Here is a 56,632-nt window from a genome sequence, read left to right as displayed (position 1 = left end):
ATCACGGCCATGGTCCGGATGATCTCGATGCGCCGGCGCTGGAGCAGGGGGGAGGAGGGGAAGGCGTGGGTGAGGATGTGGGCCCGGCGCGGGTCGGTGGTCAGGAAGTCGAACACGGCGGTGACCACGGCGCGGGTGCGGGCCTGCGGATGCCGGGGCGCCCGGCGGGCGGCGGACAGGATCACGTCGGTGCCCTGGGCGACCTGGTCGTCGACGATCGCCAGGAGAAGGGCGTCGCGGTCCGGGAAGCTCTCGTAGAAGTAGCGGTCGTTGAGCCCGGCCTCGGCGCACACCTTCCGCACTGTCGTGGCGGCCCACCCCTGGGTGCCCAGCAGTTCCAGCCCGGCCGCCAGCAGCGCGGCCCGGCGGCGGGCCCGGCGCTCGTCGGCGGGCACGCCGCCGTAGGGGCGCGCGCGGGGCGGCTGGGACGTCACAGCCCGATTGTGCCGCATCCCTTGACTTCCTCCGCAAATCTGGAGACGGTACTCACCAGATATTTCTGGTGTGTCGCATCACCAGAACTCGGTCGCGACGAGACGGGAGCGTGAGGCCCGGTGGCCACGGAGATCCCCCCGCAGCTGACCCTGGCGGACATCGACCTGAGCGACCTGCGGTTCTGGGCCCGTCCGCTGGAGGAGCGGGCGCGGGCGTTCGCGCTGCTGCGCGCCCAGCCTGGCCCGGTGTTCTTCACCCTGCCCAAGCTCCCCTTCCTCCGGCAGAGCCCGGGATCCTGGGCGCTGGTCCACCACGCCGACGTGACGGAGGCCAGCCGCCACCCGGAGATCTTCAGCAGCGAGCCCAGCGCCACCAGCCCGGCCGACATGCCGCGCTGGATGGACGGCTACTTCAACTCGATGATCGACATGGACGACCCGCGGCACGCCAAGATCCGCCGGATCGTCTCGCGGGCGTTCAGCCCCAGGATGCTGGCCAGGGCCGAGGACGACATCGCCCGGCGCGCCGCCCGGATCGTGGACGAGCTGGTCGAGGCCGGCGGCGGCGACTTCGTGTCCGGGGCGGCGGCGCGGCTGCCGGTCGAGGTCATCTGCGACATGCTCGGCATCCCCGCCCGGCACCACCGGCGGGTGGTGGAACTGACCAACATCATCGTCGGCTACAGCGACCCCGAGTACGTGGGCGCCACCCTCGAGTACCGGGACGGCGCCCCGAAACCGGGCCGGCTCGGCACGCTGCGCATGCTGGGCACGGTGGCGTCCGCGGGGTGGCGGCTGCACCGGCTGGCGGCCCGCCTCGGACGCGAGCGCAGAGCGTCCCCCACCGGCGACCTGACCTCGGCGCTGGTGAACGCCAACGTCGACGGCGAACGGCTGAGCCCGCGCGAGTTCGCCACGTTCTTCCTGCTGCTGGTGGTGGCCGGGAACGAGACCACCCGCAACGCGATCGCGCACGGCCTGAAGCTGTTCACCGAGCACCCCGACCAGCGCGAGCTGCTGCTGGCCGACTTCGACGGACGCATCGCCGGGGCCGTCGAGGAGATCGTGCGCTTCAGCAGCCCGGTCATCTTCATGCGGCGCAACCTCACCCGCGACCACGAGATGAACGGCCACACCTTCCGCAAGGGCGACCGCGTGACGCTGTTCTACTGGTCCGCCAACCGCGACGAGGCGGTCTTCGCCGACCCCGACCGGTTCGACATCACGCGCTCGCCGAACCCGCACGTCGGGTTCGGCGGCCCCGGGCCGCACTTCTGCCTGGGCGCCAACCTGGCACGGCGAGAGATCACCGTGATGTTCCGCGAGCTGTTCACCCGCGTGCCCGACATCGCCGCGGGGGAGCCCGACCGGCTCAAGTCCGGTTTCATCAACGGCTACAAGCGCCTGCCCTGCACCTTCACCCCTCCGCCGGCCCGGCGCTGAGCGGAAGGGGCGCGGTTCACTGCTGGCCGGACAGCGGCGGCCGGCCCGAAGGCTCCGCCTCGTCCCGCCTCGCCTCCCGGTCGGCGGCGGCCCCGTCGGCGGGCTGGGGGACGTCCTGCCTCCGGCGTGCCCCGTCCGGCCGGGTGCGGGACGGCCGGATGTTGCGCCAGCGGATGAAGGGTTCGACGCCGCGGGCGATCAGCGGCCCGGCGATGGCCAGCATCAGCACGTAGGCGGCGGCCAGCGGCCCCAGCCGGGGGTTGATGCCGGCGGACACCGCCAGCCCGGCGATGACGATGTTGAACTCCCCGCGCGGGACCAGTGCCGCTCCGGCCCGCAGCCGCCCGCGGGCGGCCACCCCCGCGCGGCGGGCGGCCAGCCAGCCCGAGGCGAGCTTGGTGGCGATCCCGGCGACGGCGAGCAGCGCGGCCACGCCCAGCACGGGCGGCAGCTGGCCGGGATCGGTGTGCAGGCCGAAGAACACGAAGAACACCGCGGCGAACAGGTCCCGCAGCGGCGCCAGCAGCTCGCGCGCGGTGTGGGCCAGCGGGCCCGACAGGGCGATGCCGACCAGGAACGCGCCGACCGCCGCCGACACCTGCAACTGCTGGGCCACGCCGGCGACCAGCAGGGTCAGGCCCAGCACCTTCAGCAGCAGCACCTCGTCGGTGGGGCTGGCCACGAACCGCTCCACCAGCCGGCCGTGCCGCAGCGCGACGAACAGGATCAGGGTGATGGTGGCGGCGGCGATGCCTAGCGTGGTCGCCCCGGCGACCAGGGAGGCCCCGGCCAGCAGCGCGGTGAGGATCGGCAGGTAGGCGGCCATCGCCAGGTCCTCGAACACCAGGATCGACAGCACCGCCGGGGTCTCCCGGTTGCCCAGCCAGCCGAGGTCGCCCATGACCTTCGCGGTGATCCCGGACGAGGTGACGTAGGTGATGCCGCCGAGCGCCACCGCGGCCACCGGCCCCCAGCCGAGGATCAGCGCCACCGCCACCCCGGGAGCGGCGTTGAGCACGAGGTCGGCCAGTCCTGCCGGAGCCGAGGTGCGCAGGGTTCCGACGAGCTCGCCCGCGGTGTACTCCAGCCCGAGCGTGAACAGGAGCAGGATGACCCCCACCTCGGCGCCGAGCGAGACGAACTCCTCGCTGGCGCCGAGGGGCAGGATGCCGCCCGAGCCGAAGGCCAGCCCGGCCACCAGGTACAGCGGGATCGGTGAGATGGAGAAGCGGACCGCCATCGCGCCCAGCAGCCCCAGCGCCAGGACGATCGCTCCGAGTTCGATCAGTTGTGTCGCAGCATGCACGGTCCTCTCACCCGCCGTGCAGGATGGCCGCGACGGCGGCCGTCCCCTCGTCGGTGCCGACCACCACCACGACGTCCTCGGCGCGGAACTCGAAGTCCGGGCGCGGGCTGGCGATGACCTCGCCGTCGCGCACCACCGCGACGATCGAGGCGCCGGAGCGGGTGCGGGCCCGGGTGTCGCCCAGCCGGCGCCCCGCGAACGGCGAGGCGGCCGTCAGCAGGATCTGCTCGGTCACCAGCCCCTCGACCTGCCGGTTGAGCTCGGCCAGCCGTTCCACCACCCGGCCGGTGCCCAGCAGCTCGGCGAGGGCGTTGGCCTCCTCGGCCGCCAGCGCCACCGACACGACGCAGGTATCGGGATCGTCCTTGTCGTAGATCACCAGATCGCGGCGGCCCGTGCGGTGCGACACCACCCCGATCTGGCGCCCCCGCCCGGTGGTGAAGACGTGCCGCAACCCGATGCCCGGCAGCGATGTCCGCTCGACGTCCATGACCCTCTCCCGCCTTCTCCGTGATCTCCGTGGCCGCACGGAGGATGCCCCGGCGCGCCCGTGCGCCGGACCCGGCCGTCCCTGAGCGCCGCCCGTGGGGTTTCGGACATGGTTCCAGAACCGACCGGAACACGACCCTAGGCGAAACCCGTCCGTGGAAGCGCAGCCCACGGTGCCCGGCGGGCAGGGTCATCCGCTGGTCGCGGGAGACTCCTGCCGCGGAGCACGGTCCGGGTCGGGGTGCCCGGGCGCTGCCCGGTGCCGTCGCAGAGCCGGATTGAGGAGGCCGAGGGAGACGACCGCGGCCGCCGCCGCCAGGCCGCCGACCAGGAGGGCCAGGGGCGCGGAGGTGGCGGACGCGAGCAGCCCACCGCGGAAGTTGCCGAGCTCGGGGCCGGCGACGCCGATGACGTGCTCGACCGAGGAGACCCGGCCCCGGAAGTGGTCGGGGGTCTCGACCTGGACCAGGGCGCCGCGGGTGATCACGGCCACGGTGTCGGCCGCGCCGGCCGCCGCCAGGCAGGACAGCGCGAGCCAGAGAGGCCCCGCCAGGCCGAAACCGGCGAGGGCCAGCCCCCAGACCGAGGCCGCGACGAGCTGGGCGAGGGCGCCGCGGCGGAGGCGGGTGACCGTCCCCGAGAACAGGCCGGCGCCGAGCCCGCCGACCGCGATCGCGGACAGGAACAGCCCCAGCGTCCGGGGATCGCCGCCGAACCGGAGCTCGTTGACCATGGGGAAGAGCGCGACGGGCATGGCCAGGACGGTGGCGGCGAGGTCGACGCCGAAGGACCCCCACAGGATCGGGTGCCGCAGGACGAGCCGCCAGCCTCCCGGGAGCGGCCCGCGGCGTTCCCCTCCCGGCGGCCGCTCATCCTCGTCGCGCCGGACGGGCATCGCGGGGAGCCGGATCACGGCGACCAGCGACGCGGCGGTGGCCAGGGCCTGGACCGCGTACGCGGCGGGGTAGCGCCACTGCGCGAGCACGAGCCCGGCGACGGCCGGCCCGACCAGCATGGACGCCTGGAACGCGACGCTCTGCAGGGCGAGCCCGGCGGCGAGCTGGTCGGAAGGCAGCAGCCGGACGGGGAACGTGCGCCGGGCCGGCGCCCCGAGCGCCGCGCAGCCGGTCTCGACGGCGACCAGGGCCAGCAGCAGCGTCACCGACCGGTTCCCGGCGGCGGCCTGCACCATCAGGCCGAGGGACGCCAGCGCCTGGCCGCCGGTGGCCGCGCGGACGAGGCTCCTGCGGTCGACCGCGTCGGCCAGCGATCCGCCGACCAGGCCGAGCACGAGCATGGGCACACCCGTGGCCAGGCCGATGGCCCCGGTCCACAGGGGGCTGCGGGTCAGTTCCCAGACCTGCTGCAGGACGGCGACGACGGCGATCTGACGGCCGATCGAGGCGAGCGACGACCCGACCCACAGGTCGCGGAACGCCCGGCTCCCGCGCAGCGGACGGACGTCGATGAGCCGTTCGCTCAGGGCCACGGCTACGGTTCGGCCGGGGCGGGCGCCGGGGGCGCGGGATCGGGAGGCACGGCGTCGAGGTGGGAGAGGATCCTGTCCTTCATCGGCCGCCGTGCCAGAGCGCGCTCTAGTTCGGTGACGACGGCGCTGAGCCGATGCGGCACCTCGTCGTCGAGTTCGGCGACCGCCGCCTCGGTCGCGCGCCACTCGGCCTCCAGGAACGGGACGAGGGCGCGGCCCCGGTCGGTCAGGGAGACGCGGCGCGTGCGGGCGTCGGCGCCCGGCTCGGAGTCGACCAGCCCCTCGCGGCGCATGGCCGCGATCGTCTGGCTCATCGCCGAGTGGGAGCGGTCGAGCGAGGCGGCCAGTTCGCGGATCGTCAGCGGGCCGGTATGCGCGAGACGGATGAGGGGGTAGGCGAAGCGGGGGCGGACTCCCCGGATGCCTCGGTCGGTGTACAGGGATTCGATCTGGGCGTCCAGGCCGGCCAGCAGGGTGTGCAGGGCATGCCACCGCCCCGGCGTCGCGGTCGGGTCCAAGGATGTCACAGCGCTAATATAACAGCGCTGTTGCATGCCTGTCCCCTCCGGACCACGCTCAGCGGGGCCGTGGTGGGTAGAAGACCCTGCAAGGGATCCGAAAACGGGGAGGCCGTCCGCGGTGAGCTCACGACCCGAGATCGACACGACCGTGCCGCATTCGGCCCGGATCTGGAACTTCCTGCTGGGCGGTACCGACAACTACCCCGTCGACCGGCAGGCCGGAGAAGGGATCTTCGCGGTCTTCCCCGGGATGGTCGCCATGGCGCGGCAGTCCCGGCGGATGCTGCAGCGGGTGGTGCGCCACCTGGCGGGGGAGGCGGGCGTCCGCCAGTTCCTGGACATCGGGACCGGGCTGCCCACCATGGACAACACCCACGAGATCGCCCAGCGGCTCGCCCCGGCCTCCCGGATCGTCTACGTCGACAACGACCCGCTGGTGCTGACGCACGCCCGGAAGCTGCTGACCAGCACGCCCGAAGGCGCCACCGACTACGTCGAGGCCGACGTCCGCGAGCCCGAGGCGATCCTCGCCGAAGCCGCCCGCACCCTCGACTACGACGAGCCCGTCGCGCTCATGCTCATGGGCATCCTCGGGCTGGTGGGCGACTACGACCAGGCCCGTTCGATCGTCGACCAGCTCATGGCGGCGCTGCCTTCCGGCAGCTACCTGGCCGTCTACGACGGCACCGACAGCGACCCCGCCTACGCCGCGGCCATCCGCACCTACAACTCCGCGAGCGGCGCCGTCCCCTACATTCCACGCACGCAGGAGCAGATCGCCGGCTACTTCGACGGCCTGGAGCTGCTGGAACCCGGTGTCGTGCCGGTGACGCGATGGCGGCCCGACCCCGGCCAGGAAGACGTCCCCGAGGTGTCCTGCTCAGGCGGATTGGCCCGCAAGCCCTGACACCCGTCTCGCCCCTTCAACGCACCCCGGACGGACCCGCCTCCCTTGTACCGGTGGCGGGCGCGCCCTCGCTGTGCCGCTCCGCGATGAGGGACGCGGAATGGCCGACTTCCGGTTTCCGTAAAACGTTTGTTTTCTGCTTTTCATGGCGAAGTCTCGGCCGTCTCGTGGGATGCCATGCATTGCGGTAAAGAATGACTTCGTGTCTTGCCGCGAAACCGGCAATGCGGGGGTCTCGACGTGATCGTGTGTTCAGATGAACGCGGAAGAGAGATCGTTTCGGACCTGCGTGAGGAGTCAACGGCATGAGGCATCGGGGAGCTTGCATCACGGCGGCGGTCGGTGTCGTCGCGGCCGTCGCGTCATTCGGGCACGCGTCGGCGGCGGACCACCGTCCGGGATCCGTGCTGGTCCGCGAATCGTTCACCGGAGCCACCGCGGACTCGCGCTTCGTCGGGTACGGGTCGGCCTGCCTGACGGGCGCGCCGCGGGGGAACCCGGCGGCCGAGGCCACGAACCACCCGCTGAGCGGCTGCCGCCGGGACCCGGTCGGTCCGGTGCCGCCGGGCGACGCGGCGACGCGCGGATATCTGCAACTCACCGACGCCCATTTCGAGCAGACCGGCGCCGCGCTGTTCGACTCGCCCGTTCCCACGCGCGGCGGCCTGGAGGTCACCTTCGAACAATGGCAGTACGGCAACACCACACGGGCTCCGGCCGACGGGATCTCGTTCTTCATGACCGACGGCGCCCGGGGCCTCAACACGCCCGGGGCGTTCGGAGGGAGCCTCGGTTACGCCCAGAAACTCCCGGGCGGCCGGGCCGGCGAGCAGTTCGTCCCCGGAGTCGACGGCGGGTACCTCGGCATCGGGCTCGACGTGCTCGGGGACTACTTCGGCGACGGTGAAGGGCGCGGGAACGGCTGCGAGCGGCGTTCCCCGGCCGGGACGGTGTTCCGTCCGCCCGCTCCCGGTCCCAACGTCGTGACCGCGCGGGGCCCCGGGAACGGCTCCACCGGATACTGCCTGCTCGCCGCGACCACCAAGAACAAGACGACCAGGGGCCCGTGGCGATCGTCGCTTCCGGGGCGGCTCCACGGCGACCTGAAGACGATGCCCGCCGGCGTCACGCCGAGCCGAGCCGAAAAGCTGCTCGAACCGGTGAAGCGAGTCGTCCGCGTGTCGGTGTCGCCCGGACCGAATCCGGTGGCGACGGTCGACGTCGACTTCCGGGACGGCGCCGGTTTCAAGCGGGTGCTGAGGTTCGCCGCCCCCAGGCCCGTCCCGAACACCGTCAAGTTCGGCTTCGCCGCGTCCACGGGCCCGCTCACCGACGTGCAGCTCATCCGCCGGGTCACGGTGCGCTCCCAGCGCGACTGAGCCGAACGGCGGACCGCGGCTCGACGGACTCACTCGGAGCCCGTCGAGCCGCGGCCCGCGGATCGTCCTTCTCCCGTACTAGGTGAACGCTGCGACTCCCTCGTACTGGCCTTGAGGTGCTCGGCCGGTCGTCTCGTATTCGAGGAGCAGCACACCCGCCGGGGTGGCCTCGTGGCGGACGAGGCGCAGCCCGTTCGGGGCGCCCTGCGCGTCCAGAAGGCGCCGGCCGCTTCGCAGCACGACGGGCGCGACCACGAGGCGGAGCGCGTCGATCAGGCCCGCCGACAGCAGCGAGTCCCCCAGGTGGGAACTGCCGTGGATCTGGAGTTCCCGCCCGGGCCGCGCCTTGAGGCCGGCGACCGTCTGGACCGGATCGCCCGCGAGCACGGTGGTGGGGTGCCAGGTCCCCTCGGTGAGGGTGTCGGACACCACGTATTTCGGCAGCGCGTTCATCCGTGCGGTGAAGGGGTCGGCCGGATCGGTGATCTTCGGCCAGTCGCGCGCGAACGCCTCGTAGGTGCGCCGGCCGAGGAGCAGGCCGTCGGCGAGGTCGAGCCACTCGGAGGCGCGCCGGACGAACGTGGCGTCCATGTGGGGCACGAGCCAGCCGCCGCGGGTGAAACCGTCCGTGGTGTCCTCGTCCGGCGAGCCGGGGCCCTGGCTGACTCCGTCGAGCGTGACGAACTCGGTGAGGGTGATCTTCATAGTGCGGTGAGCCTCTCCGCGAAGGCGGCCAGCTGGCCGGCGACCGTCGTCCAGCCGTCGGCGAAGCCGAGTTCGCTGTGGCGGGCGCGGGCCTCGGTGTCGCGGTGCTGGACGACCAGCCGGTAGGCCGTGCCGTCCGGATGGTCGTCCATCGTGATCGTGGCGGTCATCGCGACCGGTGCGGGGTGCGCGGGACGCCACGTGCTGTCGATCGCGTTGGTGAACACGATCCGGTGGGGCTCCTCGACGGCGAGAAAGCACGCGTCCATGTGCGGGCCGAAGTGGGTCCCGTCGTCGCTCAGCCGCGTGACGAACGCTCCGCCGGGCCGCGTGTCCAGATGGTCCACCCGGCAGTGGGACGGGGCCGGGACCCACCACTGTTCGAGCTGGGATGGATCGGTCCAGGCGCGCCACACGGTCGCGCGGGGAGCGCGGATGATCCGCTCCAGGCCGAGGTCGAGATCGGGGTTCATCGGCCTTCTTCCTTCGGGTCGGTGACGAACTGTTCGAGGCGGTCGGTGCGCCCCTCCCAGATCCGGCGTTGCTCGGCGAGCCAGTCGTCGACGAGATCGAGCCTTTCGCGGTTGAGCACGCAGGTGCGCACCCGACCGGACTTGAGGGTGCGGATGAGCCCGTTCGACTCCAGGGTCCGCACGTGCTTCATGAACGAGGGGAGGGTCATGGGGAACTCGCGGGCGAGGTCGCCGACGCTCGTCGGCCCGAGCCCGAGGCGCCGGACGACGGCGCGCCGGGTCGGGTCGGCGAGGGCGACGAACACGCCGTCCAGCTCCGGCGAATACTGTGCCATAAAGCTAAGTATTGCCCAAGCGTCATGGTTAGCGCAACGGCTAAGTATGGGGCGGTCTCTTCCCGGCGCCGGTTTCCGGCCGGTCGGTGAGGAGTTGCCAGGCGTGCAGGGCCATGAGGTAGCCGAGGGCGCTGGCGGGGACGTAGAGCTCGGGGCCGAAGATGTCCTCAACCCCGCGCTGGTCTCCCAGCGCGGCCGCCGCGTCCTGTCGGCGCCCGTCCGCCTGCTCTGCCGGTACGCGCTCCGGTCGGTCCGCGACCCGCGGCTGAGGCGGCGCCTGACGCCCTGCTACGAGCCGGGATGCAAGCGCATCCTCGCTTCGAGCGAGTACTACCCGACGCTCAACCGGCCCGACGTCGCTGTGGTGGACAGCCCGATCGTCGAGATCACCCGCCACGGCGCCTGCACCGCCTACGGCGTCCACCACGCCTTCGACACCCTTATCTGGGCCACGGGGTTCCGCTCCCAGGACTTCGTCGCGCCCATGCGCGTCTTCGGCGCGCACGGGCAGGAGCTCAACGCCGCATGGAAGGACGGCGCCCGCGCCTACCTCGGCCTCGCCGTCACCGGCTTCCCCAACTTCTTCCTCATGTACGGGCCGAACACCAACGTCGGGTCCGGCTCCATCGTCCACATGCTCGAAAGCCAGGCGGCCTACATCGTCCAGGCCGCCCGGCTTCTCGCGGGTGGCGCCACCTCGATGGACGTCCGCGCTTACCCCTTCCCAGCGAAGACCTTCACGGCCGCCGCCGTGATCAGAGCCCTGCGGGCCGGCGCCCGCAACCGCTGCTTGGGACCGGCGTCGGCCATCGTTGCAGTTCCTTCGTCGGATGGTGGACGACCACGATCGTCCCCATCGCGATGTCGAGAATGCGCGAACCGCTCCGACCAGCTCATGAGGGGGCGCGGGCCGGCACGGCCGCGTCCCACGAACGGCGACCGGAACGAAGGAGAAGGCGATGTCGCGCAACATCAAGACGGTCACCACCTACCTGGACGGATTCCGTAAGAACGACCACGAGCAGATCCTGTCGTGCCTGACCGACGACATCGAGTGGACGGTCTTCGGCGCCTTCCACCTGACGGGCAAGGAGGCCTACGACAAGGCCATCGACGGGCCGCCCGAGCTTCTGGACCCGCCGCGTCTGGAGGTCGTGCGCATGGTCGAGCAGGGCGACGTGGTGATGGCGGAGCTCACCGGCACGGTGGAGCGGGCCGCGGGCGGGGAGATGCGCATGTCCATGGCGGAGGTGTTCGTCATGCGCGACGGCAAGATCGCCGAGCGGCGCGCCTGGGTCGTGGAGCTCAAGGAGAACGACTACCGCTGACCCGCGGCCCCGACACGCGGGCGGCCCCGCCGGCGCCGCGGGCCGCCCGGCGCCTCCCGCGCCGGGGCGGTCCCGTCGCGGCGGGGCGTCCGGCGGCGAGCAGGACTCCGGCGCCGCCGAGCACGAGGCCGGCGATCACCAGGGGGTGCAGCGCCTGGCCGGCGACCAGCCAGGCCAGCACCGCCGTGACCGACGGGGTCAGGAAGAACACCGTGCTCACCCGGGTCGCCGACGAGCGCGCCAGCATCCGGTTGAGCAGCAGGAACGCCGCGATGGAGTTGACGAGCACCATCCACGCGACCGACCCTCCGAACGCCGTCCAGTCGGACACGCGCGGGGTCTCGACGGCCAGGCTGAGCGGGCCCACGGCCGCCGCGCCGACGAGGACCTGCGTGGCCGTCCCGGTTCTGACGTCCATGTCGCGGACGAAGCGCTTCTGGTAGAGGGTGCCGAGGCTGAGTCCGCCGAGGCCCGCCAGGCACAGCGGGATCCCCCAGGCCGACACGCTGACCCGGTCGGCGACCGCGAGCACCACGCCCGCCGCGCCGAGCGCGAAGCCCAGGGCCTGCCGCCGGTCGACGGTCTCGCCCAGCAGCCGGGCGGCCAGCGCGATCACCACCGGATTGAGGCCCTGGACGAGCGAGATCACCGCCGCCGGATAGTGCAGGGAGAGGGCGGTGTAGAAGCAGCCGAACTGCACCGCCTGGATGAGCAGCCCCGTGACGGCGACGTGCGCCAGCGCCCGCCCGCGCGGCCATCGGGCGCGCGTGACGAGGGCGTACGCCGCGAGGAGCACCCCGGCGACGGCGAACCGCGCGAACATCAGCAGCAGCGGCGGGGCCGCCCTGACGCCGGGGACGCCCGCCACGAACGCGCTGCTCCACAGAACGGTGAACAGGGCGGGCGCCAGCGCCGCGCCCGCCCGCGTCCCGCGGCGGCCGCCCCTTCTTCGGGCGGGAGAGGGCGCGCGAGCGCCGGCCGGCAGGGGAGGAGCGGGCGTCCCCGGCTTCATGAGGGTCCTTCCGTTGCGGGGGCGTGCAGGGGCGACCGGCCCGCCCGGCCGCAGGGGGCACGGGCGGGCCGGCGCGTCAGCCGGATGGTGCGGGGATCAGGACGCGCGCAGGGCGGACCGGCGCAGATCCCACAGGGTGTCGTCGGAGGTGCAGACGCCCGCGGCGCCGTGGCGCAGCGCCTCGGAGACGTCCGCCTCCTCCTGGACGAAGCCGGCGGCCAGGTACGGGACGCCGAGCTCCCGGGCCTCGCGCTCGACGTAGCGCAGCATGACCGCGGGCATGAGCTGGACGAGGTCCGGGTGGGACCGGCCGATGGACTGCACGCTGCGGTGCAGGTTCGACCGGTCCGTGACGAAGACCTTCTGCATGGTCAGCAGGCCCAGCCCGCCGGCCCGCTCGATGATCGCCGCGCGGGTGGAGCAGATCCCGATCGCCCCGATCCCCTTGAGGTAGGTCAGGGCCCCCGGGTCGTGCCCCAGGCCCGGCGTCGAGTCCGTGTTCACGAAGACGATCTTGCGTGCGGCGAGCGTCGCCGCCACCGTGGCCTCCAGCTCGCCGAGCGGGACGGACGCGAGGATGCCGAGCGGCGCCGACCGGGAGGCGAACCGGCCGGCCGCGGCGGCCCCGACGATCGAGGCCATCACCGGGTGCTCGGCCAGCGCGGTCAGCAACCGGGGATCTACGGGACGTTTCGGACGAAGGCCCATCAATACACCCTATTTATCCTCGGAGGTCCTCGGAGAACCCGGGCAGGCCCAGCTTCCCCGGGTTCATGATCCCGTTCGGGTCGAGGGCCCGCTTGACCGCCGCCAGGGTGCCGAAGCCGCTGCCCAGAGAGGGCCGCACGTAGGGGGACCGGAGCAGGCCCACGCCGTGGTGGTGGCTGATCGCGGCGCCGTGCCGGACGAGCACGTCGTTGGCGGCGTCCCAGGCCGCCCGGTACCACTCCCGCCGGCGGGAGCGTTCCACGTCGCCGCGCAGGGAGAAGTACAGGCAGGCGCCGTCGGTGTAGGCGTGGGACTGGTGCGCGGAGGCGCGCAGCGTCCCCGGGACGGCTTCGACGGCCGCGATCACCTCGTCGTAGAGGGCCGTGAGCGACGACCACGGCGCCGCGATCTCGCAGGTGTCGGCCACGAAGCCGGGCCCCTTGGCGAACCCGTCGCCCGACTTGCCCACGATCATCCGCTCGTCGAGCCAGCGCGCCAGGACCGCGTCGCCGTCCAGCGTCACCGGGGCGCGAGCCGCGCAGACCTCCTCGGCGACGGCCATCGTCGCGTCCACCAGCGCCGGGTCGCCCTCATCGGCGATCAGCAGCAGGTTGGTGTCCGGCTCGCCGAAGTGGGTGCCGCTCTCGTGCGCGTCGTACAGGCGCAGCACCGCCGGGGTCGCGCCGCGCTGGAGGATCTCGCGGCAGGCGTCCAGCCCGTCGGAGAACGTGGCGAACCCGTACGCCAGGCCCGACGCGTACTCCGGCAGCCGGTGGGTCCGCAGCCGCAGCCGGGTGATCACGCCGAGCGTGCCCTCGGAGCCGATGAACAGCTGCCGCAGGTCGGGGCCGACGGCCGCCCGGGGGTAGGTGCCGAAGCTCGCGGTCGATCCGTCGGGCAGGACCACGTCCAGCCCCACGACCATGTCCTCGATCTTGCCGTACCGGGTGGAGAGCTGGCCCGCCCCCCGGCAGGCCGCCCAGCCGCCGACCGTGGAGATCGCGAAGGCCGACGGCCAGTGCCCCGCGGTGGCGCCGTGGACCTCCTGGAGCTCCTTCTCGAACAGGTCGCCGAACATCCCCGCCTGCACCTCGACGATCATCGATTCGGCGTCGAAGGACAGGATCCGGTCGAGCCGGCAGACGTCCAGCACGACCCCGCCGAACACCGGCAGCGCCGCGCCGAGCACGTTGCTGCGTCCCGCCGACACCGTCAGCGGGACGCGGTGCGCGGCGCAGATCCGGACCACGGCGGCCACCTGCTCCTCGTCGGCCGCCTCGACGACCACCGCGTCGGGGGTGGCCGGGCGCCCGTCGGTCTCGCCGATGGACGTGCCCGCCCACCAGTCGCGGGTCCGCCGGACCACCTCGTCCCGGCCGGTGTGCACGGCGGCCGCAGCCGCCCGCAGCTCGGCGAGGACCGCCTCCGGCACCGCGACCGCGCCCTGCTGCAGGCTCGCCTCGCCGTCGCCGGGCGGGCAGTCGGCGGCCCAGCGCGGCGGCGTGGGCGCCCCGACGACGTAGTCCCCGCGGTTGAAGGGGTGGGTGATGGTCTGCCTGCTGATCAACGGTTCTCCTCCATCAGTACGGTCCGCTCCCGCTCCACGCCGGAGACGTAGTCCTCGATCTGCCGCCCGGCCTCCTCGTCGGACAGCCCCAGCTCCCGCTGCAGCAGCCGCGCGACCTCCGGGGCCGCCTTGACCGACAGGTCGCGGGCGAACAGCCGCATCCGGGTGCGGCGCGACAGCACGTCGTCGACGGTCCGCGCCAGCTCGCAGCGGGCCGCGTACACCACCTCGGCCCGCAGGTGGCCGCCGCCCTCGACGACCGGCTCGGCCAGGGAGGCGTCCTCGGCGATGAGATCGGCGACGAAGCGGGCCTCGGTGCCGTACCGCTCGCCCAGGTGCGCGCCGAGACCCCCCGTCGCCGAGGTGGCCTCCGCGTCGTAGCCCGCCCCGCCCAGCAGCGGGAGGCGGACGGTGCGGCAGCGCGCCTTGCGGCCGAGCTCCTTCAGCGCCTCGTCCACGACCAGCTCGCCCATGTGGCGGCTGGTGGTGAGCTTGCCTCCGGTGACGGTGACCAGCCCGTGCGCGTCGGTGGCGATCCGGTGGTCGCGGCTCATGTCGAGGGTGGCGCCCTCCTTGCCCCCGACGAGCGGGCGCAGCCCGGCGATCGACCCGACGACGTCCTCCGCGCCCAGTTCGGCGTCGAACGCGGTGTTGGCCCCGTCGAGGAGGTACTGCATCTCCTCCCGCGTGCACAGCACCTCGTCCAGCGGCCCGTCGTAGTCGGTGTCGGTGGTGCCGACCACGACCACGTCGCCCCAGCGGGTGCACGTGGCGCGGCGGGCGCGGCCGGGGACGGGCACGGTCACGGTCCCGTCGATCGGCAGCCGGGTCCACGGCACCACGATGTGCACGCCCTTGGCGGGACGGACGCGCGGCCGGTGGCCGGGATCCGACAGCGCGTCGAGCGTGTCGGACCAGACCCCCGTCGCGTTGACGACCACCCCCGCGCGCACCTCGACGTCGCGGCCGTCGACATGGACGGTGGCGCCGCGCACGCGGCCGTTCTCGCGGATCAGGCCGCGGCAGGCGGCGCCGTTGAGGACGGTCGCGCCGAAGTGCGCGGCGGTCCGCGCGATGGTCAGGGTGAGGCGGGCGTCGTCGGTGCGGCTGTCGTAGTAGAGCAGGCCGCCCCTGAGGCGGTCGGCGCGCAGCCGGGGGGCGCGGACCAGGACCTCCGGCACCGTCAGCCGCTGGTGGAGCCGCCCGATGCGCCAGCCGCCCGCGAGGTCGTAGGTCCACAGCAGGCCCTCGAAGGCCTTGGCGATGCGCGGGTCGAACACGCCGTCCTGGGTGAGCACGGGGAACACGAAGGGGAGCCGCTGCACCAGATGGGGGGCGTTGCGGCGCAGCCTCTGCCGCTCCAGCAGCGAGCGCCGCACCAGCGGCAGGTTGCCCTGCTCGATGTAGCGCAGGCCGCCGTGCACCATCTTCGAGGACTTGGAGGACGTGCCCGAGGCGAAGTCGTCCCGTTCCACGAGCGCGACCTTCAGCCCCCGGCTGACGGCGTCCAGCGCCGTGTAGCAGCCGGTGACGCCGCCGCCGACGACGAGCACGTCGAACCGCTGGGTCGCGAGCCGCTCGATCTGCGTGCCGCGGTCCAGCGCCAGCGGGGTGCGGCGGATCGCGTTCCTCGTCTCTGACCTCGCCTTGCGTTCGGTAAGCCGGATCACGACGTCGATTCCTTCGTTGAGTGGGTGGGGACATGGCGGGCCAGCAGGTCGCGCCATGCGGCGCGGGCCTCCCGGCGGTCGCCGTCGGGGAGCGCGGGCTCGAACACCGGGGCGGTGCCGAGCCCGGCCACCGCCGAGGCGAGGTCGGGCCACAGTCCCGCGCGCACGCCGCCGAGGTAGGCGGCGCCGCGCAGGCTGGCGGTCTCGTGGGCGAGGGCGCGGCGCACCGGCCGCCCGATCAGGTCGGCCTGGGCGGACATCAGGACGTCGCTGCCGGCCAGGCCGCCGCCGCAGACGAGGTCGGTGACGGGCCGCCCCATGGCCGCCTCCACGCCTTCCAGCAGATCGCACACCGAGTGCGCGAATCCGTCGATGACGCCCCGGGCGAGCTCGGCCCGGGTGGTGGACAGGCTCAGCCCGGAGAGGAGTCCGGTGGCCTCCGGCGCCCAGACCGGCGTGCGCAGCCCCGCGAGCGCGGGCACGAACCGCACGCGGGACGGCCCGGGGTGCTCCCCGGCCAGTTCGGTCAGCCGCCGGGGCGACTCGAACAGCCCGATCTCCTCGCAGAGCCAGCGCACCGCCGAGCCGGTCGTCGCGGCGAACCCCTCCAGGCTGAACAGCGGCACGCCGCGCGAGCGCCAGGCGACCAGGGTCAGCACGCCGGGCACCCGGTCGCGGTGGGCGGGCGGCCGGTCGCCCGCGACGGCGTCCAGGAACGTGCCCGTCCCGTGCACGCACATCGCCTGGCCGGGCCGGTGCGCGCCGAGCGCGACCATCGCCGCGTGCTGGTCGCCCATAACCGCCAGGATCGGCAGCCGCACCCCGAGGACGGACGGGTCGGTGGAGCCGAAGTCCCCGTCCTCGTCCACGACGGACGGCAGGATGTCGGGCGGGCAGCCGAGGAAGTCCGCCCAGGGCCCGTACCAGCCGCCGGTCCGCAGGTCGTAGGCGCCGGCCGCGACGGCGTTCGTCGCGGACATGACGTGCCGGGCGCCGCCGGTGAGCTTCCAGACCAGCCAGGTGTCGATCGACCCGAACAGCAGCCGGCCCCGCTCGTGCGCCCGCCGCGCCTCCTCGTTCCGGGCGGCCTCCTCCGCCGCCCACAGCAGCGGGGCGCGGGACCCGACCGGCCGCCCGGTGAACGCGGCGAGCCGCTCGTCCCAGTCCGGCTCCCACTCCCGCAGCCGCTCGGCGTAGCGGCGGTCCTGCCACACCACGGCGGGGCTGAGCGGTTCCCCGGTCACCGCGTCCCACAGCAGGACGGTCGCGCGCTGGGTGGAGATCGACACCCCCGTGATCTCCACCCGGTCCGCGGCGGCCCGCTCCAGGGCCGTCCGGCAGACCCGGACGGTGTTCTCCCAGATCTCCGCCGCGTCCTGCTCCACGCGCAGGTGGTCGGGGGAGCGCACCGAGATCGGCAGGTACGCGGCCGGTGCCGCGCCGCCGTCGTCGAGGACGACGGCGGCGCGGGTCCCGGTGGTGCCCTCGTCGATGCTCAGCACGCCGCGCCGGCGCTCTCTGATCATCTGCGAAACATTCCTCTCGTCAGCGCGCGCTCAGGCCGGCACCGTCTCGCGCCGCTCCAGCCGGATCGGCTCCTCCTCCAGGTTCACCGCGACGCGCGTCGGGTCCCACTTGACGATCACGCAGGTGACCAGGCCGAGCAGCGGGACGGCCGACAGCACCATCAGGCTGGCGCCTACCCCGAAAGCGGCCTGGAGCTGCGGGAACACGTACAGGCCCGCGACGGAGCCGAAGCTGCCGAGCATCCCGGTCACGCCGGTGCCGAGGGTGCGGATGTCGCTGCGGTACGACAGCGCCGCGATCGACTTGCCGTTCGGGCCGGGGCCGGCGGAGTGGAAGAAGATGAACAGCACCGGCAGCGCCGCGGCCAGCGCGATCGGGAGCTGCTTGAACGTCGCGCCCATGACCAGCAGTGCCACGAACACCACCGCGTACCCGGCCGCCGAGCTCACCCGCAGGCCGAGCCGGCGCCCGAAGTAGGCCGACAGGCATCCGCCGACGATGCCGACGGCGTTGAACGCCATGGAGCCCGCGGTCGCCTTCTCGAACTCCTTGCCGAACAGCTCCAAGCTGATCACCGGGAGGTACCAGCCGACGGCGAAGTACTGCATGGACTGGGTCAGGGAGATCACCGTCGACAGCACGGTCCGGGGCAGGTATGCGCCGCGGAACAGCACTCCCGCGTCCCGGATGCCGACCTGGTGGCGCGCCTCCAGGGCCTGCGGGGTCTCCGGCGGGCCCTCCTCCGCCCGCACCCCGTACATGCGGCGCAGGTTCGCCGCGCACTCCCGCAGCCGGCCCTTGGACGCCAGCCAGGTCGGGCTCTCGACCAGGAAGGCCATCTGGAGGACGAGCAGCGCGGTCGCGAAGACGACCGCCGAGCCCACCGACCATCGCCAGATGTCGGAGCCGACGTCGAGCTTGTAGAACAGGAGCGTGAGCGCGAGGTTGGTGGTCGTCGCCACGTACCAGGCGCCCTGCCAGAAGTTGAGCCTGCCCTTGAGCGAGGACGGGGTGTACTCGGCGAGCAGCGCCATCGCCACGGCGAAGTCGATGCCGTAGGCGACGCCCACCAGCGCCCGCCCGGCGAAGACGGTCTGGAAGTCCGAGCCGACCGCGGTCAGGACCGCGCCGACCCCGAAGACGACCTTCGTCATCAGCAGGGGCTTGATCCGGCCGATCCGGGCGGCGAGCCAGCCGCCGAAGGGATTGGAGACGATCGCGATGGCCGGGGCCATCGCGGTGAGCACGCTGACCTGCGTGGGCGAAAGATCGAGCTGCTCGACCATGGGGGACAGCCCCGCGCCGAGCGCCGCGTTGGAGTAGGCGTCCAGGAACAGGCCCGACAGGGCCAGGAACCAGATCCAGTTCGCTCGGCCGCGCAGACTGGTGAGGGTGTCGATGAGCCCGGCCGCGTCCGCCGCGTTGCGGATGACCGCCGTTCTCGTGCTCGCAGGGCCGTCGTTCATGCCCGCCGCCTTTCGGGGGTTGAAACCCTTGCCAGCGGTCCGGGAATGACAAAGGCACAGACGAAGACCACTGACAGGGGTGTCTTCGTCTGTGCCTGTCGGTTGACGGGAGGTTAAGCGGGGCCGATCCGGTGTGTCAAGCGCCACAACGCCGCCGATCCCGCCGCGAACCGGCCGCGAACCCGCAGGCCAGGGGCATCCGCAGGCGCCGCGATGAGTTCTCGCCGGGCCGCGGGTCTTCATTCCCGACCCGTTGGCGACAGGAGGAGAAGGCGTGGGAAACGATGTGTGGCCGATGGTGCACGCGGAGCGGGCGGCACTGATCGACGACCTCTCGCATCTCGAAGGCGAGCAGTGGGAGCGGCCTTCGCTCTGCGACGGCTGGACGGTGCATGACGTGGTGGCCCACCTGATCGACACGGCCCGCACGACCCGCCTCGGGTTCGTCGCCAGGCTCGCTCGGGCCCGGTTCGACTTCGACCGCCAGAACACGCAGGGGGTGGCGCGCGAGCGCGGCGTCTCACCTCAGGAGACCCTGGAGCGGCTCCGCCAGGTGGCCTCCCGGACGTCGACCCCTCCGGCGCCGCTCGACAGCCGGCTCGTCGAAGAGGTCGTCCACGGTGAGGACATCCGCCGGCCTCTGGGAATCGTCCACGCCTACCCGCTGGAGGCCGTCGTCAGATCGCTCCGTTACCAGGCCCGCACACCGGCGTCGTTCGGCGGAGCCAAGGAGCTGACGACCCGCCTCCGCCTGACCGCGACGGACGCCGGCCTCTCGATCGGAGACGGCCCGGAGGCGAGCGGAACCGCGCTCTCCCTGCTCCTGGCGATCTCCGGCCGCCGTGCGGCGTTGGACGATCTCTCCGGACCGGGCCTGCCCGCCCTGGCCACGGCCTGACCAGCTCCGCTCGGAATGTCCTCCGGGGCGCTGTCGGCCGTGCAGGTCGACACCGTCAGCATGCTGCCCGGAGCCAGAGGCTCCATGAGGCGGTCGATGATCCGCTGCACCTCGGCGTCGTCCGGGATGAAGTGCACGATCGCGATCAGGCTCAGCGCCACAGGCAGGCTCAGGTCGAGGGTGCCGCGCAGGTGGTCGGAACCGGCAGCCCCGTGCCGATGTCGAGGAACTGCCGGATGCCGAACTCGGCGGTGAGACGGCGGGTCGTCCGTGCCATGAAATGCCGGTTGGCCCGCATGGACTTCGGCAGGTGGGGCCAGTCGGCGACGATGTTCGCCGCGGCCTCGCGGTCGGCCGGACAGTTGTCCTTGCCGCCGAGAATGTAGTCGTAGACCCGGGCGGAATGGGGGATCTCGATATTCAGGTCCACCTGGTTCTCGGTCATTTCCGGCCCCTCGATCGTCATGACTGCCGCCCAAGATCACTCTAGGGGCCGTACCGGCGTCCGTCGCGCGGAGCGTCGGCCCGCAAACCGTCCTGGCCGGACTCGGGCTTCGCGCTCCGGCTCGGGGACGGATCCGGCAGGTGCCACGGCGCTGAGTGAGCGGCGACCCCGGGGGACGCCAGCACCGGGACGGCGGAATTCCGGCCGCTCATTCGTCGCCGAAAGCGCGGGCGAACGTCCCCTCGGCCGCTCCGTCATTGGGTATGCAGTCGTCATGAACTTTGGCGCGGAGACTCCATCTCGTCGGGTTTCATTCTCGCGATAATTGGTTCCTTGAAATTCTTCGGTGTTATGAAGGGGCGCTTGGGTCGATTCGTGCTCCTCGGGTCGTCAGCGTGTCCTCATGCGTCTTTCTCTCCAGGTCAGAGGCATTGATCCTCGTTGTCGCGAGCTGACGGCGCGTCGTTCGCATAACCGGCGAAGTGTGCCTCACCCGGCCAGGTGTGCGGCTGAGGCATGCGGAACAAAAGGCCCAAATTGGCACCCGCTCGGAGGCGGGGCGCCGTGATGGCGCACTCGGTCCGGATTTCAGAAGAACTGCGCTCCGAGGATCTCGCAAAAATCTACCTGTGACCTGTCATTGATCGTTTTCTGTTGGCTATAAAGAAGAGAGTTCGCGCGGTTCCCGGAAAGGAGCGAAGCCGGATCGTGCGCACGTGGTCTCCCGCGGCGGGAAGGCGCCGGCGCGACGCTCACCACCGATCTCCAGAGGCGTACCGGCCACTCTCGGCAGCCGAGCACGGCGAGAGGGGCCGCCGCCGACCAGGAAGGACACAACCCCCTATGAGCCGTACCCCCATGCTCCGCGGATCGACAGCGGCCGGAAAGCGGGGCCAGGGAACGTGACCGCGCTCGAAGCCGTCAAGGTCCGCGCCCGCGAGGTCGAACCGAACCACCGGCTCGGCGGCAGCGTCCGGATGCTCCTGTCGCCGGGCACGGCCCGGACGACGGCCGGCCTCATGGCCCTGCTCGAACTCCGGCCGGGGGAGCGTGTCAGCGAGCACTACCATCCGTACACGGACGAGCACGTCTACGTCTCCGACGGGCGCCTCGTCCTCACCGTCAACGGCACCGAGCACGTCGTGGACGCCCGGGAGGCGGTGCTGATCCGCCGCGGTGCCCGGCACCGCTACGAGAACCGGACCGACCGGCCGGTGACCGCCGTGCTCTTCCTCGGACCGCTGGCCCCGAGCCCCGACATGGGGCATGTGGAGACCGCGGAGCCGGCCGGCGACGGGCCCCCGCCCTCGGTGGACGCGCGGCCGCCCGCCGCCGCGGGCGAGCGGGAGCCGGCATGAGCGGGCGGCGGGCCCGCCCCGTGGCGATCACCGGGATCGGGGTCCTGACGCCGGGCGCCCCGGGAACGAGCGGTTTCTGGGAGACCGTGACCGGCGGCAAGCCCACCTTCCGCACGATCACCGTGTTCGATCCGGGGCCGTACCGGTCCCAGATGGCCGCGGAGATCGACTTCGACGCGGGAAGGCACGGGCTGACGCCCCGGCAGCGGCGCCGGATGGACCGCGCCGCCCAGTTCGCCCTCGTCACCGCGAGGGAGGCCCTGGCCGCCTGCGGGCTGCGGTCCGGCGACCTCGACCCCGCCCGCACCGGCGTGGTCGTCGGCAGCGCGGTCGGCTGCACCGTCTCGCTCGAACGCGAGTACAGCGTGGTCAGCGACAGCGGCCGCCTGGCGGTGGTGGATCCGGCCTACGGCTCCCCGCACCTGCCCGACTACCTCGTCCCGGCGTCCCTGGTCCGCGAGGTCGCCTGGGACGTCGGCGCTGAGGGGCCCGCCTGCGTGGTGTCGACGGGATGCACCTCCGGGCTGGACGCCGTCGCGCACGGTGTGGAGATCATCCGCGACGGCGCCGCGGACGTGGTGCTGGCGGGGGCGTGCGAGGCCCCCATCTCCCCGATCACGGTGGCCTGCTTCGACGCGATCCGGGCGACGTCCCCGGACAACGACGATCCCGAGCGGGCATGCCGCCCCTTCGACGCCACCCGGGCGGGGTTCGTGCTCGGCGAGGGCGCGGCGATGCTGGTCCTGGAGGACGCGGCGGCGGCCCGGGCGCGGGGGGCGCACGTGCACGCGGAGATCCGCGGGTTCGCGTCCCGGAGCAACGCCTACCACATGACCGGGCTGCGGCCCGACGGGGTCGAGATGGCGGCGGCGATCACCACGGCGCTGGACGAGGCCGGCGTCCCCGCGGAGGGCGTCGACTACATCAACGCCCACGGGTCGGGCACCCGGCAGAACGACCGGCACGAGACGGCCGCCTTCAAACTCGCGCTCGGCCCGGAGAACGCCTACCGGCTGCCGGTCAGCTCCATCAAGTCGGTGGTGGGCCATTCGCTCGGCGCGATCGGCGCGATCGAGGTCGCGGCGAGCGCGCTGGCGATCGAGCACGACCTCGTCCCGCCCACCGCGAACCTGCGGCATCGCGATCCCGAATGCGACCTCGACTACGTCCCCGGGACGGCGCGCGAGCAGCGGGTCGAAACGGTGCTCACGGTCGGCAGCGGGTTCGGCGGCTTCCAGAGCGCGATGGTGCTCAGCGCCCCGGGACGGTGGCAGGGATGACCGCGGACGCGGCGGCCGCCGAGGACGACCAGGCCGTCATCACCGGGATCGGCGTGGTCTCGCCGAGCGGGCTGGGCGCCGAGCGGCACTGGGAGGCGACGCTCACCGGCCGCATCGCGATCGGCCCCATCACCCGGTTCGACCCGAGCGGCTACCCGGCCCGGCTCTCCGGGGAGGTCCCCGGATTCGTCCCCCGTGACCACCTGCCCGGACGGCTGCTGCCGCAGACCGACCGCCTCACCCAGCTGGCGCTGACCGCCGCCGACTGGGCGCTCACCGACGCCGGGCTGTCGCCGTCCCCCGAGGAGTCGCTGCGGTACGGCGTGGTCCTGGCCAACTCGGCCGGCGGTTTCGAGTTCGGTGAGAACGAGCTGCGCAAGCTCTGGTCGGCGGGGCCGAAGAAGGTCAGCGCGTACCAGTCGTACGCGTGGTTCTACGCGGTCAACACCGGCCAGATCTCCATCCGGCACGGACTGCGCGGCCCCTGCGGCGTCCTCGTCAGCGGCCAGGCCGGGGGGCTGGACGCGATCGGGCAGGCGTGCCGCGTGCTGCGCAAGGGCGCCGACGGCGTGCTGACCGGGGGGTTCGAGGCCCCGGTGTGCTCGTGGGGGGTGACCGCGATGTCGGCCGGCCGGGACGCGCCGACCGCTCCGCAGCTGTCCTCCGGCGACGACCCGGCGAGCGCCTACCTCCCCTTCGCCGCCGGCGCGTCCGGCCATGTGATCGCCGAGGGCGGCGCGATCCTCGTCCTGGAACGCGGGCGCCATGCCCGCGCCCGCGGTGCCCGGCACCGGTACGGGCGGGTCGCGGGGTACGCCGCGACCATGGACCCGCCGCCGGGATCCGGCCGCCCGGCGACCCTGCGCAACGCCGCCGCGCTCGCCCTCGCCGACGCCGGCCTCGCCCCGGAGCGGATCGACGTGGTGTTCGCGGACGCCGCGGGCAGCGCGATGCGCGACCGCGCCGAGGCCGAGGCGCTCACCGGCCTGTTCGGCGCCGGCGGCGTCCCGGTGACCGCGCCCAAGGCGATGACCGGGCGGATGTCGGCGGGCGGCGCCGCCGTCGACGTCGCGACCTGCCTGCTGGCCATGCGCGACGGGATGATCCCGCCGACCGCCGACGTCCGGGCCGATCCGTCCTACGGACTCGACCTCGTCACCGGCCGCCCCCGGCCCGCCCGCATCGACCACGCGCTGATCCTGGCGCGCGGCGAGGGCGGGTTCAACAGCGCTCTCGTCCTGGCCGCCTGCCCCCGCGAGGCCCCGTCCGCGGCCGGACACCTCGACGAACGGGCTCCCCGCGCCCTTCCCGGAAACGACCCCAGGAGCTGACATGGCCGAAGACGGCCCGATAACCCTGCCCGACCTGGTCGCCGTCCTGCGCGCCTGCGCCGGCGAGAGCGACGGCGTCGACCTCGGCGGCGACATCGCCGACCACGCCTTCACCGACCTCGGCTACGACTCCGTCGCGATGATGGAGGTCTCCGCGCGGATGGTCGAGCGCTTCGGCCTGCGCCTCGACGAGGACAGGCTGTTCGACCTCCGCACCCCCGCCGAGATGCTCCGCTGCCTCAACCAGGCCGCGGCCGGGGACGGGGAGGTCCGGTCGTGACCGCGAGCACCGACAACCAGATCCTGGTCGACGCGCCCATGGAGCTGGTGTGGGAGCACACCAACGACGTGGCGGGCTGGCCCGACCTGTTCACCGAGTACGCCGCCGTGGAGATCATCGAACGGGACGGCCCCTCGGTGACGTTCCGGCTCACCACCCACCCGGACGAGCAGGGCAACGTCTGGTCGTGGGTGTCGCGGCGCACCCCCGATCCCGAGACCCGCACCGTCCGCGCCCACCGGGTGGAGACCGGGCCGTTCGCGTTCATGAACATCCGCTGGGAGTACCGCCGGCAGGCGGCGGGCGTGCTGATGCGGTGGAGGCAGGAGTTCGCGATGAAGCCGGACTCCCCGATCAGCGAGGACGCGATGCGCGACCGCATCGACCGCGGCACCGTCGAGCAGATGGCGCACATCAAGGCGGTCCTAGAGGAACGCGCCCGCACGGCCCCCGGCGGGTACGGGCCCGGCGACCTCCACGCGCAGCGCCTGCTGTACCTGACGTGCGGGATGCGGCTGGCCGCGGTGGTGAGCGCGCTCGCGGAACTCGGCGTGGCGGATCTGACCGCGTCCGGGCCGCGCTCCGTCACCGAACTGGCCGCGGCCGCCGGCGCCGTGCCGGACGCGCTCTACCGCCTCCTGCGCTGCGCCGCCTCCGTCGGAATCATGGAGGAGCAGCCGGACGGACGGTTCGCGAGCACACCGCTGGGCGACGGCCTGCGCGCCGACGACCCCTACAGCCTGCTGCCCCTGGTCCTGCACAGCACGCGGTCGTACGTGACGAAGCCGTTCGGGGCGCTGGCGCACAGCGTCCGCACCGGCGAGCCCGCGACGGTCCCGACGCTGGGCACCGACATCTGGCGCTACTTCGAGGACAACCCCGAGGACGGCGCCCGCTTCGACCGCACCATGACCACGCTGGGCCGCTGGGAGACCGAACGCCACCTGGACGTCGTCGGGCCCGAGAGGTTCGGCCGGATCGCCGACCTCGGCGGCGGGCAGGGCCATTTCCTCGCGGCGGCGCTGCGGCGCGCACCGGACGCGTCGGGTGTGCTGTTCGAGCGGCCGTGCGCCGTCAAGGCGGCGGCGGAGGTGCTCGAAGCGGAGGGGGTCGGCGACCGCGTCACCCGGATCGCCGGCGACTTCTTCACCGACCCGCTGCCGGACGACTGCGACGCGTACGTGCTCAAGGCCGTCCTGCACAACTGGCCGGACGAGCGCGCCGCCGAGCTGCTGACCGCCGTGCGCGAGGCCATCGGCGACCGGCGCGGCGCGCGGCTCTTCATCGTCGAGCACGTGGTGGCGGAAGGGAACGGATGGGACCACGCCAAGTTCCTCGACCTCGACATGCTGGTGCTGTTCGGCGGCCGCGAACGGAGGCCGCAGGAGTGGCGGCGGCTCCTGGCGCGGTGCGGTTTCGCGCTGGTCGGCCGTCCCCGGGAGGGGCACTGGACGGTTCTGGAATGCCGCCCCGCGGAGGCCGCGTGACCAGGCGCCGGTGACCCGGGCCCCGACGTCAAGGAGGACGAGCATGCTTCCCCAAGCCCCGCCGCCCACCCACCGGGCGGTCATGATCCGGAGGATCGCGCCCGGCGACCGGGACGCCGTCGCCGCGGTGTTCCGCGAGCACGACCGCACCGACCTGCCGCGCCGCATCGGCGTCACGCGCCGCACGCTGCTGACCTACCACGACCTGTACATCCACCTGGTCGAGGGAGACGCCTCGTTCGAGCGGGCCCTGTACGCGGCCGGCGACGACCCCGGGTTCCTCGACATCAGCGCCCGGCTCGCGACGCTGCTCGTCCCGTACGACAGGGACCGCCCCGCCATGCGCCAGGCCCAGGCCGAGGAGTTCTACCACTGGTCGGACGACCGGCCGCAGGCGACGTACCGGCTGCTGCTGGAGATCAGCGTGGACGAGGGCCGCGCCGCGGAGTTCGAACGGACCTGGCGCCGGATGGCCGCCGTGGCGGCCCGCCACCCCGGGCACGTCGCCCAGTCGCTGTCGCGCGACATCGGCGACCCCGGCACCTTCCACCTGGTCAGCGACTGGACCGACGAGGACGCCCACGAGCGCTTCCTCGCCTCACCCGGGCACCGGGAGCTCGCAGCCGCGCTCCGCGATCTGGACGCCAAGGTCCGCGCGACCCGCACGCGCATCAGCGCCTACCACCCCGGCCCGGCCGGGGACGGCGCGGCCGCCGTGACGCCCGGAACCGGGCGGGCGGAGCGATGAGCGAGCCGACGGGCCCGGCCGAACCGGGCGGCCACCCGCTGATCAACGACGTCCGCACGCCCGGCCCGGTCGTCCGCGCGCGGATGCTGTCGGGCGATGTCGGATACGCCGTGACCCGGGCGGCCGATGCGCAGCACGTGCTGTGCGACCCGGCCTTCAGCAGCGCTGCGACGTTCCTGCCCCGCGCGCCCGCCGAGCCGCGGGAGCCGGTCGGCTCCAGCAGGGTCCTGTTCGAGATGGACCCGCCCGAGCACACCCGGCTCCGGCGCGCGGTCGCCCAGGCGTTCAACCGCCGCCGCGTCGAGGCCATGCGGGCGGGGATCGAGGAGGTCGTCGACGGGCTGCTGGACGAGACGGCCGCGGGCGGGCCGCCGGCCGACCTGGTCCAGTCCCTGTGCGCGCCGCTGCCGCTCACCGACATCTGCGAGCTGCTCGGCGTCCCGCGCGAGGACCGCGACTCCTTCCGCGGCTGGGCCGAGACGATAATGGCGCTGCGCGGCTCCTCCCCGCAGGAGATCGACCGCGCCCGCGCCGCGATCCAGCGCTACTTCGTCGACCTGGTCGCGGCCAGGCGCGCCGAACCGGCCGACGACCTGGTCAGCGAACTGCTGATGGTCCGCGACCGAGAGGAGCGGATCACCGAGGCGGAGCTGGTCAGGCTCGCGATCACCCTGCTGATCGCGGGGCACGGGCCCACGATGAACCAGCTCGCCCGGAGCGTGTACGCCCTTCTGACGCGCCCCGAGATGTACGCGGCGCTGCACCGCGACCCGGAGCTGGTGGCGACGGCGGTGGAGGAGCTGCTCCGGACGGTGCCGTCGGTGCCGGTCGGCACGCCCCGCCTGGCCCTCCGCGACGTGGAGATCGGCGGCGTGCCGATACCCGCCGGAAGCACGGTGGCGGTGTCGTCGCTCGCGGCCAACCGCGATCCCGCCCTGTTCACCGATCCGGAGGTGACGGACCTCGGCCGCACCGACAACAGGCACCTGACGTTCGGCTACGGCCCCCACTTCTGCGTCGGCGCCCAGCTCGCCCGCGCCGAGATGCAGACGGCCCTCGCCGCCCTGACGCGGCGCTTCCCCGACCTGCGCCTGGCCGTCCCCCCGGAATCGATCCGCTGGCGGACGGACTCCCTCTTCCACGGCCCCGTAGAACTACCCGTGACCTGGTAACCCGGCGGGCGCGGCGATGCCGTGGACGGGCGGATGCCCGCCGAGGCTCTCGGCGGGCATCCGGGCGAGCGAGCCGTCGGGGACGTTCGGACCTCTCTGTGGAGGGCGTGTCACGGTCCGTTCGTCTCGGGGTTTCCGGGCGGTGTGATCTGCGTAACCGCGAAGCCGATCAGCGAAGAGGGCTCCCCGCGGCATATTCCCAGGTAAAACGGTAGGTTTTATCGAGAAAGCGGCCTCGTTCAGACGTCTGTGCAGGTGGGGACGGCTTTTTGGGGGGTTCACAGGGGCGGGCGCCGAGTGCATGCTGTGGGCATGAACGCAGCGGAGGTCCTGGTGGCGAGGCGCCACGTCGACCTCCTTCGCGTGTGCAGCGCGTCCTGTTGAGCCGCTCTTTCGTGCTCCGACGCCACTGATCGGCGAACCCCCTCCATCACCGGCTGCCCCTTGGCGCCGCGCCCCCTGCCGCCTTCCTTCCGCTGCCCCCTCCCGGAGGTGCCTCGTGTCCACCCATCTGCTCGATCCACCGCGCTCGGCGATCCCCGAAGCGGCGGCGCGCCCCGCGGTCGCCGCCCGTTCCGGGGCCGTGCTGCTGTCCCTGCTGCGCCGGGCCCGCAAGGTCAGCGGGCTCGTCGTCGTCCTCGCGCTGTGGGAGGCCGGCGCCCGCGCGGGCTGGCTCGGCAGCACGACCCCGCCGCTCAGCGACGTCGCCGTCCGCGGCTGGGAGATGGCGTCGTCGGGCGCGCTGTTCCAGAACCTCGGAGTGTCGCTGGGGCGGGTGCTGAAGGGCCTGGCCGTCGGGCTGCCGGCGGGGCTCGTCCTCGGGCTGCTCTCCGGGCTGTTCAGGATCAGCGAGGACGTCATCGACGCCCCGGTCCAGGCGGTCCGGATGCTTCCGCACCTCGCGCTGGTCCCGCTGTTCATCATCTGGTTCGGGATCGGCGAGACGTCCAAGGTCGGCCTGATCGCGGTCGGCGTCGTGTTCCCGCTCTACATCAACGTGTTCCACGGCATCCGGGGCGTGGACGAGCGGCTGGTCGAGTCGGCCCGCACCTGCGGGCTCGGCCGTCTCGGCCTCATCCGGAAGGTCATCCTCCCGGGGGCGCTCCCGCAGATCCTCGTCGGCCTGCGCCTGTCGCTCGGCGTCGCCTGGCTGACGCTCGTCGTCGTGGAGCAGTCCGCGACGGCCAGCGGCATCGGCTTCCTCATCAACCAGGCCACCCAGTTCCTGCAGATGGAGACCGTCTTCCTGCTGCTCGTGGTGTACGCGCTGCTCGGCGTGTCGACGGACCTGCTGGTGCGGCTCGTCGAGCGGCGCGCCCTGGCGTGGCGGCGGGGGCTGGTGGCGCGATGACGACGACGGTTGCGCAAGGGGTCCGCGTCCGCGGGCTCCGGCGGGTGTTCGGCGAGCGCGCCGTCCTGGACGGCGTGGACCTCGACATCGCGCCCGGCGAGTTCGTCGCGCTGCTCGGCGCGAGCGGCTCCGGGAAGAGCACGCTGCTGCGGGCGCTGGCCGGGCTGGACGGCGAGGGGGGCGGCGAGATCGACGTCCCCGGCAGGCGGGCCGTCGTCTACCAGGAGCACCGCCTGCTGCCCTGGAGCCGGGTGTGGGGCAACGTGGTCCTGGGCCTGCGAGGACGAAACCTGCGCGAGCGGGCCGAGGCGGCCTTGGCCGAGGTGGGGCTGACGGCGCGTGCCGACGCGTGGCCGCTCACCCTGTCCGGCGGCGAGTCCCAGCGCGTCGCGCTGGCACGGGCGCTGGTGCGGACGCCCGACCTTCTCCTGCTCGACGAACCGTTCGGGGCCCTGGACGCGCTCACCAGGCTCAACGCCCAGGCGCTCGTAGCCGACCTGTGGGCCGAGCACCGGCCGGCGGTCCTGCTGGTCACCCACGACGTCGAGGAGGCGCTCCTGCTCGCCGACCGCGCGCTGCTGCTCGCGGACGGCCGGATCGAACGGGAGTACACCGTGGACCTTCCCCGGCCGCGGTCGCTGGACGATCCGGGGTTCATCGCGCTGCGGCGCGACCTGCTCGACGGCCTCGGCGTGCGCACCGTCCTCCAGCCCCCGCCCACCGCCATTCAATCGACGAGCTCCGCTCGACGGACCGTCCTCCAGCCCCCGCCCACCGCCATTCAACCGACGAGCTCCGCTCGACCGACCGTCTGACCGCCAAGGAGGCATCATGACCGACCTGACCGCCGACGTGCTCGTCGCGGGCGGCGGCCCCGCCGGCGCGTGGGCCGCGATCAAGGCTGCGGAGGCCGGCGCCGACGTCGTCCTCGCCGACAAGGGGTACCTCGGGACGAGCGGCGCGACGGCGTCGGCGGGCACCGGCGTCTGGTACGTCGAGCCGGAGCCGGAGGCCCGGGAGGCGGCCATGGCCGGCCGCGAGGCGCTCGGCGGGTACCTCGCCGACCGCGGGTGGATGGCCCGCGTCCTCGACCAGACGTACGCGAACATGAACGAGCTGGCCGAGATCTCCCGGTACCCGTTCCCGGTGGACGGGAACGGCCGCCAGATCCGGCGCGGGCTGCAGGGCCCCGAGTACATGCGGCGGATGCGCGTGCGGGTCCGCCGGTCGGGGGTGCGGGTCCTCGACCACAGCCCGGTCACCGAGCTGCTCGCGGACGGCGCCGGGGCCGTCGCCGGCGCCGCCGGGTACCGCCTGCGCGACGACCGGCCGTTCCGGGTCCGGGCGGGCGCGGTCGTGCTCGCCACCGGCGGGTGCGCCTTCCTCAGCAGGGCGCTGGGCTGCGACGTCAACACCGGGGACGGCGCCCTGTTCGCGGCGGAGGCGGGCGCGGAGCTGTCCGGGATGGAGTTCTCCAACGCCTACGCGATCGCCCCGGCCTTCACGTCCGTGACCAAGACGGCGTTCTACTCGTTCGCCACCTTCTACCATGCGGACGGGACGGTCCTGGAAGGCGCGGGCAGCCGGCGGGGACGATCGGTGATCGCCCGGACGCTGCTCAGCGAACCCGTCCTGTGCCGCATCGACCGGGCCACGCCCGAGGACCGGCGGGCGATGCGGCTGGCGCAGCCGAACTTCTTCCTCCCGTTCGACCGGCAGGGCATCGACCCGTTCACCGACCTGTTCCCCGTCACGCTGCTCGCCGAGGGGACCGTCCGCGGCACCGGCGGCATCCGGATCGCCGGCGCCGACTGCTCGACCTCGGTGCCCGGCCTGTACGCGGCGGGGGACGCCGCCACCCGCGAGCTGATCTGCGGCGGCTTCACCGGCGGCGGAAGCCACAACGCCGCGTGGGCGATGTCGTCCGGCACCTGGGCCGGGCAGGGCGCCGCCCGGTACGCCGCCGCGCTGGGCGGACGGGCCGGAGCGCGGACCGTGCACGCCCTCGGCGAGGCGGGCGTCCGCCCGGAGGGCCCGGCGGCGGGCGGCCACGCCGACTACGTCGCCGCCGTCCAGGCCGAGGTGCTGCCCTACGACAAGAACCTGCTGCGGCACGGCGGGCGCCTCGCCCCGGCCCTGGACACCCTGGACCGGACGTGGCGGCAGCTGCGCGGCACGCTGCGCGAGGAGGGCGCCGGGGTCGTGCGCGCGCGGTCGGCCGCCGCCATGACCGCGCACGCCCGCTGGATGTACCGCGCCGCGCTCACCCGCACCGAGACGCGGGGCATGCACAAGCGCCAGGACCTGCCCGACCAGGACCCGGCCCAGCACCGCCGGCTCCTCACCGGAGGCCTGGACGAGATCTGGACGCGTCCGGAGACCGGAGCGGTGGCGTCGTGATCGAGATCGTCTCGCGGAAGCGGTGCATCGCCTGCGACAAGTGCGTGGACGTGTGCCCGACGAACGTCTTCGACCGCGGCGCGGACGGCGTCCCCGTCGTCGCCCGGCAGAGCGACTGCCAGACCTGCTTCATGTGCGAGGCGTACTGCCCGGTCGACGCCCTGTTCGTCGACCCGCGCTCGCACGCGCTGCCCGAGCCCCCGGACGAGGCGGCGCTCGCCGCGGACGGGACGCTCGGCGCCTACCGGGCGCAGATCGGCTGGGGCCGCGGGCGCACGCCCGGCGCCCGGCTCGCCATCGGCCCGTCGCTGGATTCCGCGGGCGCCCCCCTCACCTCCTGACCCCGACCCGAACGACCCCCATGAAAGGCGACACCGTGAGATTCCCCCGAGTTCTGGCCGCCGGCCTCCTCGTCCTCGCCGCGACGGCGTGCGGCTCCTCCGAGGCCGACAGCGGCTCCGGGACGCTCCGCATCGGAGTGATCGGGTCGGGGGTCGGCAACAAGCTGACCCGCGCCGTCGGCTTCCTCGACCAGCGCGGCGAGCTGCTGCCGGAGCTGAAGGCCGCCGGCATCACCAAGATCAAGGTCGCGACGTTCCCGAACGGCCCCGACCTGAACCAGGCCCTCGCCGGAGGCTCCCTCGACATCGGCCAATACGGCGACACCCCTGCCCTCATCGGCCGGGGGCAGGGCCTGCCGACCCGGCTGCTGTCGCTCAACTCGATCCGCCTGGACGCCGCGATCGTCGCCCGGAAGGAGGGCGGACCGGCGTCCCTCAAGGACCTGGAGGGCAAGCGGATCGGCGTCCAGACGGGCTCCTACATCCACCGCTACCTGCTCGGCGCCCTGAAGCAGGCCGGGGTGAAGCCGAAGGAGATCATCCACATGTACACGCCCGCGATCGTCGCGGCGCTGGAGAAGAACTCGATCGACGCGGGAGGCCTGGTCTCCGCCGACCAGGTCGCGCAGGAGCAGAAGGGCTACAAGTCGATCGACATCGCGTCCCGGGACCATCCGGACCTGCTCGGGACGTCCGTCACCGTCGTGACGGAGAAGTACCTGGCGGGACACAAGGACATCGTCCAGGTGTGGCAGAAGGCCGAGACCAAGGCCGCGCGGGTCGCCAAGGCGGACTGGCCCGGCTACACCGCCTACGTGGCGCGGACCGGCGGCTACGCCGCCGACGTCTCGGTCAAGACGACGCTGAAGGACCAGCTGCCCGACGAGCCCTTCCCGGCGGAGGGGCTGAAGCTGCTCGAAGGGACCAAGACGTTCCTCGTCCAGCAGGCGCTGATCAAGAAGGACTACGCCCTCGAATCCTGGCTGGCGCCCGGGGCCAGGCCGTGACCCCGCAGGACACCGACGTCCTCGTCCTCGGCGGCGGGCCCGCCGGGGCGTGGGCGGCGCTCGCCGCGGCCGGCGCCGGGGCCAGGGTCGTCCTCGCGGACAAGGGCTACTGCGGCACCAGCGGGCCGACCGCGTCGGGCGGCAACAACCTCTGGCACGTCCCGCCGGACGGGGAGGCGCGGGCACGGGCGGTCGACGGGCGCTTCGAGCAGAGCGGCCGGCTCGCCGACCGCCGCACCATGGCGCGCGTCCTGGACGAGACCTACCGCCGGGTCGACGACCTCGCCTCCTTCGGATACCCGTTCCCCGTCGACGAGGACGGGGTCGAGCGGCGGGGCAGCCTCCAGGGGCCCGAGTACATGAAGCGGATGCGGCGCCGGGTGCACAGATCGGGCGTGACGATCCTCGATCACCACCCCGCCCTGCGCCTGCTCGTGGACGACTGGGGCGTCGCGGCCGGCGCGTCCGGCATCGCCCGCCAGAAGGGCGGCGAGACCTGGACCGTCCGCGCGGGCGCGGTCGTCCTCGCCACCGGAGGCTGCGCGTTCCTGTCCGGCGCGTTCGGCACCAACGTCGACACCGGGGACGGGCACCTGATGGCCGCCGAACTGGGCGCCGAGCTGTCGGGCATGGAGTTCTCCAGCGCCTACGCGTTCTCGCCGGCGCACGGTTCGCACACCAAGGGCCTGATGATGCAGTTCGCGACGTACTACACCGAACGCGGCGTCCCGATCGACGTGCCGGATCCGCTCGGTGCCAGGATCCGCGTCGCGGAGCGGCTCGCGGCGGGGGAGAAGGTGTACGCGCGGCTGGACAGGGCGCCCCCGCAGCTCCACGAGGCGATGCGCCAGGCCCAGCCGAACTACTTCCTGCCACTGGACAAGGCGGGGATCGACCCCTTCCGCGACCGGTACGAGCTGCGCATGGTGCTGGAGGGCACGGTTCGCGGGACGGGCGGCCTGCGGATCGTCGGCGACGACTGCGCGACGACCGTCCCCGGCCTGTACGCCGCCGGCGACGTCGCGACGCGGGAACTGGTGTCCGGCGCCGTCAGCGGGGGCGGCGCCTACAACGGGGCATGGGCGATCTCGTCGGGCACCTGGGCCGGCCGCGGAGCCGCCGAGTTCGCGGTGGGACGGGCGCGTCCCCACGCCGTCCCGGCCGGGCGCGCCGGCCTGCGCCCCGGACGGCTCGACGCGGCGACCGTCATCAGGGCCGTGCAGGACGAGATGCTGCCGCTCGACCGCAACCTCTTCCGGACGCGGGACGGGCTTCGCGCCTCGCTGGCCGTCCTCGACGCGCTGTGGGAGCGGATCACGTCCCAGGGCATCGCCGGAACCGGTCGCGAACGCCTCCGCGCGAGGTCGGCGGCGGCGATGACGGCGCACGCCCGGTGGAGCTACCGCGCCGCTCTGGCCCGTCCCGAGTCCCGGGGCATGCACCGGCTGGAGGGCCTCCCGCAACTGCCGCGGTACGAGCACCGGCGCCTCGTCGGCGGCCTGGACGAACCGTGGACGGCCCCCGAGCCCCAGGAGGCGCCGGCATGATCGAGGTGGTGAGCGCGGGGCGCTGCGTGCGGTGCGACGTGTGCGTCAAGGTGTGCCCGACGGACGTGTTCGACCGCGGTCCGGACGGCGTTCCGGTGATCGCCCGGCAGAGCGACTGCCAGACGTGCTTCATGTGCGAGGCCCACTGCCCGACGGACGCCCTCTACGTCGCGCCGTTCACGGGTCCGGCCCCGGAGGGCTCGCCCCACACCGACGAGGACGCGCTGGCCGACGCGTTCGGCGACTACCGGCGCATCGTCGGCTGGGGCCGCGGCCGCACCCCCGGCAGCCGCGCGGACCGCAACCACGTCTTCACCGAACGCCTCGGCCCCTGACCTCCGCATGAGGCCGACCGGCCCCAGGCCGGGCGATCGGCCGCGAACTCCCGGGCCGAGGGGTTCGCGGCTGTCGGCGTCCCTAGCGGGTGGCGACCGGATCGTCGTCCTTGGCGAGGGCGAGGAAGAAGTCGCGGACGTCCTCGGCGAACGGCTCCGGCACCTCCATCGCGGCGAAGTGGCCGCCGCGTTCGAACTCCGACCAGTGCCTGATGTCGTACAGCCGCTCGGCCAGCGGCCGCACCGACTGCGTGATGTCGCGCGGGAGGACCGCCACGCCGACCGGCGCCCGGCACGGCTCGGTCCGCCGCGGGGCGTCGTGGTGCAGCCGCGCCGAGGAGGCCGCGGTGGCGGTGAGCCAGTACAGCGAGACGTCGGTGAGCATCCGGTCGTCGTCGATCTGCGAGCGAGGGTCCGTCCACTCCGCGAAGCGCTCGGCGATCCAGGCCAGCTGGCCGACCGGCGAGTCGGTCAGCGCGTAGCCGATGGTCTGCGGGGTGAGGGCCTGCAGCGCCTGGAAGGGCGGACGGTTCGCCATCAGCTGCCTGACCTTGGCCAGCCGGGCCTCGTCGGCCTCGGACAGTTCGATGCCGGCGTCCGGGGCCGGCCGGGTCGGCAGGTAGTTGACGTGGACGCCGACGACCCGCTCGGGGGCGACGGCGCCGAGCGCCAAGGAGACGCCCGATCCGAAGTCGCCGCCCTGCGCGCCGTAGCGCTCGTATCCGAGACGGCGCATCAGCTCGGCCCAGGCCCGCGCGATCCTGACGACGTCCCAGCCGCGCTCGTGGGTCGGGCCGGAGAAGCCGAACCCGGGAAGGGACGGGATCACCAGGTGGAAGTCGCGGGACAGCGGCTCGATCACGTCGAGGAACTCTAGGAACGAGCCGGGCCAGCCGTGGGTGAGGACCAGCGCGAGCGCGTCCGGCCTCGGCGACCGGACGTGCACGAAGTGGATGTTCTGTCCCTCGATCTCGGTGGTGAAGTGCGGAAGCTCGTTGAGCCGCGCCTCGTGCTCGCGCCAGTCGTAGCCGGTGCGCCAGTGCTCGGCCAGTTCCTTGAGCCGCGCCAGCGGGAAGCCGTAGTCCCACCCGGCGTCGGCGACCTCGTTGGGCCAGCGGGTGCGGGAGAGCCGGTCGGTCAGGTCGTCGAGGTCGGCCTGGGGGATGTCGATGCGGAACGGCTTGATCATGCTCTGACTCCAGAGATCGCCACTTCGTTGGTATTGCCAACGTTGGTGCTGCCAACTCTATCCGAAACTGTTGGTCGTGCCAACAATGAGGGATGGCGAGCGACATGGGCGGGGGGACAGCGCACGATCGACCGCGGCCCGAGGTGACGGAGATGGTCTCCTAGGCGCGCCAGAAGGAGGCGGGGAGTGCCTCGACCTCGGTCGCGGCCTGCTCCAGCTGCTCGGCGAACGGCCGCAGCGCGGTCTGGCCGGCGTCGACCAGGCGGCGGATGACGCCTGCCTGGCGGCGGGCCCGGCCGGCGACGACGCCCGCGAAGGCCGCGCGGTCGCCCTCGTAGCCGTAGCCGTCCAGCAGGAGGTGCAGACGCCGGGATCTGTCCTCGAACGCCGTGAACCCCTGGAACTCGGCGACGTGCCGGGCCTGGAGCGGCACCCAGGTCAGGGCCAGGTGCGCCAGGTCGAACTCGCGCGAGGAGGGGCCTGCCGTGTCCCAGTCGACGAACCCGGCGAGGCCGCCGGCCTCGGTCCACACCACGTTGTACGGCGAGGCGTCGTGATGGCCGATGACCAGTCCGGGCCGCCAGTTCTGCCCCGCGAACCAGGTCGCGTCCTCCGGGGGGACGAAGGACGCCGTCGCGTCGTGCAGCCGCCGCATCCACGCGGCCGCCTGCCGCAGGGCTCCGTCCGAATGAGGCCACGCCGGCCAGGGGTGGCGTTCACCGATGGTGTCGCCGTGCAGGAACGTCAGGACCTCGCGCCCCTGCCCGTCGTACCCCAGCACCCGGGGCGCGCCTTCGAACCCCACCGTTTCCAGGTGGCGCAGCACGGCGTGCACGGTGGACGTCCAGGGATTCGCGGGACGGTGCACGGTGTCACCGATGCGGACCCCGCCCACGTGCCTGCCGCCCGGCAGCGGGTGCTCCTCCATTCCGGCCATGTAACCTGCGGCCCCGCGCCCGCGCATCTGGTTTTCCAGGTGCGCCCTGCTCGGATCCCGATAATGGCGCGAACCTTTCCCCTGCGGGCGACCGTCAGACAGACGCGTGTTCCTCCAGTGTCCTTCCGTTGTCTTCTCTTCTCGGAGCTCCCCGTGACCAAAACGATCGCGATCCGACTGGCCGTGAGCGGCCTGCTCCTCATCGGCGCCGCCGCGTGCGACGGCGACGGCGGGAACGCGGCGGCCGGCTCCTCCTCCGCGCCCGCCGCGAGCACGCCCTCCGGGGGCACGACCGATGCGCCGCCGCCCTCCGCGGCGCCGCCCACGAGCGCCCGGCCGTCGCCGCCGCGGGCCACGCCGTCCGACCCCAAGATCACCAACAGCAGGCAGATCGTGATGATCGATCCGGACGGCAAGCGCTACACGTTCACGAGGATGGCGCAGATGGCCGCGGGCATGCGCGTCACCATGGGCGAGAACGCTCCGTCGGACTTCTGCGAGAAGTCCTACCGGCAGGGAGTTGAGGGAGGCGGGTCGTTCCCGGCGGGACGCGATGCCTTCCTGGCCGCCTGCCGAGAGGGATGGCGCAAGTCCGAACGCTGGATGCGGCAGCAGCAGTAGCGACCGGGCGGGACGCGGCGGTGATCGACGAGTTCAGGACCTGCGGGCCGAAGGTCCGGCAAGGGTCCGCGGACCGGCCGCCGCCCCGTCCTGAGCTTCGGTGATTCTGTCGAGCACTGTGGTGTAGATGTGCCGCTTGTCCGGGCGCGCCTTGCCGGCGGCGTGCCTGAGGGCGGGGACCGTCGGCGCCCCGAGAAGGACGAGCCCGTCGGAGACGGCCCTCCGGACGGCCGGGTGGGAGTGCGTGAGCAGGCCGACCAGCGCCGGGACGGCCGGCTTCCACGCCGCGTGGCACAAGGTCTTGACCGCTGAGCGCACGATGTCGGGTTGCCGGTCGTCCAGCAGCAGCACGGTGTGTTCGAGGTAGTCCTCGCGGTCCATCGCCTTCCGGGAGATCCGGTGGGCGTGGAGGCGCACCCGGGCCTCGGGATGGCCGAGCGACTCGGCCAGCAGCTCCCTGAACTCCGGATCGGGGTCCGCGGTCAGGTCCGCGCCGTGCCGGCGCGTGCGTGCGGGGTCGTCGTCGTGACTCTCGGCGAGCAGGGTCAGCGCCCGGCGGATCTGCTCGGGGCCGCCCGTACGGGCCAGCCGGAACAGGTCCGCGCGGGCCGGCCGTCGCGCGGCCTCCGGGACGGCCGGCCGGCTCCGGAGCGCCGAGAGAGCGGCGGAGTCCTGCTCGGCCGCGCCGGGACGGCGCAGCGGCTCGTCCACCAGCACGAGCTTGTCCGCGAGGTCGTGGCGTCCCTCCTCGCGTAGGCGCCGGTGCGCCCGCGCCAGCGTGGGGGTGCGCAGCAGCGCGACGCCGGAGACGAGATCGACCAGGCCCCAGTCTCCGTTGTCGAGCCGGCCGGACAGGGCCTCGGCCAGGACGTCGGGGTCCGCCTTGCGCAACGCTCGGCCGGCGGACGTGTGGAGGGAGCGTCCGCCGTGCTCCCACCATGCCGCCAGCAGCGGGATGAACCGGTCCACGTCCGGCGGATCCAGATGGGAGGCGACGCGGGCGATCCGTTCGCGAACCGCGTCGCCGCCGGAGTCGCGGTCTGCGGCCCGGCGCAGTTCGGTCTCGCTCACGAGCGTCAGGGCCTGCGCGAGGTCGCCGGAGACGGCGAGATCTACCCGGCCGTCGAGGAAGGCGTGCAGGACCGCGAGCCGGAACTCGGGTTCGGGCCAGCCCAGGATGGCGCGGGCGGCGGCTTCGCGCCGGTCCCGCGCGGGATCTTCCAGCAGCCTCAGGAGGCGCTCACGCTGAACCGTCGAACGGGGCTGGTCCCGGTCACCGGCACGAGACGCGCGGTCCGGCGCGGACCGGCGGGCGTCCTCCGCGATGGTCCACGGCGGTGCGTCGAGGGGCTGCAACTCGATCATCCAGTCCAGCAGAGGCCCGCGCACCTCCGTGTCGGCTTCGACGAACACCTCGATCAGTGCGTGGAGCCGGTCCCTCGAACCGATCGGGCTGTCGCCGAGGTCGGCGGGCCGGTCCGTGACGCGGAATCGCCGGAGGCCGTCAGGGGTTCGGGCGGCCGCGGACAGGGCGTCCCGCCACCGGCTCACGGCGGGAGGCTCGGACGTCTCGGCGCGACCGCTCGCGGCGGCGGCCCGTCCTGCCGCCCCGAACGCCTCGCGCAACACCTCCACCTCCGCCAGCCACGGGTTCGCGCCCGCGCGGGCGGCGGCCAGCGCCCGCCAGAGATCGGTGCGGGTCAGCACCGCGCCGCACCGGCGCAGCAGCACGAGGAGGGACCGGCCTCCCACGGCCTCCTGGGGCAGCGCGCGGATCCGAGCGGCGATGTCGAACCCGCTGGTGGAGGGCAGCCGCCCGACCGCGTCCTCCAGCAGCGCGAGAAGGCGGTCGCGATGAGCGTCGCCGATGTCGGCCAGCCCCGCCACGAGTGTCCGCGCGGACCGGGCGAAGGCCTCCGACTCACCGGCCGTCCACGGCGGGGGGCAGAGACGCGACACGAGCCGCAGGACCCGGCCGCGCTGTTCCGGCTCCTCGGCGGCCAGTTCCAGCCAGCGTTCCAGCATCGGCCGGAGCAGGCTCAGCCGTTCGGCGGTCGGCTCGGCGGAATCCCGATCGACCCTTCCGGCGAGGCGGCGTGCGATCTCGGTGTTCCAGCCGCGGTCCACCAGGGCGTCGATCTCAGCGTCCGGCAGGGCGGTCTGCGGTTCTTGCCGACGGCTCGGTGGCGTGATGCCGTGGGCCGCCATCCGGTCCGCCAGCTCCGCGGCCGTACCCGATCCAAGGGTGAGCCGGCGTGCGGCGGCGAGCGAGAGCAGGGCCGCCCCGGCCGGCGACCCCTGGTCGGCCAGGGCTCCGACGGCACGGGCGGACAGCGCCCCGTCGAGCCCCGCCGCCAGGAGGGCACGGGTGCGGTCGTCGGCGGCGCGGTCGTCGGCGGCGCGGTCGGCGGCGGCGACGACGGTCGCGGCGTAGGCGTCGCCGAGGATCGTCCGCAATGCCGCGACGAGCGCGCTTTGCAGGCCGGGGTTGTCGTGCCTTCCGAGCCAGAACAGCAGCTTCGGCACTGCCGCGGGGGCCCCGGCGTGGACCAGCGCGTTCGCGGCGGTCTTCTTGACGTTCATGTTGGGGTGGTCGAGGCAGGCGGCGATCGCCGCCGCGGCCCAGCACGCGCGCGCGTGCCCGAGCGCGAGCAGCGCCTGCCGCGCGGTCTGTACGTCGGAGGCGGCGGTGAGCGGGATCAGGCTCGCCGACAGCGCCTGCGCGTCCTCGCCGTCGGCGTCGCGGGCGAGGAGCGCGATCACGTGCTTGCGGACATGGCGGTCACGGTGGCGCAGCAGTGGATGCACCCGTGCCCTGATCCCGCGATGGGAGATCTGCAGGAGCAGGCTGAGCAGCACCATCTGTTCAGCCGCCGTCAGGTCAGGGCGGTCCAGCAGATCGAGCGCGATGCCGGCGACGAGCGCCTCGCCCGCCTCACGCGCGTCCGCGGCGTCCAGAAGACAGCGCGGCCTGATCTTTCCTCTCTCGTGGAGGCGGCCGCCGAGGTCGCGGACGGCCGCGACGACTTCCTGCGGCACCGCCGGCTCGGTGGCATCTGCGGACGCGCCCGGCGCCCAGGACGCCGCGAGATCGGCCACCACCCGCAGCAGGAGGTCGGCGACGGCCGGCACGGTCTCGGAGCCGGCGTTGCGCGCCAGCCTGCACAGGGCCTCGACCGGCTTCTCCGGGTCCAGGCCCGCGCGGAGCAGCGCCAGTTCCCGTTCGTCCGGGCCGCCGAGATCCGCGGCGATCCGGCCCGGCAGATCCCGCGGGGCGAGCCGGACCAGGATCGACCTTCGCTGGTCGGGGTCCTCGGTGAGATGCCACAGCACTTCCAGGGCCCGGTGGCGCACGGGCCGCAGGTGAGGCACCACCGCGACGCTGCCTTCGGGCCCGTCCAGGCCCAGACCGTCTCGCAGGGCGGTGACCGTCCGGGCTCCGCCCACGGCTTCGAGGGCCTCCACCGCTGCGGCGGGCGACCTGGGCAGCGCGGCGATGACGGCCTCTTCGGCGGCCGTGTGGCGCAGCGCGCGGATCGCCCGCAGGAACGGCCGGGCATCCGGCGCGGAGCGCAGCAGGTCAGTGACCTTCTCGCCCACCGGCAGGTCCCCGGTGCCCTGAGCGGCCAGAGCGACCAGGAGCTCCAGCCGGCGCGGCCAGTGCGGATCGTCCGCATCCGCGCCCATCAGCTCCTTGAGCGTCTCCTGCCGGGACGTGAACAGGACGGTGGCGACGTCGTCCGCGGGCACCGAGTGGTCGGCGACGGCCAGGCGCACGATCGCCGGGACGGCGTCGCCCGCCGGGAAGTGCCCGCGCCGGTGCAGCCCGCGCAGGCATCGCGTGACCGGCGCGGCGAGCAGGAGCGGGTCGGTGGCGGCGATGCTCACGAGATCGCCGATGTCGTCGCGGCTCGCGAGGTCTCCGAGCAGCTCCAGAGCCCGCTGACGGAGCCCTGGAGGCCGCCCTCGGTCGGCGGCCACGTCACGGAGCAGGTCCTGATGCCCATGGCGGGCCGCGGCTTCGATCGCCGCGGCGGCCACCGCGGGGACGGCGTCGCCCGGCCCGCCTTCGAGGAACCGGTAGAGGTGCTCCTGCGGCAGCGGATCCAACGCGGCCCAGGGCTCGGACAGCTCACGCAGCGCCGCCGCGGCGACGCCGGCCGCGGCGGCGCTCGCGGCGGGCTCCCCGGCGATCGTCCCGGTGAGCCCCACCACGAGGGTCCGGGCTCGCTCGGGCGCCAGCAGCCCCGCGCGCAGGGCCTCGCGGGTGACCCGCAGAGCCTCCGACCGCAGCACGGGGTCGAGCCGCCCCATCAGCTCCCGGGCGAGGCGCTCGGGTTCGTCGACGTCGGACACGCCGATCGTGCGGACGGCCTGGTAGAGCAGCTCGCCCGGGGGCTCGTCCCGCACGGTCTCCGGCCGGTCGGCGATCTCGGCGCTCAGCCACGCGATCTGGATCCGGACCGGCAGATCCGCCTTCCGCCACTGCGGCCAGGGCCGGTCCCGGAGGTGGGAGCGCAAGCGCGGACGAAGGTGCGCCAGGGCCAGGGACGCCTCCGGCGAACCGTCGACGGTTCCGGGCAACGACGCGGCGAACTCGGCCAGCTCGGAACGGTCCTCATCCCGTCCCGCCTCAAGGCGTTCGGCGAGGCACACGAGGCCGAGGGCCCGCAGGCGTGCGTCCTCGTGCCGGACGAGGAGCCGCAAGGTGGCGGGCGGGCACCGCGACGGATCGAGCGCGGCCGCGAGCCCGTCCGCGTCGGCGCAGCGTATGGCGGTGAGGACCGGGTCGTCGACCGACGTCATGCGCTCTCAACTCCAGCAGATCACGGATGCGCGCCAAGCGTAGCGAGCGCTCCGCGCCGCCCCCCGGCGGGTTCCGGGCGCCGGGGCGCGGCCCGTCCCGGACCCCGGCAAAGCCAGCAACGGGCGATCCGTCGACAAAGACCTCGTGTAAGAGCTGTGATCAACGATGACCGCCGCGCAGAATGGCCCCGGCTCCGGCACGGGAAGACGCAGGGGCCGCGCCGCGGGCGCTGCCACCGGACGACCGCCGTCACCGGGCTCGTCCTCGAGAAGACGATGATGTTCGACGAACCTGGGGCAGGTGAGATGTCCGGCACGGGACTCAGGGCGCTCAGGGCCGCCGATCCGGAACGGGTCGGGCCGTACCGGCTGCTGGCGCGGCTGGGAGCGGGCGGGATGGGTCAGGTCTACCTGGGCCGGTCCCAGGGCCGGCGGCTGGTGGCGGTGAAGGTCGTCCACCCTCACTTCTCCGACGACGCGGTGTTCCGGCGCCGGTTCACGAAGGAGATCGCGGCGGCGCGCCGCATCAAGGGCTTCTACACGGCGCAGGTGATCGACGCCGATGCCGACGCCGACCCGCCGTGGCTGGTCACGGAGTACATAGCGGGGCCGTCGCTGCAGGACGCCGTCGAGGAGAACGGCGCGCTGCCCGAGATCTCGGTGGCGGCGCTCGGCGCGGGGCTCGCCGAAGGGCTCCGGGCGGTGCACGAGCAGAACGTGATCCACCGGGACCTCAAGCCGGGGAACGTCCTGCTGGCCCAGGACGGGCCGCGGATCATCGACTTCGGCATCGCGCGCGCGATGGACGCGCCCACCCAGAGCCTGACCCTGGTGGGCACGCCCGGCTACATGTCGCCCGAACAGTTCCTGGGCGGCGACCTCGAACCGGCCAGCGACGTGTTCTGCCTCGCCGCGGTGCTGGCCTTCGCCGCGACCGGCCGCCATCCCTTCGGCGAAGGGCCGCCCGAGGCCCTCGGCTACCGGGTCCGCCACCAGAACCCGGACCTGGCGGACGTCCCGGCATCGCTGAGACCGCTGATCGCGGCCGGTCTGGAGAAGGACCCGCGCGGCCGCCCGGCGACCGGGGAGTTCCTGGACCGCTGCTCCGCGCTCGTCGCGGACGAGGGCATGCCCCTGCCGGAGACGTTCACCAGCATGATCGCTTCGCGGGTGGCCGAGACCGAGGTCTTCACGAGGAAGGGCGGCACGGGCGAACGCGGAGCGCGCCCGTCGCGGGCCGAGCGCGATCAGCCGCCCGCGGACCCGCGCCCGCCGTCGCCGAGCCCGTCGCCGCGCCCGGCGCCGGTGCGGGCGGAGCGTCGGCGGGAGCGTCCACCGGCCAGGCAGGCCGCGATGGTCCTGGCCGCGGTCGCGGGGGTCGTGCTCATCGCCGTGCTCATCGTCGTCGCCGGCAAGGGGGACTCGAAGGGCTCGAACAACGCCGACGCCGCGTCGACCTCGCCGACGAGCCGCTCGACCGGTCCCACGGGCGAGGGGAGCAGCCTCCGGCCGAGTCCGACCCCCGACAAGACCTGGAAGGCGTTCGACGACATCTCGGTCAACGACTGCTTGGACGCGTCCGGGGACCCCTGGAACCCCGGCGGGTGGCTCGGGGGCATGCCCCGCGCCGTCTCCTGCCGGGAGAGCGACGCCTACCTGAGGGTCACCGGCGTGGAGAAGACGAGCGGCGCGTGCGACGCCAAGCCGCTCAACGGAGAGTCCTACTGGGAGTCCCCGGCTCACGACGGCGAGAGAACCTATCTCTGTCTAGAACGGCGGTTCAGGAACGGTGAATGCTTCCTGGGCAAGAAGGGCAGCAAACCGGGCCTGGCGGCCATCAGCGGCTACGGTCTGATGACGTCGTGGAGATGCGGCAAGAGCGGCCTTCCAAAGGAATACGGCCGCGTCCTCCGGTTCACCGGTTATCACAAGAGCCGGTGCCCCCGCGGCTCCCTGACATGGGATTTCCGGCGAGGCGTCCTCTGCGCCAAGGTCGTCTGACGCGAAGATCGCGGTTCCGGCGGGGGAGCGGAGCGGCCGGTTGTCGGTGCCGTCGCGTTTAATCGAGGCGTGGACGTTGGAGAGCGCATCGCCGAGCTGACCGCCCAGGTCAAGCGACTGAACGATCTGTACTACGGCGCCGGCGACAGCCCGCTGCCGGACGCCGACTACGACGCGTTGAAGGACGAGCTGGCCGCGCTCGTCGCCGAGCATCCGGAGCTGGAGCCCGCCGACAGCCCGCTCGGCAAGGTCAACGCGCCCGCGGAGCTGACCGGTCCGACCGTGCGCCACGCGCGCCCGATGCTGTCGCTGGCCAAGGCGACGAGCGAGGAGCAGATCCGCACGTTCTGCGAGCGGTTCGGCGGCCAGGTCTTCCGCGTGTCGGAGAAGCTCGACGGGCTCTCGCTCAGCGTCGTCTACACCGACGGGACGCTCGACTACGTCGCCACGCGCGGCACCGGCGCGGTCGGCGAACTGGTGACCGAGAAGGTGCGCCACGTGATCCCGGGCCTGCCGGCCGAGATCGAGGAGCCCGGGCGCGTGGAGGTCCGCGGCGAGGCGGTGATGCTCCGGTCGGTCTGGACGGCCTACAACGAGGCGCACCCGGAGCGGATCCTGACCAACCCGCGCTCGGGAGCCGCCGGAACGCTGGTGCTCAAGGATCCCGAAGCGGCCGTGAAGGCCAAGCGCGTGCTGAGGTTCTTCGCGTTCGGCGCCGACCGCGACGGCGTCGCGATCGATGTCCCGGCGGGCTTCGAGTCGGTCGCCCAGTACGTGGGCGCCGGCGCCGAGGAGGTCATCGCCGCGATCGAGGAGATCGGCGGCCGCCGCGACGGTCTGGACTACGACATCGACGGCGCGGTCGTGCGGCTGCACGAGCCGGCGGCGTTCGACGCGGCGGGGTTCAACAGCGCCGAGCCGCGCGGAGCGATCGCGTTCAAGTACCCGCCGGAGGAGAAGCTGACGACGCTGCTGGCGGTCCAGTGGCCGGTCGGCAAGATCGGCCGCGTCCCGCCGCGCGCGAAGGTCGCGCCGGTGTTCGTCGGCGGCGTGACGGTGGAGAACATCACCCTGCACAACCCCCGGCTGATCCGCGAGCGCGACCTGCGGATCGGCGACACGGTGGCGGTCGTGCGGCGCGGCGACGTGATCCCGTTCGCGGGCCGCTCGCTGCCGGAGCGGCGCGACGGGAGCGAGATCGAGATCGTTCCGCCGACGCACTGCCCGTCATGCGACTCCGAACTGGAGGTCCGCGGCACCGGTGAGGAGCGCTGGTGCGTGAATCTTCAGTGCCCGGCGCAGGCGACGCGGCGGCTGATGCACTGGGCCTCGCGTCAGGCGGCCGACATGGAGGGCGTTGGCGACGTCTGGATCGAGAAGCTCGCCGAGGACGGCGTGCTCAAACACCGCAGCGACTTCTACGACCTGACGACCGAGCAGTTGCTGGGCTATGAGCGGATGGGCGAGGTCAGCGCCCAGAACATGGTCGACTCGATCGCGTCGTCCAAGGACGTGGGGCTGCGGCGCGCGCTGATCGGGCTGGCGATCCCGATGGCCTCCGAGGGCACGGCCAAGCGCCTGTGCCTGGCCGGCTACGAGCGCATCGAGGACGTCGCGGCGGCGACCGCCGAGGACCTGGTTGCCATCCGAGACATCGGACCCAAGGCCGCCGAGAGCATCGTGGCCTTCTTCGCCCGTCCGGAGGTCCAGGAGGAGATCGCCGCGCTGCGCGAGCGCGGCGTGAACCTCGACGTCCTGCCCGAGGACCGGCCCCTCGACGCGGCCGCCGCGGGCGACTCGCCCCTCAAGGGCAAGTCGGTCGTCATCACCGGCGCGTTCACCGACCCCCGCTCCGGCGCGAAGATCAGCCGCCCGGACGTCACCCGCCTGGTCGAGCAGGCCGCCGCGACGACCGCCTCCTCGGTCTCCGCCAGCACCGACTACCTGCTCGCCGGAGCCAACGTCGGAGCCGCCAAGACCGGCAAAGCCGAGAAGCTCGGCGTCACCGTCGTCCACCAGGACGAATTGTGGCGCTGGCTGACCGAAGCCGGCGTCATCTGACCGCGTCCGACTCCCCGGGAACCACCCGGTCGGGTCGGACGCCTTCCCTCGTCCCACGGCGCACAGCGGTGACGCCTGCCGTCACTGCCTTCGGGCAGGGCGAGCCGGGCTTCTCACCGCCGTTCGGGCGCGCTGGTCATGGAGAACGCGTCTCCGCCGACGAGGTCGCATCGGCGGCCGCCTGCTCATGCAGGCTGATGACCTGGTTGGGGCACATCAGGGCGGCCCGGCGGACGGTCTCGTGCAGGTCCCCGGGAGGTGACTCGGCGAGGAGCACGACGGTTCCGTCCTCGTCGGACTGGTCGAAGACCTTCGGCGCGTACAGGGCGCACTGCCCCGCGCCGAGGCAGCGTTCGTGATCGGCGACGATCCGCATGGTGGTCACCGCTCCCAGCTCACCGGGAGACGGTGGACGCCGTAGACGAACATGTCGTGCCGCATGGGCACCTCGTCGGGCGGCACCGCGAGGCGCAGGCCGGGCAGCCCGTCGAACAGGGCGGTGAGGGCCATGCGCATCTCCACGCGGGCCAGTTGCTGCCCGAGGCACTGGTGGATGCCGTGGCCGAACGCCACATGCTGGGACGGCGGCCGCGTGAGGTCCAGCTCCTCGGGATCCTCGAAGTGCTCGGGGTCGCGGTTGGCGGCGGGCAGCGACAGGACGACGGTCTGCCCAGCGCGCACCGGGTGCCCGTGGATCTCGACGTCCTCCTTGGCGACCCGGACGACGCCGAACTGGACGATGCTCAGGTAGCGCAGCAGCTCCTCGACCGCGGGGCCGGCCGCCTGCGGGCCGGCGCGGAACGCGGACAGCTGGCCGGGACGGGTGAGCAGGGTGAGGGTGCCCAGCGCCAGCATGTTGGCGGTGGTCTCGTGCCCGGCGACCAGCAGCAGCCGGCCGATGCCGCTGAGCTCGGCGTCGCTCAGCCCGGCCCCGGAGGTGATCAGTGAGCCCAGCAGCGCGTCGTCCGGGCTGCGCCGTTTGGCGACCACCAGGTCCCGCATGTACTCCAGCAGCGCGTCCCTGGCCTCCGCCACCCGCCCGGCGTCCGCGGTGACGCTGAGCAGGGCGGCCGACCAGGCGTGGAAGCGGGCGCGGTCGGCGTAGGGCACGCCGAGCAGCTCGCAGATCACCAGGGACGGGATCGGCAGGGTGTACGCCGGAACCAGGTCGGCGGGCGGGCCGGCGGCGCGCAGGGCGTCGAGGTGGTCGGCGACGATCCGCTCGACGCGCGGCGCGAGGGCCTGCATCCGGCGGGTGGTGAAGAACGGCGTGAGCAGCCGCCGGTAACGGGTGTGCTCCGGCCGGTCCATGAACAGCAGCGAACCGGTCCGGTCCTCGGGCCGGAAGGCGGGCCGCCTGATCGGTGAGGATGCTTCCGCCCGGTCGGCGCTGAACCGCTCGTCGGCCAGGACCTCGCGGACGTCCCGGTGCCGGGTCAGCAGCAGGCCGGTCGCGCCGTCGGGGAAGGACAGAGGGGAGACGGGCGACTCGCTGCGGAGCAGGCCGAGCGCCGGTGGCGGGTCGAGCGGGTCGTCGCGCCGCGTGGGAAGCGGGGCGGGGACGGAGGCGGGGGGCTGCGGAGCGCGCATGGGACGAGATCCCTTCCTCGGAGACTCGCGCTGTGCCGCTCCCGGCGGGACGGCTTGCGGCGGGCTCGCCGGAGGAGACGGCATCCGCTTCGAAAGTAGAACGGATCCGTTCTATACGCGAGGTTGCGGCAGGTTGGGGACGTCCAGCAGGGGGGACAGGATGCCGTCCACAAACCGGTCGACCAGCTCGCGGCCTGGAGGTTCGTCCTGCATCAGCACATGCCCCAGGATGACCGCGAAGGGCAGATCGGCCAGCAGCCCGGCGTCCACCCGCCCGGGGATCTCGCCGCGTTCCCGGGCCCGGTCGAGCGCCGCCTCGATGGAGCGCCGCACGGGATCGGCCAGCCGCTCGCGGCGCAGCCGGGCCAGCTCGGCGTCCCGGCGGCTGCCCTCCAGCAGCGCGATGACCAGCCCACGGTCCAGGCTGGACCAGCTGGCGACGTACGCCATCAGCAGCTGGCGTATGTCCTCGGTGAACGAGCCCGCGTCCCGCCCGGACACCACGGGCCGGTAGCGCTCCATCGCGGCCATCACCAGATGGGCCTTGGTGGGCCAGCGCTGGTACAGCGTCGCCTTGCCCACCCGCGCGCGCCTGGCCACCGAGTCCATGGTCAGCCGTTCGTACCCGACCTCCGAGAGCAGGGCGAGGACGGCGTCGAACACTTCCGCGCGCCGCTCGGGCCTGCTCAGCGGCACCTTCCTGAGCCCGCTCCGCGTCGCGTCGTCCCGCATACCGCCCGCCCTCCGTGCCGGACCCAGGGTGCTCAACACCGTAAGCCAGCCGAAAGCGTCACGGCAGCCTTCAAGACGGAAAAGAACGGGCACCGAGCACTCTGCTTCACAACAGACGCGTGACCGGCGTGCACGACAAGCCGCTCCAGCAGGCCATTGCCGCTCCGGCCCTCTGGTACATCACCCTCACCCCTGTTCCGGAGATCCCGATCAAGACGCCGCCTCCCCGGCTGGCGGGAGCCGCGGTCGACCGCCGGCCCCGGGCCGCCTCGTGCGGTCCGGGGCCGCGCCGCCGGGTGGGACTGCGTTCAGCCGCCCGTGTCCGGCTCCTCGGAGGGCTCAGTACTCCACCAGGCGGCGGTGTCGGGTGGCAGGACCGCGTTCGGGCCCTCCATACGGATCGGCTCGCTGCTCAGCAGGAGCGAACCGCGGACTGGGATCTGGACGCTCCGGTCGCCGGTGTTCACCGCGCACAGCATTCGAGGGCCGTCGGATTGACCGCTGCGCTCGAAGACCAGGCAGTCCGGCGGCCCGTCCAGCCAGCGCAGCTCACCGTCGCCCAGCGCGGAATGGTCGCGCCGGATCCGGAGAGCCTTGCGGTAGAGGGTCAGCGTGGACGCCTCTTCGTCCCACTGCGCCTCCACGGTGAGCGACTTCCATTCGGGCGGCGACGGCAGCCAGCCGCCACCCGATCCGAACCCGAACGGGGGCTCGTTGCCGGACCACGGCAGCGGAACGCGGCAACCGTCCCGGCCGCCCTTGAGACTCTCCAACTGCGGATCGGTCAGCAGCTCGGCGGGGATGTCGAGCACCTCGGGCAGGCCGAGCTCCTCACCCTGGTACACGTACGCCGAGCCGGGCAACGCCAGAGTGAGCAGCGCCGCCGCCCGCGCCCGCCGCCGTCCGAGCTCGTCGCCGCCATAGCGGGTGACATGCCGCTGGACGTCGTGGTTGGACAGCACCCAGGTGGTGGGCGCGCCCACTGAGCCGGTCGAGGCCAGCGACTTCTCGATCACCGAGCGCAGTTCGGCGGCGTCCCAGTCGGTCCTCATGTAGTCGAAGTTGAACACCTGGTGCAGCTCGTCCGGGCGGACGTAGTTGGCCAGCCGATCGAGCGACGGCGCCCACGCCTCCGCGACGCCGATCCGCTCCCCGGGACAGGAGTCGAGCAGCCGCCGCCAGCCTCGATGGATGTCGTGCACTCCGTCCTGGTCGAAGTACGGCACCTTGCCGCGTCCCAGCAGCCGCGACTGCGGCGCGTCGCCGACGTCGGGCAGCCCGGCCGCCTTGACCATGCCGTGCGCCACGTCGATGCGGAATCCGTCGGCGCCCAGGTCCAGCCAGAATCGCAGGACATCGTCGAACTCGGCGCGCACGTCCGGGTGCTCCCAGTTCAGGTCGGGCTGCTGCGGAGCGAACAGGTGCAGGTACCACTGCCCGTCGGGCAGCCGGGTCCAGGCGGGACCGCCGAAGACCGACTCCCAGTCGTTGGGCGGCAGTTCGCCGGAGGCTCCTCGCCCCGGCCGGAAGACGTAGCGCTCGCGCGCCGGACCGGAGATCCCGGCGGCCAGCGCCTCCTGGAACCAGACATGCTGGTCGGAGGTGTGGTTGGGCACGATGTCGACGATGACCCGCAGGCCCAGCCGGTGCGCCTCCTCGATCAGTTCGACGGCGTCCGCGAGCGTGCCGAACGCAGGATCCACCGAGCGGTAGTCCGTGACGTCGTAGCCGCCGTCGACCATCGGCGATTCGTAGAACGGCGTGATCCACAGAGCGTCGACGCCGAGCGCGGCGAGGTAGGGGAGCCGGCTGCGGATTCCGGCCAGGTCGCCGACCCCGTCCCCGTCGGCATCGGCGAAGCTGCGCACGTAGACCTGGTATATGACCGCGTCACGCCACCAGCGCGTACCGGCCGCCGGGGAGCTGGAGAACTCCGCGGGGCGCGCCGGTGAAGGAGGTCTCGACGATAGATCCATACGAGGGACAGTCGGGGAATCGATTTGGTCCGCACCTGAGACCGCCCGGCAGAGGCCCGGCGCCGCCAGAACCCGGCATCACGGGCCGTTCGAGGTGGCTCGGGAGCACCCCGCTCGCGGCTGTCTCGGGCGTGGTCGTCGACGGGGTAGCGGTGCGGTGCCGACGGGACGGTCCGAGACGGATTGGCGTGGCGGTCGCCTCTCGCGGACGGTTCGTCCATCGGGTGTGCGGTTCCGCGACGATGCGTTCAGGCGCGATTGCGCGAGCCGCGGAACCCGGCACGATGAGCCCGTGAACGAGAATGATCTCTTTAATCTGGATGGCCGCCGGTTCGCGATGGTCAGCTCCACCGCGAGCCGCGTGGACCCTGACGCGCCCACGCGATTCGCCTACACGGAGGCCGACGGCGTGGTGTGGGGAAGTTACGAAGGCGACACCGTGGTCCACGGCCGGTTCGTGGGGGCCCGGCGCGGAGCCGAGGTCCGGCTGAACTACGTGCACCTGACCAAGGGGAGCGCGGACCCGGTCGCCGGGTCCAGCACGAACCGGATCGAGCTGCTGCGGGACGGCCGGATCCGGCTGGTGGAGGAGTTCCGGTTCGACGGGGACGACACGCCCCAGGTCAGCGTGTGCGAGGAGATCGTCACGGGAGGTCTTTGAGCTCGGCCCGCCCCGCGTCCGCGCGGATGAAGCGCATCCGGCCGAGGGCGACGGGGCCGGGCCCGGGCTCCGCCTGCGCCTTCGCCGGGGCGCCGTCCGACGTCAGCACGAACGGGCGGCGGATCACCTCGTCGAGGATGAGCACCGTCTCGGTGGCCTTCACGGCCGGGATGCCGGCCAGGCGCTCGGAGACCAGGCGGTGCACGGCGGCGACGTCGGTGGCCCGGATCTGGATCATCGCGTCGTGCTGGCCGGTGGTGATCGCGCAGTACTCGACCTCGGGCATCAGCGAGAGCTGGGCGCGGAACTGCGGCCACATCTGCTGCCGGACGGTGACGAAGATCAGCGCGCAGATGCCGAGGCCGGTGCGGACCGGGTCGACCTGCACGGTGAACCGGCTGATCACACCGCTGGTCCGCAGCGCCTCGAAGCGCATGTAGGCGTTGGCCCGGGAGATCCCGACGCGCTGGGCGAGCGCCGCGATGGAGATCCGGCCGTCCTGGCGCAGCACCTCCAGCATCCTGAGGTTGATCGCGTCCAGTTCGGTGCGGATCTGTCCAGCCTCGCCCCCCTTAGAGGGTGGTCCGTGCGACGGTCTGTCCATGGATCCGTCTCCTTCTCTCGCTTTATCTTGACTTTCGGTGGTCTCGTAGACGTTCAGCCGGAAGTCTCGCACTATCGGTCTTCGTCGTCCAGAAGCAGACAACGGACCTGACCGAGACCCGGAGGCCACGATGCCGATCACGAGTGGAACCACACGGCGGGCGGCGCTGCCCGTCCTCGTGGCCGCAGCACTCAGCCTGACCGCCTGCTCGGGCGGGGGCGGGACGTCCTCGTCGGACGGGGGCGGCAAGGCCCTGGTCATCGACACCTCGTTCAACCTCAAGACCGCGGACCCGGGCCGGATGTACGAGCAGACCGGCCTGCTCATCGACCGGGCCCTCTACGACACGCTGCTCAGCTTCAAGGGCTCCGACGTCAGCACGCCGGTGCCGGCGCTGGCGGAGTCGTTCGAGCTGTCCAAGGACGGCAAGAAGCTCACGCTCAAGCTGCGCCAGGACGCGGTCTTCTCCGACGGCAGCCCCGTCACCGCCGACGACGTGGTGTTCTCGCTCGACCGGGTCCGCGACCTCAAGGGCAACCCGTCGTTCCTGCTCGACGGCGTGAAGGTCGAGAAGACCGACGACAAGACGATCACGCTGGTGTCGGCCAAGCCGAACCCGTCGCTGCCGTTCATCCTGCCGAACCCGGCGCTCGGCATCCTCAACTCCAAGGTCGTCAAGGCCAACGGCGGCGCCGCGAGCCCCGGCGACAAGGCGGAGAAGTACCTGAACGGCCAGTCGGCCGGGTCCGGCCCGTACATGCTGGAGTCCTTCAACGCCGCCACCCAGGTCGTGCTCAAGGCCAACCCCAAGTACTGGGGCGCCACCAAGCCGGTCTACAAGCGGGTCGTGCTCCGCAACGTCCAGTCGCAGACGCAGAAGCTGAACGTGCAGCGCGGCGACAGCCAGATCGCGGTGGACCTGACGGCCGACCAGGCCCAGGGCATCGGCGGCGGCACGCAGACCGTCAAGGGCGCGTCCGCCAACGTGTTCTTCCTGCTGACCAACCGGAACCCGTCCGTCAGCAAGATCACCTCCAACCCCCGGTTCGCCGAGGCCGTCAGCAAGGGCGTGGACTACGCGGGGCTGCTGGAACTCGCCGGCGAGGGCTCGGTGCAGGCGGCCGGGATCGTCCCGTCCATGATCAACGGCTCGCTGCCCGCGGGCCAGGCGCCCAAGCGCGACGTCGCCGGCGCCAAGGCGGCGCTCGCGGCCGGCGGGATCACGAACCCCAGGGTCAAGCTGGAGTTCCCCAGCGACTTCACCCTCAACGGCCTGTCCTTCCAGCCTCTGGCCGAGCGCATCCAGGCCAACCTGAAGGAGGTCGGCATCACCGTCGACCTCGCCCCCGCGCCGATCGCGACCGCGCTGGAGAGCTACCGCGACGGCAAGGAGGAGATGGGCCTGTGGTGGTGGAGCCCGGACTACCCGGACGCCAGCAACTACCTCGCCTTCCTGCCCGGCGGCCTGATCGGCGAGCGCGCGGGCTGGAAGAAGGGCGCGGACAAGGCGCTGGAGGACGCCGGCGCGAAGGCCGCGAGCACCATCGGCGATGACCGGTTCGCCCAGTACCACCAGATCCAGACCCAGCTCAACGCGCGCGGCCCGATCGTGCCGCTGATGCAGCCGAGCCAGCGCCTGGTCACCGCCGGGTCGCTGACGGGCCTCGCGGTCAACCCGGTGTGGACCTTCGAGATCGCGGCGCTCGGCAGCAAATGAAGTCTCCTCACCCGTCGGACGAGCGGACGACCGAGGGCCGCCGGCCACCCGGCGCCCGGTGGTGGTCGCGGCATCCGCTGATGCGATTCCTGGCCCGGCGGCTGGCGGTCTCCGTACTGCTGGCCGTCGGGGTCACCCTGGTCACCTTCATCCTGACCAACATGGTGCCCGGCGACCCGGCCACCGCGAACCTCGGCCAGCAGGCGCTCGCCAACCCGGCGATCGTCCAGCAGTTCCGGGAGGAGCACGGCCTCGACAAGCCGCTGCCCGTGCAGTACGCGACCTACATGGGCAACCTCGTCCGCGGGGACCTCGGCGAGTCGCAGCAGAGCCACCGGCCGGTCGCCGACGACCTGCGGGAGTTCGTCCCCGCGACGTTCGAGCTGGCCGGCTCGGCGCTGCTGGTGTCGCTCCTGCTCGGCGTCGCGTTCGGAGTGATCGCGGCGTTGCGCCGGGACCGGTTCGTGGACCAGTTCCTGCGGGTGACCAGCCTGGCGGGCGTGTCGGTGCCGACGTTCTGGCTGGCGCTGCTGGCCTTCTACCTCTTCTTCTACAAGTTCGGGCTGGCGCCGGGCTCCGGGAGGCTCTCCCCGGCCATGGCGCCGCCCCCGCACACCACCGGCCTGTACACGGTGGACGCCGCGCTCGCCGGCCAGTGGGACGTGTTCGCCAGCGCCGCCGGCCACCTCGTGCTGCCCGCGCTGGTGCTCGCCGCGTACACGATCGGCCTGCTCACGAGGTTCACGCGGTCGGCCGTGCTGGAGGTGCTCGGCCAGGACTACGTGCGGGCCGCCCGGGCCAAGGGGCTGCCCGCCGGCACCGTCCTGTTCCGGTACACGCTGCGCTCCGCGCTGGTGCCGGTCATCACGGTCGCGGGGCTGGCCTTCGGCAGCCTGCTGTCCGGCACCGTGCTCGTCGAGGCGATCTACGCCTGGCCCGGCGTCGGCGAGTACGCGTACAAGAGCGCGACCACCCTCGACCTGCCCGCCGTGATGGGCGTCGGTCTCGTGGTGGGCGTGATCTACGTGGTGGTCAACCTGGTGGTGGACATGCTGTACGGCGTCATCGACCCAAGAGTGAGGCACACGTGAGCCGCAGGGTGCCGGAGGCGTGGCGCAAGCCGCTCGCCGTCGTCGGCCTCGTCGTCGCGGCGGCATGGCTGGTCGTGGTGCTCGCCGCGCCGCTGCTCGCGCCGCACGACCCGCTGAGCCAGGAGTTCCCTCGGCTCCAGGCGCCGAGCGGAGCGCACTGGTTCGGCACCGACGAACTCGGCCGCGACGTCCTCAGCCGGGTGCTGTTCGGCGCGCGCCTGTCCATCCCGCTCACGCTGCTGCTGGTGGCGATGTCCGTCGTCATCGGCGGGCTGCTGGGGGCGTGCGCCGGCTACTTCGGCCGCTGGCTGGACGAGACGATCATGCGGGTGGCGGACCTGGTGTTCGCGTTCCCCACCGTCATCCTCGCGATGGCCGTGGCGGCCTCGCTCGGCGCGAGCCTGCGCAACGCGGTGCTGGCCGTGCTCGTCGTGTCCTGGCCCGCGTACGCCCGGGTCACCCGCGGCCTGGTGCTCGGCATCCGGTCCCGCGAGTTCGTGATCAGCGGGCGGCTGCTCGGGTTCTCCGCGTGGCGCTCGCTGCGCACCGACGTGCTGCCGAACGTGACCGGCCCCGTCCTGGTGCTGGCCACCCTCGACATCGGCACCCAGCTCCTGCTGCTGTCGGGGCTGTCGTTCCTGGGGCTCGGCGCCAAGCCGCCCACCGCCGAGTGGGGCTCCATGGTGGCGTCGGCCACGCACGTGTTCGACAAGTGGTGGGTCGGCGTGTTCCCCGGCCTCGCCATCCTGACGGTGGTGCTGGCCTTCAACTTCCTCGGTGACACGATGCGCGACGCACTCGACCCGCGGACCGCACGGGCGATCAAGGAGCGGGCGCTGTGACCTTGCTGAACATCGAGGGGCTCACCGTCGAGCTGGGGGGACGGCAGATCATCCGGGGGATCGACCTCGCCCTGGAGCCGGGCCGGATCCACGGGCTCGCGGGCGAGAGCGGCTCCGGGAAGACCATGACCGGGATGGCGGTCATGGGACTGCTTCCGCACGGCGCGCGCACCGGCGGGCGGATCCTGTTCGACGGGACCGACCTGCTGTCCCTGCCGTCCAAGAAGATGAACGCGCTGCGCGGCAGCGAGATCGGCATGGTCTTCCAGGACCAGTCGACGAGCCTGCACCCCATGCTCACGATCGGCCGCCAGCTCACCGACCACATGCGCCACCATCTGAAGCTGGACAAGGCCGAGGCGCGCCGCCGCGCGGTCGAACTGCTGACGAGGGTGCGCATCCCGGACGCCGACGGCGCCTTCCGGCGGTACCCGCACCAGTTCTCCGGCGGCATGCGCCAGCGCATCGCGATCGCGGCCGCGCTGGCCTGCGACCCCAAGGTCCTGATCGCCGACGAGCCGACCACCGCGCTCGACGTGACCGTCCAGGCCGGCGTCCTGCGCCTCCTGCGCGGCCTGTGCGACGAGCTCGGGCTCGCCGTCCTGCTGGTCACCCACGACCTCGGCGTCATGTCCGCGGTGGCCGACACGATCAGCGTGATGCGGGCGGGCCTGCTGGTCGAGACCGGCGCGCGCGCCCAGGTCATGCGCGAGCCCGCCGACGAGTACACCCGAATGCTGCTGGACGCCCTGCCGGAGCGGAGCACCTCATGAGACTGCCGGACGGCGCCGAGCCGGCGCCCGACACCTCGCTGCTGTCCGTCGAGAACCTGGTGGTGGACCACCGCAGCCCGGACCGGCCCCCGGTGCGGGCGGTGGCGGGCGTCGACCTGACCGTCGCGCCCGGGGAGGTCGTCGGCCTCGTCGGCGAGTCGGGCTGCGGGAAGTCCACGCTGGCCCGCGCCATCTGCGGGATCATCCGCCCGTCCGGCGGCTCCATCGGCTTCGAGGGTCGCCCGGTGACGCCGCTCGGCCTGCGCCGCCGCGACCCCGCGCTGACCCGGAT

52 protein-coding genes and 1 pseudogene (2 of these 53 only partly in view) are annotated in these 56,632 nt (G+C 73.0%); 29 read left to right on the top strand and 24 right to left on the bottom strand.

The annotated features are described in order from the left end of the window. On the bottom strand, nt 1-434 hold the 5' portion of the coding sequence (locus AB0C87_RS17145; protein ID WP_360578374.1) for a TetR/AcrR family transcriptional regulator. The gene continues 220 nt to the left of window position 1, outside the view; only the first 434 of its 654 coding nucleotides appear in the window; the start codon lies at nt 432-434; the stop codon falls past the left edge of the window. Nucleotides 435-554: 120 nt separating this feature from the next. Between AB0C87_RS17145 and AB0C87_RS17140 the strand changes: the two genes are divergently transcribed. Then, a complete protein-coding gene (locus AB0C87_RS17140) occupies nt 555-1,877 on the top strand; it encodes a cytochrome P450 (RefSeq protein WP_360578373.1) in 1,323 nt (440 codons plus the stop codon). Between the two features lie 16 nt (nt 1,878-1,893). Here AB0C87_RS17140 and AB0C87_RS17135 read toward each other — a convergent pair whose 3' ends face one another. The 4 genes from AB0C87_RS17135 to AB0C87_RS17120 all read right to left on the bottom strand — a co-directional run bounded on the left by AB0C87_RS17135 (nt 1,894) and on the right by AB0C87_RS17120 (nt 5,688). After that, a complete protein-coding gene (locus tag AB0C87_RS17135) occupies nt 1,894-3,183 on the bottom strand; it encodes a cation:proton antiporter (RefSeq protein ID WP_360359953.1) in 1,290 nt (429 codons plus the stop codon). A gap of 7 nt (nt 3,184-3,190) precedes the next feature. Then, nucleotides 3,191-3,673, bottom strand: coding sequence for a TrkA C-terminal domain-containing protein (locus AB0C87_RS17130; protein ID WP_345172146.1), 483 nt, complete (start codon nt 3,671-3,673; stop codon nt 3,191-3,193). A gap of 189 nt (nt 3,674-3,862) precedes the next feature. Continuing rightward, nucleotides 3,863-5,161 (bottom strand): MFS transporter, encoded by a 1,299-nt coding sequence (locus AB0C87_RS17125; RefSeq protein ID WP_360578371.1) that lies wholly within the window; start codon nt 5,159-5,161, stop codon nt 3,863-3,865. Nucleotides 5,162-5,163: 2 nt separating this feature from the next. Further along, the gene (locus AB0C87_RS17120; RefSeq protein ID WP_360578369.1) at nt 5,164-5,688 is read right to left on the bottom strand and encodes a MarR family transcriptional regulator; all 525 of its coding nucleotides are present in this window, start codon (nt 5,686-5,688) and stop codon (nt 5,164-5,166) included. A gap of 112 nt (nt 5,689-5,800) precedes the next feature. Between AB0C87_RS17120 and AB0C87_RS17115 the strand changes: the two genes are divergently transcribed. Together AB0C87_RS17115 and AB0C87_RS17110 are read left to right on the top strand one after the other, a co-directional pair. Further along, nucleotides 5,801-6,589: an SAM-dependent methyltransferase gene (locus AB0C87_RS17115; RefSeq protein WP_360578367.1), complete on the top strand. Its 789-nt coding sequence runs from the start codon at nt 5,801-5,803 to the stop codon at nt 6,587-6,589. A 305-nt stretch (nt 6,590-6,894) separates the two neighbouring features. Beyond that, the gene (locus AB0C87_RS17110) at nt 6,895-7,968 is read left to right on the top strand and encodes a hypothetical protein (RefSeq protein WP_345172155.1); all 1,074 of its coding nucleotides are present in this window, start codon (nt 6,895-6,897) and stop codon (nt 7,966-7,968) included. A 78-nt stretch (nt 7,969-8,046) separates the two neighbouring features. Here AB0C87_RS17110 and AB0C87_RS17105 read toward each other — a convergent pair whose 3' ends face one another. The 3 genes from AB0C87_RS17105 to AB0C87_RS17095 are packed head-to-tail and all read right to left on the bottom strand — an operon-like array spanning nt 8,047 to nt 9,481. Then, nucleotides 8,047-8,673 (bottom strand): dihydrofolate reductase family protein, encoded by a 627-nt coding sequence (locus AB0C87_RS17105; protein ID WP_345172157.1) that lies wholly within the window; start codon nt 8,671-8,673, stop codon nt 8,047-8,049. Beyond that, nucleotides 8,670-9,146 (bottom strand): SRPBCC domain-containing protein, encoded by a 477-nt coding sequence (locus AB0C87_RS17100; RefSeq protein ID WP_360578365.1) that lies wholly within the window; start codon nt 9,144-9,146, stop codon nt 8,670-8,672. The genes AB0C87_RS17105 and AB0C87_RS17100 overlap by 4 nt, the downstream gene beginning before the upstream one ends. Continuing rightward, a complete protein-coding gene (locus AB0C87_RS17095; protein WP_179842476.1) occupies nt 9,143-9,481 on the bottom strand; it encodes a metalloregulator ArsR/SmtB family transcription factor in 339 nt (112 codons plus the stop codon). The genes AB0C87_RS17100 and AB0C87_RS17095 overlap by 4 nt, the downstream gene beginning before the upstream one ends. Before the next feature lie 103 nt (nt 9,482-9,584). Here AB0C87_RS17095 and AB0C87_RS17090 point away from each other — a divergent pair, with 103 nt between their 5' ends. Together AB0C87_RS17090 and AB0C87_RS17085 are read left to right on the top strand one after the other, a co-directional pair. Further along, nucleotides 9,585-10,490 carry a hypothetical protein gene (locus tag AB0C87_RS17090; RefSeq protein WP_360578363.1) on the top strand — a complete coding sequence of 302 codons (906 nt, stop codon included), beginning with the start codon at nt 9,585-9,587 and terminating at the stop codon, nt 10,488-10,490. Further along, nucleotides 10,441-10,809, top strand: a complete 369-nt coding sequence (locus AB0C87_RS17085; RefSeq protein ID WP_353831234.1) for a nuclear transport factor 2 family protein — start codon at nt 10,441-10,443, stop codon at nt 10,807-10,809. Before AB0C87_RS17090 ends, AB0C87_RS17085 begins: the two co-directional genes overlap by 50 nt. Here AB0C87_RS17085 and AB0C87_RS17080 read toward each other — a convergent pair. The 6 genes from AB0C87_RS17080 to AB0C87_RS17055 all read right to left on the bottom strand — a co-directional run bounded on the left by AB0C87_RS17080 (nt 10,787) and on the right by AB0C87_RS17055 (nt 18,759). Beyond that, a complete protein-coding gene (locus AB0C87_RS17080; RefSeq protein WP_360578361.1) occupies nt 10,787-11,821 on the bottom strand; it encodes a DMT family transporter in 1,035 nt (344 codons plus the stop codon). The two genes, AB0C87_RS17085 and AB0C87_RS17080, sit on opposite strands and share 23 nt — an antisense overlap. Before the next feature lie 96 nt (nt 11,822-11,917). Then, the gene (locus tag AB0C87_RS17075) at nt 11,918-12,529 is read right to left on the bottom strand and encodes a glycerol-3-phosphate responsive antiterminator (protein WP_345172167.1); all 612 of its coding nucleotides are present in this window, start codon (nt 12,527-12,529) and stop codon (nt 11,918-11,920) included. 13 nt (nt 12,530-12,542) lie between these two features. Further along, the gene (locus AB0C87_RS17070; RefSeq protein ID WP_353831236.1) at nt 12,543-14,096 is read right to left on the bottom strand and encodes an FAD-binding protein; all 1,554 of its coding nucleotides are present in this window, start codon (nt 14,094-14,096) and stop codon (nt 12,543-12,545) included. Continuing rightward, nucleotides 14,093-15,766 (bottom strand): glycerol-3-phosphate dehydrogenase/oxidase, encoded by a 1,674-nt coding sequence (locus AB0C87_RS17065; protein ID WP_360578359.1) that lies wholly within the window; start codon nt 15,764-15,766, stop codon nt 14,093-14,095. Before AB0C87_RS17065 ends, AB0C87_RS17070 begins: the two co-directional genes overlap by 4 nt. After that, on the bottom strand, nt 15,763-17,292 hold the full coding sequence (locus tag AB0C87_RS17060; protein ID WP_360578357.1) for an FGGY family carbohydrate kinase: 1,530 nt from the start codon (nt 17,290-17,292) through the stop codon (nt 15,763-15,765). The genes AB0C87_RS17065 and AB0C87_RS17060 overlap by 4 nt, the downstream gene beginning before the upstream one ends. A 30-nt stretch (nt 17,293-17,322) precedes the next feature. Then, complete coding sequence (locus tag AB0C87_RS17055) at nt 17,323-18,759, bottom strand: MFS transporter (RefSeq protein ID WP_345172174.1); 1,437 nt, start codon at nt 18,757-18,759, stop codon at nt 17,323-17,325. A gap of 274 nt (nt 18,760-19,033) precedes the next feature. On the opposite strand from AB0C87_RS17055, the gene AB0C87_RS17050 reads away from it, so the two are divergent. Beyond that, on the top strand, nt 19,034-19,657 hold the full coding sequence (locus tag AB0C87_RS17050) for a maleylpyruvate isomerase family mycothiol-dependent enzyme (protein ID WP_360578355.1): 624 nt from the start codon (nt 19,034-19,036) through the stop codon (nt 19,655-19,657). A gap of 26 nt (nt 19,658-19,683) precedes the next feature. Here AB0C87_RS17050 and AB0C87_RS17045 read toward each other — a convergent pair. Both AB0C87_RS17045 and AB0C87_RS17040 read right to left on the bottom strand, forming a co-directional pair. Next, nucleotides 19,684-19,818, bottom strand: a pseudogene (locus tag AB0C87_RS17045) (SAM-dependent methyltransferase); the annotation flags it as partial. A gap of 8 nt (nt 19,819-19,826) precedes the next feature. Continuing rightward, on the bottom strand, nt 19,827-20,123 hold the full coding sequence (locus AB0C87_RS17040; RefSeq protein WP_360578353.1) for an SAM-dependent methyltransferase: 297 nt from the start codon (nt 20,121-20,123) through the stop codon (nt 19,827-19,829). A gap of 881 nt (nt 20,124-21,004) precedes the next feature. On the opposite strand from AB0C87_RS17040, the gene AB0C87_RS17035 reads away from it, so the two are divergent. The 14 genes from AB0C87_RS17035 to AB0C87_RS16970 all read left to right on the top strand — a co-directional run bounded on the left by AB0C87_RS17035 (nt 21,005) and on the right by AB0C87_RS16970 (nt 34,739). Beyond that, nucleotides 21,005-21,460 carry a cupin domain-containing protein gene (locus AB0C87_RS17035; protein WP_345172183.1) on the top strand — a complete coding sequence of 152 codons (456 nt, stop codon included), beginning with the start codon at nt 21,005-21,007 and terminating at the stop codon, nt 21,458-21,460. Beyond that, complete coding sequence (locus AB0C87_RS17030; RefSeq protein WP_353831243.1) at nt 21,457-22,740, top strand: beta-ketoacyl synthase N-terminal-like domain-containing protein; 1,284 nt, start codon at nt 21,457-21,459, stop codon at nt 22,738-22,740. The genes AB0C87_RS17035 and AB0C87_RS17030 overlap by 4 nt, the downstream gene beginning before the upstream one ends. Then, on the top strand, nt 22,737-24,071 hold the full coding sequence (locus AB0C87_RS17025) for a ketosynthase chain-length factor (RefSeq protein WP_360578350.1): 1,335 nt from the start codon (nt 22,737-22,739) through the stop codon (nt 24,069-24,071). Before AB0C87_RS17030 ends, AB0C87_RS17025 begins: the two co-directional genes overlap by 4 nt. 1 nt (nt 24,072) lies before the next feature. Continuing rightward, nucleotides 24,073-24,351: a phosphopantetheine-binding protein gene (locus AB0C87_RS17020; RefSeq protein ID WP_353831245.1), complete on the top strand. Its 279-nt coding sequence runs from the start codon at nt 24,073-24,075 to the stop codon at nt 24,349-24,351. Next, a complete protein-coding gene (locus AB0C87_RS17015) occupies nt 24,348-25,838 on the top strand; it encodes a methyltransferase (RefSeq protein ID WP_345172191.1) in 1,491 nt (496 codons plus the stop codon). Before AB0C87_RS17020 ends, AB0C87_RS17015 begins: the two co-directional genes overlap by 4 nt. Nucleotides 25,839-25,881: 43 nt before the next feature. Beyond that, the gene (locus AB0C87_RS17010) at nt 25,882-26,586 is read left to right on the top strand and encodes a TcmI family type II polyketide cyclase (RefSeq protein ID WP_360578348.1); all 705 of its coding nucleotides are present in this window, start codon (nt 25,882-25,884) and stop codon (nt 26,584-26,586) included. Beyond that, on the top strand, nt 26,583-27,758 hold the full coding sequence (locus AB0C87_RS17005) for a cytochrome P450 (protein ID WP_360578346.1): 1,176 nt from the start codon (nt 26,583-26,585) through the stop codon (nt 27,756-27,758). Before AB0C87_RS17010 ends, AB0C87_RS17005 begins: the two co-directional genes overlap by 4 nt. Nucleotides 27,759-28,257: 499 nt before the next feature. Beyond that, nucleotides 28,258-29,109 (top strand): ABC transporter permease, encoded by an 852-nt coding sequence (locus AB0C87_RS17000; RefSeq protein WP_360578344.1) that lies wholly within the window; start codon nt 28,258-28,260, stop codon nt 29,107-29,109. Then, nucleotides 29,106-29,924, top strand: a complete 819-nt coding sequence (locus tag AB0C87_RS16995) for an ABC transporter ATP-binding protein (RefSeq protein ID WP_360578342.1) — start codon at nt 29,106-29,108, stop codon at nt 29,922-29,924. Before AB0C87_RS17000 ends, AB0C87_RS16995 begins: the two co-directional genes overlap by 4 nt. Nucleotides 29,925-29,940: 16 nt before the next feature. Beyond that, nucleotides 29,941-31,509 carry an FAD-binding protein gene (locus tag AB0C87_RS16990; RefSeq protein ID WP_353831253.1) on the top strand — a complete coding sequence of 523 codons (1,569 nt, stop codon included), beginning with the start codon at nt 29,941-29,943 and terminating at the stop codon, nt 31,507-31,509. Next, nucleotides 31,506-31,850 (top strand): ferredoxin family protein, encoded by a 345-nt coding sequence (locus tag AB0C87_RS16985; RefSeq protein ID WP_360578340.1) that lies wholly within the window; start codon nt 31,506-31,508, stop codon nt 31,848-31,850. Before AB0C87_RS16990 ends, AB0C87_RS16985 begins: the two co-directional genes overlap by 4 nt. 35 nt (nt 31,851-31,885) lie before the next feature. Continuing rightward, nucleotides 31,886-32,857, top strand: coding sequence for an ABC transporter substrate-binding protein (locus tag AB0C87_RS16980; protein ID WP_345172205.1), 972 nt, complete (start codon nt 31,886-31,888; stop codon nt 32,855-32,857). Next, the gene (locus AB0C87_RS16975; RefSeq protein ID WP_345172207.1) at nt 32,854-34,404 is read left to right on the top strand and encodes an FAD-binding protein; all 1,551 of its coding nucleotides are present in this window, start codon (nt 32,854-32,856) and stop codon (nt 34,402-34,404) included. Before AB0C87_RS16980 ends, AB0C87_RS16975 begins: the two co-directional genes overlap by 4 nt. Further along, entirely contained in the window at nt 34,401-34,739 is a 339-nt protein-coding gene (locus AB0C87_RS16970; protein WP_345172210.1) for a ferredoxin family protein, read from the top strand. Before AB0C87_RS16975 ends, AB0C87_RS16970 begins: the two co-directional genes overlap by 4 nt. Before the next feature lie 82 nt (nt 34,740-34,821). On the opposite strand, the gene AB0C87_RS16965 is transcribed toward AB0C87_RS16970, so the two are convergent. Next, entirely contained in the window at nt 34,822-35,928 is a 1,107-nt protein-coding gene (locus AB0C87_RS16965) for an epoxide hydrolase family protein (RefSeq protein WP_360578337.1), read from the bottom strand. Nucleotides 35,929-36,088: 160 nt separating this feature from the next. Beyond that, entirely contained in the window at nt 36,089-36,865 is a 777-nt protein-coding gene (locus tag AB0C87_RS16960; protein WP_360578335.1) for a phosphotransferase, read from the bottom strand. Nucleotides 36,866-37,018: 153 nt separating this feature from the next. Here AB0C87_RS16960 and AB0C87_RS16955 point away from each other — a divergent pair, with 153 nt between their 5' ends. Further along, nucleotides 37,019-37,486, top strand: a complete 468-nt coding sequence (locus AB0C87_RS16955; protein ID WP_360578333.1) for a hypothetical protein — start codon at nt 37,019-37,021, stop codon at nt 37,484-37,486. A 33-nt stretch (nt 37,487-37,519) separates the two neighbouring features. Here the strand turns inward: AB0C87_RS16955 and AB0C87_RS16950 are convergent, their stop codons facing one another. Next, complete coding sequence (locus AB0C87_RS16950) at nt 37,520-42,292, bottom strand: HEAT repeat domain-containing protein (protein ID WP_360578331.1); 4,773 nt, start codon at nt 42,290-42,292, stop codon at nt 37,520-37,522. Nucleotides 42,293-42,448: 156 nt separating this feature from the next. Between AB0C87_RS16950 and AB0C87_RS16945 the strand changes: the two genes are divergently transcribed. Both AB0C87_RS16945 and ligA read left to right on the top strand, forming a co-directional pair. Then, the gene (locus AB0C87_RS16945) at nt 42,449-44,293 is read left to right on the top strand and encodes a serine/threonine-protein kinase (protein ID WP_360578329.1); all 1,845 of its coding nucleotides are present in this window, start codon (nt 42,449-42,451) and stop codon (nt 44,291-44,293) included. Nucleotides 44,294-44,362: 69 nt separating this feature from the next. Continuing rightward, on the top strand, nt 44,363-46,354 hold the full coding sequence (gene ligA / locus AB0C87_RS16940) for an NAD-dependent DNA ligase LigA (RefSeq protein WP_360578327.1): 1,992 nt from the start codon (nt 44,363-44,365) through the stop codon (nt 46,352-46,354). 136 nt (nt 46,355-46,490) lie between these two features. Here the strand turns inward: ligA and AB0C87_RS16935 are convergent, their stop codons facing one another. From AB0C87_RS16935 to AB0C87_RS16920, 4 genes are all read right to left on the bottom strand, one after another. Continuing rightward, complete coding sequence (locus AB0C87_RS16935) at nt 46,491-46,730, bottom strand: ferredoxin (protein ID WP_360578502.1); 240 nt, start codon at nt 46,728-46,730, stop codon at nt 46,491-46,493. Nucleotides 46,731-46,735: 5 nt separating this feature from the next. Next, nucleotides 46,736-47,944, bottom strand: a complete 1,209-nt coding sequence (locus AB0C87_RS16930; protein ID WP_360578326.1) for a cytochrome P450 — start codon at nt 47,942-47,944, stop codon at nt 46,736-46,738. Nucleotides 47,945-48,055: 111 nt separating this feature from the next. Next, nucleotides 48,056-48,676 carry a TetR/AcrR family transcriptional regulator gene (locus tag AB0C87_RS16925; protein WP_360578324.1) on the bottom strand — a complete coding sequence of 207 codons (621 nt, stop codon included), beginning with the start codon at nt 48,674-48,676 and terminating at the stop codon, nt 48,056-48,058. 308 nt (nt 48,677-48,984) lie between these two features. Then, nucleotides 48,985-50,652, bottom strand: a complete 1,668-nt coding sequence (locus AB0C87_RS16920) for a glycoside hydrolase family 13 protein (protein WP_360578322.1) — start codon at nt 50,650-50,652, stop codon at nt 48,985-48,987. Between the two features lie 292 nt (nt 50,653-50,944). Between AB0C87_RS16920 and AB0C87_RS16915 the strand changes: the two genes are divergently transcribed. After that, on the top strand, nt 50,945-51,313 hold the full coding sequence (locus AB0C87_RS16915) for a hypothetical protein (protein ID WP_360578320.1): 369 nt from the start codon (nt 50,945-50,947) through the stop codon (nt 51,311-51,313). Here AB0C87_RS16915 and AB0C87_RS16910 read toward each other — a convergent pair. Next, complete coding sequence (locus AB0C87_RS16910; RefSeq protein ID WP_345172233.1) at nt 51,297-51,917, bottom strand: Lrp/AsnC family transcriptional regulator; 621 nt, start codon at nt 51,915-51,917, stop codon at nt 51,297-51,299. The two genes, AB0C87_RS16915 and AB0C87_RS16910, sit on opposite strands and share 17 nt — an antisense overlap. Before the next feature lie 130 nt (nt 51,918-52,047). Here AB0C87_RS16910 and AB0C87_RS16905 point away from each other — a divergent pair, with 130 nt between their 5' ends. The 5 genes from AB0C87_RS16905 to AB0C87_RS16885 all read left to right on the top strand — a co-directional run. After that, on the top strand, nt 52,048-53,634 hold the full coding sequence (locus AB0C87_RS16905; RefSeq protein ID WP_360578317.1) for an ABC transporter substrate-binding protein: 1,587 nt from the start codon (nt 52,048-52,050) through the stop codon (nt 53,632-53,634). Nucleotides 53,635-53,714: 80 nt separating this feature from the next. Next, entirely contained in the window at nt 53,715-54,725 is a 1,011-nt protein-coding gene (locus tag AB0C87_RS16900) for an ABC transporter permease (RefSeq protein ID WP_345172235.1), read from the top strand. After that, nucleotides 54,722-55,567: an ABC transporter permease gene (locus tag AB0C87_RS16895; RefSeq protein ID WP_345172237.1), complete on the top strand. Its 846-nt coding sequence runs from the start codon at nt 54,722-54,724 to the stop codon at nt 55,565-55,567. The genes AB0C87_RS16900 and AB0C87_RS16895 overlap by 4 nt, the downstream gene beginning before the upstream one ends. Next, complete coding sequence (locus AB0C87_RS16890) at nt 55,564-56,340, top strand: ABC transporter ATP-binding protein (RefSeq protein WP_360353339.1); 777 nt, start codon at nt 55,564-55,566, stop codon at nt 56,338-56,340. Before AB0C87_RS16895 ends, AB0C87_RS16890 begins: the two co-directional genes overlap by 4 nt. Continuing rightward, nucleotides 56,337-56,632, top strand: partial view of an oligopeptide/dipeptide ABC transporter ATP-binding protein gene (locus AB0C87_RS16885; protein WP_353831264.1) — the 5' portion only. The gene runs 652 nt beyond the window's last position; 296 of the gene's 948 nt are visible here — the first part of the coding sequence; it begins with the start codon at nt 56,337-56,339; its stop codon lies off the right edge, out of view. The genes AB0C87_RS16890 and AB0C87_RS16885 overlap by 4 nt, the downstream gene beginning before the upstream one ends.

Source organism: Actinomadura sp. NPDC048021 (assembly GCF_040653135.1).
In the GTDB taxonomy this organism is placed as follows: domain Bacteria; phylum Actinomycetota; class Actinomycetes; order Streptosporangiales; family Streptosporangiaceae; genus Spirillospora; species Spirillospora verrucosospora.
Note: the sequence above shows the minus strand (reverse complement) of the source record. Positions and strands in the feature narration are given on the sequence as shown.

Bases quoted from the DNA above. Each gene is read 5' to 3' on its own strand.
- AB0C87_RS17130 (WP_345172146.1), bottom strand. From the start codon at position 3,673: ATGGACGTCGAGCGGACATCGCTGCCGGGCATCGGGTTGCGGCACGTC.
- AB0C87_RS17110 (WP_345172155.1), top strand. From the start codon at position 6,895: ATGAGGCATCGGGGAGCTTGCATCACGGCGGCGGTCGGTGTCGTCGCG.
- AB0C87_RS17105 (WP_345172157.1), bottom strand. From the start codon at position 8,673: ATGAAGATCACCCTCACCGAGTTCGTCACGCTCGACGGAGTCAGCCAG.
- AB0C87_RS17100 (WP_360578365.1), bottom strand. From the start codon at position 9,146: ATGAACCCCGATCTCGACCTCGGCCTGGAGCGGATCATCCGCGCTCCC.
- AB0C87_RS17095 (WP_179842476.1), bottom strand. From the start codon at position 9,481: ATGGCACAGTATTCGCCGGAGCTGGACGGCGTGTTCGTCGCCCTCGCC.
- AB0C87_RS17085 (WP_353831234.1), top strand. From the start codon at position 10,441: ATGTCGCGCAACATCAAGACGGTCACCACCTACCTGGACGGATTCCGT.
- AB0C87_RS17080 (WP_360578361.1), bottom strand. From the start codon at position 11,821: ATGAAGCCGGGGACGCCCGCTCCTCCCCTGCCGGCCGGCGCTCGCGCG.
- AB0C87_RS17075 (WP_345172167.1), bottom strand. From the start codon at position 12,529: ATGGGCCTTCGTCCGAAACGTCCCGTAGATCCCCGGTTGCTGACCGCG.
- AB0C87_RS17060 (WP_360578357.1), bottom strand. From the start codon at position 17,292: ATGATCAGAGAGCGCCGGCGCGGCGTGCTGAGCATCGACGAGGGCACC.
- AB0C87_RS17055 (WP_345172174.1), bottom strand. From the start codon at position 18,759: ATGAACGACGGCCCTGCGAGCACGAGAACGGCGGTCATCCGCAACGCG.
- AB0C87_RS17040 (WP_360578353.1), bottom strand. From the start codon at position 20,123: ATGACGATCGAGGGGCCGGAAATGACCGAGAACCAGGTGGACCTGAAT.
- AB0C87_RS17030 (WP_353831243.1), top strand. From the start codon at position 21,457: ATGAGCGGGCGGCGGGCCCGCCCCGTGGCGATCACCGGGATCGGGGTC.
- AB0C87_RS17025 (WP_360578350.1), top strand. From the start codon at position 22,737: ATGACCGCGGACGCGGCGGCCGCCGAGGACGACCAGGCCGTCATCACC.
- AB0C87_RS17020 (WP_353831245.1), top strand. From the start codon at position 24,073: ATGGCCGAAGACGGCCCGATAACCCTGCCCGACCTGGTCGCCGTCCTG.
- AB0C87_RS17010 (WP_360578348.1), top strand. From the start codon at position 25,882: ATGCTTCCCCAAGCCCCGCCGCCCACCCACCGGGCGGTCATGATCCGG.
- AB0C87_RS17005 (WP_360578346.1), top strand. From the start codon at position 26,583: ATGAGCGAGCCGACGGGCCCGGCCGAACCGGGCGGCCACCCGCTGATC.
- AB0C87_RS16995 (WP_360578342.1), top strand. From the start codon at position 29,106: ATGACGACGACGGTTGCGCAAGGGGTCCGCGTCCGCGGGCTCCGGCGG.
- AB0C87_RS16990 (WP_353831253.1), top strand. From the start codon at position 29,941: ATGACCGACCTGACCGCCGACGTGCTCGTCGCGGGCGGCGGCCCCGCC.
- AB0C87_RS16970 (WP_345172210.1), top strand. From the start codon at position 34,401: ATGATCGAGGTGGTGAGCGCGGGGCGCTGCGTGCGGTGCGACGTGTGC.
- AB0C87_RS16965 (WP_360578337.1), bottom strand. From the start codon at position 35,928: ATGATCAAGCCGTTCCGCATCGACATCCCCCAGGCCGACCTCGACGAC.
- AB0C87_RS16960 (WP_360578335.1), bottom strand. From the start codon at position 36,865: ATGGCCGGAATGGAGGAGCACCCGCTGCCGGGCGGCAGGCACGTGGGC.
- AB0C87_RS16950 (WP_360578331.1), bottom strand. From the start codon at position 42,292: ATGACGTCGGTCGACGACCCGGTCCTCACCGCCATACGCTGCGCCGAC.
- AB0C87_RS16935 (WP_360578502.1), bottom strand. From the start codon at position 46,730: ATGCGGATCGTCGCCGATCACGAACGCTGCCTCGGCGCGGGGCAGTGC.
- AB0C87_RS16930 (WP_360578326.1), bottom strand. From the start codon at position 47,944: ATGCGCGCTCCGCAGCCCCCCGCCTCCGTCCCCGCCCCGCTTCCCACG.
- AB0C87_RS16925 (WP_360578324.1), bottom strand. From the start codon at position 48,676: ATGCGGGACGACGCGACGCGGAGCGGGCTCAGGAAGGTGCCGCTGAGC.
- AB0C87_RS16920 (WP_360578322.1), bottom strand. From the start codon at position 50,652: ATGGATCTATCGTCGAGACCTCCTTCACCGGCGCGCCCCGCGGAGTTC.
- AB0C87_RS16910 (WP_345172233.1), bottom strand. From the start codon at position 51,917: ATGGACAGACCGTCGCACGGACCACCCTCTAAGGGGGGCGAGGCTGGA.
- AB0C87_RS16905 (WP_360578317.1), top strand. From the start codon at position 52,048: ATGCCGATCACGAGTGGAACCACACGGCGGGCGGCGCTGCCCGTCCTC.
- AB0C87_RS16900 (WP_345172235.1), top strand. From the start codon at position 53,715: ATGCGATTCCTGGCCCGGCGGCTGGCGGTCTCCGTACTGCTGGCCGTC.